51 protein-coding genes, 1 pseudogene and 1 riboswitch (2 of these 53 only partly in view) are annotated in these 56,386 nt (G+C 65.7%); of the genes and pseudogenes, 18 read left to right on the plus strand and 34 right to left on the minus strand.

What is annotated here, in order from left to right:
- The 5 genes from HNO51_RS16660 to HNO51_RS16680 all read right to left on the minus strand — a co-directional run.
- Window positions 1–629, minus strand: the 5' portion of a protein-coding gene (locus HNO51_RS16660; protein ID WP_209537917.1) for a glutamine synthetase family protein. 751 nt of this gene lie to the left of the window's left edge; 629 of the gene's 1,380 nt are visible here — the first part of the coding sequence; its start codon is at window positions 627–629; the stop codon falls past the left edge of the window.
- 151 nt (window positions 630–780) lie between these two features.
- Window positions 781–1,839 carry a TRAP transporter substrate-binding protein gene (locus HNO51_RS16665; protein ID WP_197448368.1) on the minus strand — a complete coding sequence of 353 codons (1,059 nt, stop codon included), beginning with the start codon at window positions 1,837–1,839 and terminating at the stop codon, window positions 781–783.
- Between the two features lie 79 nt (window positions 1,840–1,918).
- Window positions 1,919–3,241, minus strand: coding sequence for a TRAP transporter large permease (locus tag HNO51_RS16670; RefSeq protein ID WP_209537918.1), 1,323 nt, complete (start codon window positions 3,239–3,241; stop codon window positions 1,919–1,921).
- Complete coding sequence (locus tag HNO51_RS16675) at window positions 3,238–3,765, minus strand: TRAP transporter small permease subunit (RefSeq protein ID WP_197448370.1); 528 nt, start codon at window positions 3,763–3,765, stop codon at window positions 3,238–3,240. The genes HNO51_RS16670 and HNO51_RS16675 overlap by 4 nt, the downstream gene beginning before the upstream one ends.
- Window positions 3,766–3,956: 191 nt before the next feature.
- Window positions 3,957–4,988 carry a LysR family transcriptional regulator gene (locus HNO51_RS16680; protein ID WP_242597136.1) on the minus strand — a complete coding sequence of 344 codons (1,032 nt, stop codon included), beginning with the start codon at window positions 4,986–4,988 and terminating at the stop codon, window positions 3,957–3,959.
- 21 nt (window positions 4,989–5,009) lie between these two features.
- On the opposite strand from HNO51_RS16680, the gene HNO51_RS16685 reads away from it, so the two are divergent.
- Entirely contained in the window at window positions 5,010–5,810 is an 801-nt protein-coding gene (locus HNO51_RS16685) for a TraX family protein (RefSeq protein ID WP_209537919.1), read from the plus strand.
- A 6-nt stretch (window positions 5,811–5,816) separates the two neighbouring features.
- Here HNO51_RS16685 and HNO51_RS16690 read toward each other — a convergent pair whose 3' ends face one another.
- Window positions 5,817–8,159: a putative bifunctional diguanylate cyclase/phosphodiesterase gene (locus HNO51_RS16690; RefSeq protein WP_209537920.1), complete on the minus strand. Its 2,343-nt coding sequence runs from the start codon at window positions 8,157–8,159 to the stop codon at window positions 5,817–5,819.
- A gap of 234 nt (window positions 8,160–8,393) precedes the next feature.
- Between HNO51_RS16690 and HNO51_RS16695 the strand changes: the two genes are divergently transcribed.
- The 3 genes from HNO51_RS16695 (at window position 8,394) to HNO51_RS16705 (ending at window position 12,538) form a co-directional block, all read left to right on the plus strand.
- Window positions 8,394–9,833 carry an ethylbenzene dehydrogenase-related protein gene (locus tag HNO51_RS16695; protein WP_242597137.1) on the plus strand — a complete coding sequence of 480 codons (1,440 nt, stop codon included), beginning with the start codon at window positions 8,394–8,396 and terminating at the stop codon, window positions 9,831–9,833.
- Entirely contained in the window at window positions 9,830–10,390 is a 561-nt protein-coding gene (locus HNO51_RS16700; protein WP_197448373.1) for a DUF2231 domain-containing protein, read from the plus strand. Before HNO51_RS16695 ends, HNO51_RS16700 begins: the two co-directional genes overlap by 4 nt.
- Window positions 10,391–10,522: 132 nt before the next feature.
- The gene (locus HNO51_RS16705) at window positions 10,523–12,538 is read left to right on the plus strand and encodes a PhoX family protein (RefSeq protein ID WP_209537921.1); all 2,016 of its coding nucleotides are present in this window, start codon (window positions 10,523–10,525) and stop codon (window positions 12,536–12,538) included.
- A gap of 91 nt (window positions 12,539–12,629) precedes the next feature.
- Here the strand turns inward: HNO51_RS16705 and HNO51_RS16710 are convergent, their stop codons facing one another.
- The 8 genes from HNO51_RS16710 to HNO51_RS16745 all read right to left on the minus strand — a co-directional run bounded on the left by HNO51_RS16710 (window position 12,630) and on the right by HNO51_RS16745 (window position 20,214).
- A complete protein-coding gene (locus HNO51_RS16710) occupies window positions 12,630–13,685 on the minus strand; it encodes a YeiH family protein (RefSeq protein WP_197448375.1) in 1,056 nt (351 codons plus the stop codon).
- 24 nt (window positions 13,686–13,709) lie between these two features.
- Window positions 13,710–14,696, minus strand: a complete 987-nt coding sequence (locus HNO51_RS16715; RefSeq protein ID WP_197448376.1) for an alcohol dehydrogenase catalytic domain-containing protein — start codon at window positions 14,694–14,696, stop codon at window positions 13,710–13,712.
- Window positions 14,697–14,725: 29 nt separating this feature from the next.
- The gene (locus tag HNO51_RS16720; protein WP_197448377.1) at window positions 14,726–15,487 is read right to left on the minus strand and encodes an SDR family NAD(P)-dependent oxidoreductase; all 762 of its coding nucleotides are present in this window, start codon (window positions 15,485–15,487) and stop codon (window positions 14,726–14,728) included.
- A gap of 1 nt (window position 15,488) precedes the next feature.
- Window positions 15,489–16,802, minus strand: coding sequence for a histidinol dehydrogenase (hisD, locus tag HNO51_RS16725; protein WP_209537922.1), 1,314 nt, complete (start codon window positions 16,800–16,802; stop codon window positions 15,489–15,491).
- Between the two features lie 100 nt (window positions 16,803–16,902).
- Window positions 16,903–18,210, minus strand: a complete 1,308-nt coding sequence (locus HNO51_RS16730) for a TRAP transporter large permease (protein ID WP_209537923.1) — start codon at window positions 18,208–18,210, stop codon at window positions 16,903–16,905.
- A 12-nt stretch (window positions 18,211–18,222) separates the two neighbouring features.
- Window positions 18,223–18,786 (minus strand): TRAP transporter small permease, encoded by a 564-nt coding sequence (locus HNO51_RS16735; RefSeq protein WP_197448380.1) that lies wholly within the window; start codon window positions 18,784–18,786, stop codon window positions 18,223–18,225.
- On the minus strand, window positions 18,758–19,942 hold the full coding sequence (locus HNO51_RS16740; RefSeq protein WP_209537924.1) for a TRAP transporter substrate-binding protein: 1,185 nt from the start codon (window positions 19,940–19,942) through the stop codon (window positions 18,758–18,760). The genes HNO51_RS16735 and HNO51_RS16740 overlap by 29 nt, the downstream gene beginning before the upstream one ends.
- Before the next feature lie 44 nt (window positions 19,943–19,986).
- Entirely contained in the window at window positions 19,987–20,214 is a 228-nt protein-coding gene (locus HNO51_RS16745; RefSeq protein WP_197448382.1) for a hypothetical protein, read from the minus strand.
- Between the two features lie 241 nt (window positions 20,215–20,455).
- Between HNO51_RS16745 and HNO51_RS16750 the strand changes: the two genes are divergently transcribed.
- Entirely contained in the window at window positions 20,456–21,487 is a 1,032-nt protein-coding gene (locus HNO51_RS16750; RefSeq protein ID WP_197448383.1) for a LacI family DNA-binding transcriptional regulator, read from the plus strand.
- Window position 21,488: 1 nt separating this feature from the next.
- On the opposite strand, the gene HNO51_RS16755 is transcribed toward HNO51_RS16750, so the two are convergent.
- From HNO51_RS16755 to HNO51_RS16765, 3 genes are all read right to left on the minus strand, one after another.
- Window positions 21,489–22,493, minus strand: coding sequence for an Ldh family oxidoreductase (locus HNO51_RS16755; protein ID WP_197448384.1), 1,005 nt, complete (start codon window positions 22,491–22,493; stop codon window positions 21,489–21,491).
- Between the two features lie 152 nt (window positions 22,494–22,645).
- Window positions 22,646–23,815: a UxaA family hydrolase gene (locus tag HNO51_RS16760; protein ID WP_197451088.1), complete on the minus strand. Its 1,170-nt coding sequence runs from the start codon at window positions 23,813–23,815 to the stop codon at window positions 22,646–22,648.
- Window positions 23,816–23,817: 2 nt separating this feature from the next.
- The gene (locus tag HNO51_RS16765; protein WP_209537925.1) at window positions 23,818–24,102 is read right to left on the minus strand and encodes a UxaA family hydrolase; all 285 of its coding nucleotides are present in this window, start codon (window positions 24,100–24,102) and stop codon (window positions 23,818–23,820) included.
- Between the two features lie 209 nt (window positions 24,103–24,311).
- Here HNO51_RS16765 and HNO51_RS16770 point away from each other — a divergent pair, with 209 nt between their 5' ends.
- Complete coding sequence (locus HNO51_RS16770; protein ID WP_197448386.1) at window positions 24,312–25,037, plus strand: GntR family transcriptional regulator; 726 nt, start codon at window positions 24,312–24,314, stop codon at window positions 25,035–25,037.
- Window positions 25,038–25,151: 114 nt separating this feature from the next.
- Here the strand turns inward: HNO51_RS16770 and HNO51_RS16775 are convergent, their stop codons facing one another.
- The 5 genes from HNO51_RS16775 to HNO51_RS16795 all read right to left on the minus strand — a co-directional run bounded on the left by HNO51_RS16775 (window position 25,152) and on the right by HNO51_RS16795 (window position 30,556).
- Window positions 25,152–26,288, minus strand: coding sequence for a 5-(carboxyamino)imidazole ribonucleotide synthase (locus HNO51_RS16775; RefSeq protein WP_209537926.1), 1,137 nt, complete (start codon window positions 26,286–26,288; stop codon window positions 25,152–25,154).
- Window positions 26,289–26,327: 39 nt separating this feature from the next.
- The gene (gene purE / locus HNO51_RS16780) at window positions 26,328–26,837 is read right to left on the minus strand and encodes a 5-(carboxyamino)imidazole ribonucleotide mutase (RefSeq protein WP_197448388.1); all 510 of its coding nucleotides are present in this window, start codon (window positions 26,835–26,837) and stop codon (window positions 26,328–26,330) included.
- Window positions 26,838–26,929: 92 nt separating this feature from the next.
- Window positions 26,930–28,945, minus strand: coding sequence for a TRAP transporter permease (locus HNO51_RS16785; protein WP_197448389.1), 2,016 nt, complete (start codon window positions 28,943–28,945; stop codon window positions 26,930–26,932).
- Window positions 28,946–28,956: 11 nt separating this feature from the next.
- Window positions 28,957–29,568: a DUF1850 domain-containing protein gene (locus HNO51_RS16790; protein WP_330932867.1), complete on the minus strand. Its 612-nt coding sequence runs from the start codon at window positions 29,566–29,568 to the stop codon at window positions 28,957–28,959.
- Between the two features lie 28 nt (window positions 29,569–29,596).
- Window positions 29,597–30,556: a TAXI family TRAP transporter solute-binding subunit gene (locus tag HNO51_RS16795; protein WP_197448390.1), complete on the minus strand. Its 960-nt coding sequence runs from the start codon at window positions 30,554–30,556 to the stop codon at window positions 29,597–29,599.
- A gap of 280 nt (window positions 30,557–30,836) precedes the next feature.
- Here HNO51_RS16795 and HNO51_RS21180 point away from each other — a divergent pair, with 280 nt between their 5' ends.
- On the plus strand, window positions 30,837–31,118 hold the full coding sequence (locus HNO51_RS21180; RefSeq protein ID WP_197448391.1) for an XRE family transcriptional regulator: 282 nt from the start codon (window positions 30,837–30,839) through the stop codon (window positions 31,116–31,118).
- A 104-nt stretch (window positions 31,119–31,222) separates the two neighbouring features.
- Here HNO51_RS21180 and HNO51_RS16805 read toward each other — a convergent pair whose 3' ends face one another.
- The 4 genes and pseudogenes from HNO51_RS16805 to HNO51_RS16820 all read right to left on the minus strand — a co-directional run bounded on the left by HNO51_RS16805 (window position 31,223) and on the right by HNO51_RS16820 (window position 36,303).
- Window positions 31,223–31,411 carry a hypothetical protein gene (locus HNO51_RS16805; RefSeq protein ID WP_167113303.1) on the minus strand — a complete coding sequence of 63 codons (189 nt, stop codon included), beginning with the start codon at window positions 31,409–31,411 and terminating at the stop codon, window positions 31,223–31,225.
- A 79-nt stretch (window positions 31,412–31,490) separates the two neighbouring features.
- Window positions 31,491–33,183 (minus strand): annotated as a pseudogene (ilvD, locus tag HNO51_RS16810) (dihydroxy-acid dehydratase).
- A gap of 123 nt (window positions 33,184–33,306) precedes the next feature.
- Entirely contained in the window at window positions 33,307–34,749 is a 1,443-nt protein-coding gene (locus HNO51_RS16815) for an APC family permease (protein ID WP_209537927.1), read from the minus strand.
- A 165-nt stretch (window positions 34,750–34,914) separates the two neighbouring features.
- Window positions 34,915–36,303: a sodium:solute symporter family transporter gene (locus tag HNO51_RS16820; protein WP_209537928.1), complete on the minus strand. Its 1,389-nt coding sequence runs from the start codon at window positions 36,301–36,303 to the stop codon at window positions 34,915–34,917.
- A riboswitch (TPP riboswitch) is annotated at window positions 36,293–36,401 on the minus strand. It overlaps the preceding gene by 11 nt.
- Before the next feature lie 118 nt (window positions 36,402–36,519).
- On the opposite strand from HNO51_RS16820, the gene HNO51_RS16825 reads away from it, so the two are divergent.
- On the plus strand, window positions 36,520–37,188 hold the full coding sequence (locus HNO51_RS16825) for a hypothetical protein (protein WP_209537929.1): 669 nt from the start codon (window positions 36,520–36,522) through the stop codon (window positions 37,186–37,188).
- 27 nt (window positions 37,189–37,215) lie between these two features.
- On the opposite strand, the gene HNO51_RS16830 is transcribed toward HNO51_RS16825, so the two are convergent.
- From HNO51_RS16830 to HNO51_RS16840, 3 genes are all read right to left on the minus strand, one after another.
- A complete protein-coding gene (locus tag HNO51_RS16830) occupies window positions 37,216–37,803 on the minus strand; it encodes a peroxidase-related enzyme (protein ID WP_209537930.1) in 588 nt (195 codons plus the stop codon).
- 90 nt (window positions 37,804–37,893) lie between these two features.
- Window positions 37,894–39,744: a sensor domain-containing diguanylate cyclase gene (locus HNO51_RS16835; RefSeq protein WP_209537931.1), complete on the minus strand. Its 1,851-nt coding sequence runs from the start codon at window positions 39,742–39,744 to the stop codon at window positions 37,894–37,896.
- Between the two features lie 143 nt (window positions 39,745–39,887).
- Entirely contained in the window at window positions 39,888–41,387 is a 1,500-nt protein-coding gene (locus HNO51_RS16840; protein ID WP_209537932.1) for a CoA-acylating methylmalonate-semialdehyde dehydrogenase, read from the minus strand.
- A gap of 212 nt (window positions 41,388–41,599) precedes the next feature.
- On the opposite strand from HNO51_RS16840, the gene HNO51_RS16845 reads away from it, so the two are divergent.
- On the plus strand, window positions 41,600–42,541 hold the full coding sequence (locus HNO51_RS16845; RefSeq protein WP_209537933.1) for a LysR family transcriptional regulator: 942 nt from the start codon (window positions 41,600–41,602) through the stop codon (window positions 42,539–42,541).
- 20 nt (window positions 42,542–42,561) lie between these two features.
- Here HNO51_RS16845 and kynU read toward each other — a convergent pair whose 3' ends face one another.
- The 5 genes from kynU to HNO51_RS16870 form a co-directional block, all read right to left on the minus strand.
- On the minus strand, window positions 42,562–43,818 hold the full coding sequence (kynU, locus tag HNO51_RS16850; RefSeq protein WP_209537934.1) for a kynureninase: 1,257 nt from the start codon (window positions 43,816–43,818) through the stop codon (window positions 42,562–42,564).
- Window positions 43,819–43,877: 59 nt separating this feature from the next.
- Window positions 43,878–44,510, minus strand: coding sequence for an arylformamidase (gene kynB / locus HNO51_RS16855; RefSeq protein ID WP_209537935.1), 633 nt, complete (start codon window positions 44,508–44,510; stop codon window positions 43,878–43,880).
- Window positions 44,507–45,379: a tryptophan 2,3-dioxygenase gene (gene kynA, locus HNO51_RS16860; protein ID WP_209537936.1), complete on the minus strand. Its 873-nt coding sequence runs from the start codon at window positions 45,377–45,379 to the stop codon at window positions 44,507–44,509. The genes kynB and kynA overlap by 4 nt, the downstream gene beginning before the upstream one ends.
- A gap of 98 nt (window positions 45,380–45,477) precedes the next feature.
- Window positions 45,478–46,956 (minus strand): protein adenylyltransferase SelO, encoded by a 1,479-nt coding sequence (locus HNO51_RS16865; RefSeq protein ID WP_209537937.1) that lies wholly within the window; start codon window positions 46,954–46,956, stop codon window positions 45,478–45,480.
- An 88-nt stretch (window positions 46,957–47,044) separates the two neighbouring features.
- Entirely contained in the window at window positions 47,045–47,728 is a 684-nt protein-coding gene (locus HNO51_RS16870) for a GntR family transcriptional regulator (RefSeq protein WP_209537938.1), read from the minus strand.
- Window positions 47,729–47,898: 170 nt separating this feature from the next.
- On the opposite strand from HNO51_RS16870, the gene dctP reads away from it, so the two are divergent.
- From dctP to HNO51_RS16915, 9 genes are all read left to right on the plus strand, one after another.
- A complete protein-coding gene (gene dctP / locus HNO51_RS16875; RefSeq protein ID WP_197448405.1) occupies window positions 47,899–48,903 on the plus strand; it encodes a TRAP transporter substrate-binding protein DctP in 1,005 nt (334 codons plus the stop codon).
- Between the two features lie 79 nt (window positions 48,904–48,982).
- The gene (locus tag HNO51_RS16880) at window positions 48,983–49,498 is read left to right on the plus strand and encodes a TRAP transporter small permease subunit (protein WP_330932868.1); all 516 of its coding nucleotides are present in this window, start codon (window positions 48,983–48,985) and stop codon (window positions 49,496–49,498) included.
- 2 nt (window positions 49,499–49,500) lie between these two features.
- Complete coding sequence (locus tag HNO51_RS16885; protein ID WP_197448407.1) at window positions 49,501–50,835, plus strand: TRAP transporter large permease; 1,335 nt, start codon at window positions 49,501–49,503, stop codon at window positions 50,833–50,835.
- Window positions 50,836–50,849: 14 nt separating this feature from the next.
- The gene (locus HNO51_RS16890) at window positions 50,850–52,214 is read left to right on the plus strand and encodes a malonyl-CoA decarboxylase (protein WP_197448408.1); all 1,365 of its coding nucleotides are present in this window, start codon (window positions 50,850–50,852) and stop codon (window positions 52,212–52,214) included.
- Window positions 52,211–53,728 (plus strand): malonate--CoA ligase, encoded by a 1,518-nt coding sequence (locus HNO51_RS16895; RefSeq protein WP_197448409.1) that lies wholly within the window; start codon window positions 52,211–52,213, stop codon window positions 53,726–53,728. The genes HNO51_RS16890 and HNO51_RS16895 overlap by 4 nt, the downstream gene beginning before the upstream one ends.
- Window positions 53,729–53,738: 10 nt before the next feature.
- Window positions 53,739–54,686, plus strand: coding sequence for a D-2-hydroxyacid dehydrogenase family protein (locus HNO51_RS16900; protein WP_209537939.1), 948 nt, complete (start codon window positions 53,739–53,741; stop codon window positions 54,684–54,686).
- 12 nt (window positions 54,687–54,698) lie between these two features.
- Window positions 54,699–55,100, plus strand: a complete 402-nt coding sequence (locus HNO51_RS16905; RefSeq protein ID WP_197448411.1) for a carboxymuconolactone decarboxylase family protein — start codon at window positions 54,699–54,701, stop codon at window positions 55,098–55,100.
- A 74-nt stretch (window positions 55,101–55,174) separates the two neighbouring features.
- Complete coding sequence (locus tag HNO51_RS16910; protein ID WP_209537940.1) at window positions 55,175–56,101, plus strand: siderophore-interacting protein; 927 nt, start codon at window positions 55,175–55,177, stop codon at window positions 56,099–56,101.
- A gap of 96 nt (window positions 56,102–56,197) precedes the next feature.
- A protein-coding gene (locus tag HNO51_RS16915; protein ID WP_209537941.1) for a 2-hydroxychromene-2-carboxylate isomerase crosses the window boundary here: on the plus strand, window positions 56,198–56,386 show its 5' end (the start). Its footprint extends 414 nt past the window's final position; only the first 189 of its 603 coding nucleotides appear in the window; its start codon is at window positions 56,198–56,200; the stop codon falls past the right edge of the window.

Genomic DNA, 56,386 nt, shown 5'->3' on the forward strand with positions numbered 1-56,386 from the left:
GGGCCGGTCTCGGTGTGCAGCCCCTCGATGGGAAAGTCCATCGCCTCGGCCAGGCCGAGCAGCTCGTGATAGAGCTCGCCGTGAACCGAACTCCTGAGCATCGAGTAGCCCATCATGTCGGGGGTGAACGGCTTGAGGTCGCGAAAGCCCTTCTCGCGCACCGACTCCGGCGTCTCCTGGAACAGGAAGAACTCGTACTCCAGCGCGCCGCAGGCGGAAAAGCCCATCGACTCGGCCTTGGCCAGCACGCGGCGCAGCAGCCCGCGCGGGCAGATCGTCTCGGCCGGGCCGGTGAACTCGGCCAGGAACAGCAGCATGTCGCCCTCGCAGGGCAACTCGCGGCAGCTCTCGGGAATCACCCGCAGGGCGGCGTCCGGATAGCCGGTGTGCCAGCCGGTGTACGTCACGTTGTCGTAGAGTTCGTCCTTGCTGTCCCAGCCCAGCACCACGTCACAGAAAGCAAAGCCATGCTGCAGGGCATGGAAGAACTTGTCGCGGCGCATGTACTTGCCGACCATCACGCCATCGATGTCGAACATGCCAACCTTGACGTGGCTCAGCCCGCGCTGTTCGACGATGCGCCGGGCGTCGTCGGCACTCTTCACGTCTCTCGCCTGGAGTCGGCTCATCGCTGCTTCCTCGTCCACCCTTCGTTGTCATTGTTCTTCGAAACCGTTCTTCGAAACCTTTCTTCGAAACCGTTCGTCAAAACTGTGCTTCGAAATTGTTCGATGAAAACCGGCGGGAGCACCGGGACGGCCCGGCGCCCCCGCCCCTCCCTCAGCCGTAGCGATAGGGAGGCCCGGCCTGCTGCATGGTCTGGCGATAGTCCTTGAGGATCTGCACCACCCGGGCGCTGCGCTCGCTCTCCTCGGCGATCTCGTCCCAGAAGGCCAGCGCCTCGTCCTCGAGCCGCTGCCACTCCTCCTCGGGGATCGAGGTCAGCTCCAGCTTGCCACCGGTGGTGCGGTAGTGGGCCTCGCCCCACCAGTACCAGTGCTGGCGGTAGTAGTGGGAGCTATCCATGCACAGCTTGAACAGGGTCTTGAGATGCTCGGGTACCTCGTTCCAGCGCTCGGTGTTGGCAAAGTAGGAGCCGGCCCAGGCGCCGGAGATGTTGTTGGTCAGGTAGTAGCTGCTGACGTCGGCCCAGCCCACGGTGTAGGCCTCGGTGATGCCGGCCCAGGCGATGCCGTCGAGCTCGCGGGTCTGCATGGCGACCTCGATGTCCTCCCAAGGCAAGGTCACCGGCACCACGCCGAAGCGGCTGAGGAAGCGCCCCGCGGTGGGGAAGGTGAAGACGCGCTTGCCCTCGAGGTCGTCGAGGCTGCGAATCGGCTCACGGGTAACGAAGTTGCACGGATCCCAGGCGCCCGAGCCGAGCCAGGTGACGCCCTCGACCTCGCCGTAGGCCTCCTCCCAGATCTCCTTGAGGCCGTAGTGGTGGAACAGCGCCGGCACGTCGAGGCTGTAGCGCGAGGCGAACGGGAAGTAGCCGCCGAACACCGAGACGTCGACCGGCGCATTGATCGAGTCGTCATCGCTCTGCACGGCGTCGATGGTGCCGCGCTGCATGGCGCGGAACAGCTCGCCGGTGGGCACCAGCTGGTCGGAGTAGTAGAGCTCGATCTCCATCTCGCCGTTGGCGGCCTTGTTGAAGGCGTCGATGGAGGGCTTGATCACGTGCTCGGCCAGCGCCGGCCCGGCGTAGGTCTGCAGGCGCCAGCGGATCGGGCTGCGCGACTGGGCATGCACGTAGGGCGCCGAGAGGGTCGTGGCCCCCACGGTGGCGGCGGTGGCCAGGCCCGCCTTCTTGAGGAAATCGCGACGATTGGTCATCTCTCTTCTCCTGCTGTTGTTGCTTGTTGTGGGAAGAAACGCGGTGCTCTTTCGTCGTGCCGGGTTCACCTCCTGGAAGTCAGTAGCCGCGATAGAGCTGCGGCAGCCACAGCGCCAGCTGCGGGAAGATGGTGATCAGCGCCAACCCGATCAGCATGATGCCGACGAAGGGCCAGACGCTGCGGTAGATGTCGCCCAGCGAGATCTCCGGCGGCGCCATGGCGCGCATCAGGAACAGGTTGTAGCCGAACGGCGGGGTCATGTAGGCGATCTGCACGGTGATGGTGTAGAGCACGCCGTACCAGATCGGATCGAAGCCCAGGCTGATCACCAGCGGCACGTAGAGCGGTGCCACGATCACCAGCATGGCGGTGTCGTCGAGAAACATGCCGAGCAGGATGTAGGAGAGCTGCATCATCACGAGTATCTGCCACGGGCTCATGCCGATGCGGTCGAGGAACACGTTCTCGATGGCGCGCACCGCACCGAGGCCGTCGAACACCGCGCCGAAACACAGCGCGGCGAGGATGATCCACATGAACATACAGCTGATGCCGAGCGTCTTGTGCACGGTGCTCTCGATCACCTTCCAGGTCAGGCGGCGCTTGACCAGTGCCGCCAGGGTGGCGGCCAGCGCCCCCACCGCCGAGCTCTCCACCAAGCTGGTCACGCCCATCAGGAACAGCCCGGTCATGAAGAAGAAGATCAGCAGCGGCAGCAGGCCGGCGCGCAGCAGCTTGAGCTTTTCGGCCAGGCTCATCTGGCGCTCCTCGGCCGGCAGGGCCGGGCCGAGATGCGGCTGCAGGCGGCAGCGGATGACGATGTAGAGCACGAACAGCCCGGCAAGGATCAGCCCCGGGATGGCTCCCGCCAGCCACAGCTGGCTGACCGGCTGGCGCGCGATCATGCCGTAGAGCACCAGCACCACGCTGGGCGGCACCAGGATGCCCAGTGAGCTTCCGGCCTGGATCACGCCGGTGACCATGATCTTGTCGTAGCCGCGGCGCAACAGTTCCGGCAGGGCGATGGTCGCGCCGATGGCCATGCCCGCCACGCTCAGCCCGTTCATCGCCGAGACCACCACCATCAGGCCGATGGTGCCCACCGCCAGGCCGCCCTTGAGCGAGCCCATCCAGACGTGAAACATCTCGTAGAGTTCGCTGGCGATGCCCGACTCGGAGAGCATGTAGCCCATGTAGATGAACAGCGGCAGGGTCAGCAGCGGGTACCAGTTCATCAGTTGGATGGCAGCACTGAACGGCATCTCCACCCCGCCCTGGCCCCACAGCAGCAGCGCCGAGGCGGCACCGACGAAGCCGATCACAGCGAACACCCGCTGCCCGGTCAGCAGCAGCAGCATCATGGTCGAGAACATCGTCAGGGCAATCATCTCGTAGCTCATTCGAGACGCTCCCCTTCGAGTACCACGCCACGCGCGCGCGCAACGTCCTTGAAGAAAGTCGAGAAGGCCTGCAGCAGCATGAGGAAGATGCCGAAGGTCATGACGATCTTGATCGGCGCCAGGGGCGGCGCCCAGGAGGTGTAGCTCTTCTCGCCGTAGCGCAGGGCGTACTCGGTGCTGGAGATGCCGCCGGCCAGCAGCGCCCCGAGGAAGACCAGCAGCAGCACGATGGTCAACGCGTCGACGAGGGCCCGGGTACGGTCTGACCAGCGCGAATAGAACAGGTCCATGCGCACATGGGCGCCCATCTGCATGGCGTAGGCGCCGCCCAGCAGGTAGTAGGCGGCCATCATGAACTGCGAGACCTCGATGCTCCAGATCAGCGGGCTGTTGAAGGCGGTACGGGACACCGAGGCGAAGAGCAGCACGCCGATCATGACGAAGATCATGAACATGACGATGCGTCCCACCACCCGGTTGAACGCATCCACCCAGCGAACGTAGAGCGTTATTATTCTTGGCATCGTTCGGCCGACCTTGAGGGTTGCCTTGAGTTTCGCTCAAGTCTTTGGACGAAATCGTGCGGTGCGCAACGAGCATCGGTTATAGCGACGCCTGAAGTATCGAAGAAATCGATAGTGCCTCGTGACAGGGCGCATGTGCCCCACCGAGCCCCTCATCGGGGCACGACAGCATGAAGGGAATAGGGGAGCGCTCAACCCTGGGTCACGACCTCGGCAGAGAGCCAGGGCAGTTCCTGCGCCAGTTGGGTGCGGAAACGCTGCTCCAGCAGCCGGCGTCCATCGCGGGCCAGCAATGCAGGCAATTCTCCCAGCTCATCGCGCCGGGCCACCAGCGTCAGTTCCCGCACCAGCGGCGCCAGCGGCAGGGGGGCCACCGTGACCTGGAGCATGTCGAGGCCGGCCTGATAGAGGCACAGCGGCGTGGTGACGGTCCAGCCCGCACCGGCGCTGACCAGGCGCAGCACGGCAAAGGTGTTGTCGAGATGCAGCCGGGCCGGCAGTTCGAGCTGGTTGAGGCGCAGATGGCGCTCGATGGCCTGGCCGATCAGCGACTGCGGCGTATAGCGCACGAAATCCAGATGTCGCGCCAGCCAGCGCAGGTTGTCCAGCGGACCGTTCCAGGAGAGCGGCACCACCAGCACGAAGGGCTCGCGCAGCAGGGCATGGCGCTCCAGGCCGTCGTAGTTCTCGAGCCGGTCATCGGAAATGATGATATCCACGTGGCGGGTCAGCAGGGAGTGGCCGTGCATGTGCGACAGCCCGGTGGTCAGGGTATAGTCGCGGGTGTAGCGTCGGATCAGTTCGATCAGCGGCTGCCCCACCGCCGTTGCCAGCGAGTCGACCAGCGCCAGGCGTACCTGGTGGAGCTGGCCGAAACCGCCGCTGACCAGCTCGCGGCGGGTGCTGCGCGCGTCGTCGAGCAGGCGCCGGGCGCGGTCGTAGAAGAAGCGTCCTGCGCTGGTCGGTTCGAGCGGACGGGAGTGGCGCTTGAACAGCGTCACGCCCATGCTCTCCTCCAGGTTGGCCAGGCTCTGCGACACCGAGGATTGCTTGAGCCCCAGCCGCCGGGCCGCCGCACTCTGGCTGCCCTGCTCCAGGGTCTCGACGAAGATTTCCATGCTGCGAAGATCGAAACCGAAGCCGCTGCGCATCTGTCTGCCCTCGCTCACGTCATCCGGGCGCTGGAACTCCCCCCGCAGCGCACCGGTCTGAAAGGCTGTCATCCGTCACGCCAGGGAGGTTGCATGACCGTACAGGCCACCGTCCGGCCGCTGCCCGAGCGCCCCGTCTCCACCTGGACCGGCTGGGGACAGTGGCTGGCGCTCGCCACCATGACCCTCGACCACCTGACCCGCTACGTGGCGCCCGATACCTGGGAGCTCGGCTGGGCGGGGTCGTCGCTGGGCCGCATCGCCTTCCCCCTGTTCGCCGCCATGGTTGCCTGGCATGGCCTGTTCAACACGCGCAACCCGTTGCGCTACGCGCGGCGTATCCTGGTCATCGGGCTGGCTGCCCAACTGCCCTACATGCTGATGCCGCGGGCCTCCGACGCCTTCCTGCTCAACGTCTGCTTCACCCTGGCACTGGGCCTGGCCTGGGGTGCCTGGCTGCGCGACCTGCTCGCACGCCAGCGCAGCGGCAGCCTGGGCAGCGCCTGGCTGGCGGCGGCGCTGGCCGCCTCGCTGGCAGTCTGGTACCTGCTCGGCGAGTGGTTCGAGTACGGCCATCGCGGGCTGCTGCTGGTCCCGCTGTTCATGCTCGCCATGCACCACCTCCACACAGCCGGCGAGACGCTCGCCGAGCGCCTCGCCGCCGTGGCCATGGCGGCTCCGCTGCTGGTCGTGGCGGGGCTGATGAACAGCTCCGACATGGCCAAGTCGTTCACCGTCGCCACCTGCCTCGCCGTGCTGTGGCTGGCTGCCGGCGCCCACCGCCTGACCCCGGTCGTGCCGACCGTCATGCCCCGCCGGCTGTGGCTGGCCTGGTACCCCGGCCACTTCGCCCTGATCGCCCTGTGGCTGTGGGCCAGCGGCGGGCTCGGCTGAGCAGCGTCATCCTGCGTCCGCCCCCACCCGCTCGGCCAACAGCCACTCGAAGTCTTCGAGCGGCATGGGGCGGTGGAAGTAGAACCCCTGGAACAGGCGACAGCCTCGCATCAGCAGGAAGTCCCGCTGCGCTCGATTCTCCACCCCCTCCGCCACCACGTCGATGCCGAGATGCTGGGCCATGGCCAGGATCGTTTCGACGATGGCGGCATCGCTGCCGTCGGCATCGAGATTGCTGACGAAGCTGCGGTCGATCTTGAGTTCGTCCAGCGGCAGCGACTTGAGATAGGCGAGCGACGAGAAGCCGGTGCCGAAATCGTCGAGGGCCAGGTGCACCCCCAGCCGCTTGAGCGCCTGCATGCGCTCGACGGCATCCTCCAGCCCATCGATCATGATGCTTTCGGTCAGCTCCACGACCAGCCGCGCCGGATCGATGCCATGGGTGCCGGTCACCCAGGTGAGCCCTTCGACGAAGCCGGGCTGGGTGAAGTGGCGCACGCTGATATTGACCGACAACCGCGGCAGGACGTCGGCCGGCAGGCGTGACAGCAGCCCGCAGCAGCGCTCCAGCATCCAGGTCTCGAGTTCGACGATCAGGTCGCTCTCCTCGGCGATGGCGATGAACACTTCGGGCGAGACCCAGCCATGGCGCGGATGCTGCCAGCGCATCAGCGCCTCCCCGCCGATGATCCGGCCGCCTTCGTCGAGCTGGGGCTGGAAGGCGATGCTGAGCTGGTCCTCGGCCAGCGCAAGCCGCAGGGCCTGCTCCATCTCCAGGCGCCAGCTCATCTGGGTCTGCATGGAGGGTTCGTAACCGCAGATCTGCGCCCGTCCCTTCAGCTTGGCCTGGTACATGGCGGTATCGGCGTGGCGCAGCACGTCGCCCACGTCTTCGTCGCCCAGTGGGAACAGCGTGTAGCCGATGCTCGGCGTCACGCTGATATGCTGCCCGCCCAGGTCGTAGGCCCGGCGCAGGGTCGAGAGCAGCCGCTCGGCACGGTGCTCGGCCCGCCGCAGCTCGGCCCCGCGGTCGGCGCTCAGGGCCGGCATCAGCACCACGAACTCGTCGCCGCTGAGGCGCGCCGCCATGGCCTCCTTGTCGAGGCTCAGCAACAGGCGCTTGCTGACCTGGCGCAGCAGCTCGTCACCCACCGCATGCCCCAGGGTATCGTTGATGATCTTGAAGCGATCCAGGTCGAGGAACATCACCAGCCCGACGCGACCGTCGTCACGGCGGTCGCGGATGGTCGAGGCCAGCGTCTCGATCAGCAGGCGCCGGTTGGGCAGCTCGGTGAGCGGGTCGAAGTAGGCCTGGCGGTGGATGGTCTCTTCCGCCAGCTTGCGCTCGGTGAAGTCCTCGATGATCGCCACGCCTCCCACCACCTCGCCGGCCTCGTTGCGCAGGGCGCTGTAGAAGGCGCGCAGCGGCGTCTGCTTGCCGCTGACCACGGTGCGGTAGGTGCCCTCGAAATAGCCGGTGCCGCTCTCCAGCGCGTCGCGTATCGCCCCGGTCACGCGTTCGTCGTTGAGCTGCGTCAGCAGGTTCATCCCCAGCAGGCGCTGCCGGCTGGTACCGAGGATGTCGAGGCACATCTCATTGCAGTCGACCACCCGCCCCTCGCAATCGAAGTGCAGCACGCCCAGCGGGGTATGGCGAAAGATCGCACGGTAGCGCGCCTCGCTGACCCGCAGCTGCCGCTCGCGCGAAGAGACGATCAGACGCAGGGCGATGTTGTCGGTGATGGTGCGATGCAGCCGCCGGTTGGTCATCAGCACCAGGCCCAGGAACAGCATCACCATCGCGGCCAGCAGCAGGGAGAGCGAGGTGCCCTGCAGCAGCAGCTGACCCAGCAGCGGCAGCATGGTGGGCAGCACGAACAGCGGCGCCATCCACGCCACCGAGGAGAGCGTGGTGACCCCGCCGGCGGCGATCCCGGTCAGCACGATCGCCAGCGCCGCCAGCTGCTCATGGTGTTCCATGGTGAACATCGACAAGCCGGCGATCCCCCACAGCCCGCCGGCAAGGCCGGCGCCCCAGGCAAAGCGGTACAGCCAGCGCCGCTGAAGCCGTCGCTTCGCCGGCTGGCGCTGGTAGTACCAGGCCAGCCACAGGCGGCCACCCGAGACGGCGACCAGCGCGCCCAGCCAGCCGATCAGATAGCTCGGCGGCAGGATCGGCCACATGGTGCCTACCAGCAGGCAGGCCGCCAGGACGCTGGCCAGTACCGGCTGCCACAGCCGCTCGTAGAGCAGACGCACCTGCTCGTGGGCCAGCTGACGACGATGGGAAACATCCGATAGCGCTGCCGCGTCGTGCTCGCGTTGCTCATCCTGAAGGAGGAAGGACATGCGGGGGTCCGAGTCGATTGTTGTTTTGCTGCCCTATCATGACTCGATAGCGCACCGTTTGGCGAGGCGGCCTCTCAACGCAATTCGGCTGTCGCCCAGCGCAGCAAATCCCGGCGCGCTTAACCGATGTGATGGCTTGTTGCGCCTCTCTTGACCTGAGTCAGTTCGCTTACCGAAGCGTGGTCCACACTGATAGCCAGCAACATACGCTTACCTCATGATTCAGGAGTTCACATGTCGAGTCATGACAAGGGCGCCGGCCAGTGGTTGGTCCTCGGCCTGCCGATCGCCCTCGGCCTGGCCTGGATTACCCAGGGCACCGGGGTGATCGGCAACGACCCCGAGCGCAACATCTGGATTCCAGACGACCTGACCATGCCTCTGCAGGTGCAGGCGGCCTACAACGGCGAGCGCATCTTCTTTCGCTATCGCTGGCCCGCCGAGCGTGCCCACGTCTACCACGATATGCTGCGCTACGAAGGTGGCAATTGGGTACGGCACGGGGCATCGCGCGTCGGGCCAGACCCGGACGGCACCTACGAGGACCGGGTCACCATGCTGGTCGGCGACGGCGGCGTACCGGACTTCGGCCGCTACGGCGGCTATGTCACGGTTGGAGACCGGATGCGTTTCTTCACGGACTCGGCTAGCCCTGCCGAGGTGAGCGCCCACCCCCACCTAGGCGAGACGCTCGGCCTGACGGAGGTCCAGAAGCACCTTCCCGAAACGCGCCGCGACGCCGCCGACTGGCGCAGCGTAGTGGATGCCGAGACCCTCGCCGCCCAGCGCGAAGCCGGCTATTTCCTCGACCTGTGGCACTGGCGCGCCGGCCGCGCTAACCCCATCGGCGCCTCCGACGATCAGTGGATCGGCGAGGACCGCTTCGGTGATGCCGGCCAGGGCCCCTTCACCACCAACTGGGACGGCGCCACCGGCCAGCCGCGTTGGATGTTCGACCCCGAGACAACCGGCATCCACGCGCTGCGCTGGGAAGACGTCCAGGCCGAGACGGTCGACTTCGACGGCATCTACTACCTCTCCCGGGCCATGGCGGTCGACTTCGATCCCGACCACGACTGGCAGGACGGCGATGTCATACCCCGACGCCTGCTCGACGAGGGGGCGGGTTCGCGCAGCGACATCCGGGTGCACGGCGATGCACGCTGGGCAGACGGCTTCTGGGACGTGACCCTGGTACGCGCCATGGACACCGGAAGCCCGCTGGACGACAAGGCGTTCCGCGAGCAGGGCGTCTACGACATCGGCATCGCCGTACATCGCAATGCCACCGGCAGCCGCTGGCACTACGTCTCGCATCCCCATACGCTGGGGCTCGGCCGGCATGCCGACATCCAGGCCCGGCGCATCGACGGCGACTCCCCAGCGTGGAACGACGACTGGTACGAGATGACCCTGTTCTACCCCGGCCAGGTGAACTGGCCCCTGCTGACCAGCCGCGCCCATGCCGGAGCCCCGGACATCGCCGCCGGTAAGCCGGTCCGGCCCCGCCACAGCGAGCAGCAACTGGCGCTCTACGGGGTGGAGAGGGAATTCAACGACGCCATCGTCGGCCAGTGGCGGCTGACCCTGATCGCCGGCCTGCTCACCATGCTCGGCGTCACCTTCGCCCTGCTGCCCGCCTTCCGCCCGTCCCGACGAGGAGAGCGCTCATGACCGGCATGCACCATATGCTCGTCCATTTCCCCGAGGCGTTCTGGGCGCTGGCCACACTGATGATCCTGGTCGGCGCCCTGCCGTCCGGTCGCCTGGCCGAACTCAGCCGCGCCGCCCTGCTGCCGGTGCTCGTGCTCGGCCTGCTCGGCGCCCTGGCCGCCATCGCCAGCGGCTTTCTGGTCTGGCCTCTGGAAGCCAACCTGGCCAGTCCGCTGGCCCGCAACCATGTGCTGATGGCCCTGTGGTCGCTGGGACTCTACACCATGCTCACCGTGCTGGTATGGCGGGCCGGTGCGGCCGCCTTCGACGGGGGCCGACGCTGGGTACTGGTGATCCTGGCCCTGATCGGTGCACTGCTGTTCGCCACCACCGGCACCCTGGGGGGTCACCTGGCCGGAGCCACGACCCGGTTCTCCGAGCTGCTGCGCCTCACCGGCTGGGAGGTCTACACTACCTTCTACAGCCCCGACTGGGTGGCGATGGTGATGGTGTTGATCGGCCTGACCTGCGCCATCCTGGGGTATCGCCGCAAGCGGCCGTCCGGGACCGACGGCTGACCCCCACGCCGCCAGACAGGCGTATCGACGCCCGGCCGGCATGGTGCCATGCCATCGTCTTCATTCGTTCATGCTGATGTCATCTCTGCTGCCGACCATGGGGCTTTCCGTCATTTCACGTGAGGCAGGCAGATGCAACAGCCCCAGCAAATCGGCACCACCGACCCGATCCTCGCCGCGGGCGACGAACCGGCGAGCAATACGTCGCCCACCCCTTATTTCGGCGACGTTCTGGATGCGCGCATGAGCCGTCGCACCCTGCTGCGCGGCAGTCTGGCCGCTGCGGTGGCGGGCGCCATGGCCAGCAGTCTGCCCTTCGGGCGCGCCCTTGCCGCCGGCAGCGCGGCACCGAGCCTCGGCTTCCAGGCGATTCCGGTCAGCACCGCCGATAGCGTGGTGGTACCGGCGGGCTACCGTGTGCAGACCTTCATCCCCTGGGGCACGCCGATCAGCGGTTCCCTGCCGACTTTCTCGCTTGAGGCGAGCGGCGAGGACCAGGCGCATCAGGTGGGCAGCCACCACGACGGCATGCACTTCTTCCCGCTGGAGGACAGCTCCCGCGACGGCCTGCTGGTGCTCAACCACGAATACGTCGAGCCGCGCTTCCTGCATGCCGCGGCCCAGGGCCTGGCGCTCGATTCCGAGGGCTTCCCGCAACACGAGGACGGATCCCGCGACGCCGACCAGGTGCGCAAGGAGCTCAACGCCCACGGCGTCTCGGTGGTGCGAGTGCGCCAGGCTGACGACGGCCAGTGGCAGGTGGTCGAGGACGAACGCAACCGGCGCATCACCGGCCTGACGCCGATGCGCCTGGCCGGGCCGGTGGCCGGCACCGAGCACGTGGTGACCAAGTACAGCCCCGACGGCAGCATGACCCGCGGAACGTTGAACAACTGCTCCCATGGCGTCACGCCGTGGAATACCTATCTCGCCGCCGAAGAGAACTGGTCGGGTTACTTCGCCAACGAGGATACCGAGATCGATCGGCGCCAGGCGCGCTTCGGCATCCAGACGCGCAGCGAGGGGCGCTATCAATGGCACCGGGCCGAAGGCGGCGCCGACGAGTTCGTTCGCTTCGACGCCACCTCCCGCGGCGCCTCGCCCCGCGAGGACTACCGCAACGAGCCCCACACCTTCGGCTACATGACGGAGATCGACCCTCACGATCCCGATAGTACGCCGGTCAAACGCACCCATTTGGGCCGCTTCGCCCATGAGGGCGTGATCTTCGCCCCCGCGGTGGAGGGCCAGCCGGTGGTCTGCTACTCCGGCGACGACGCCCGCTTCGAGTACATCTACAAGTTCGTCTCGGCCCGGCCTTATCAGGCCGCCAACGCCGACGGCTCGCTGCTAGACGAAGGCACACTGTACGTAGCCAGATTCAACGACGATGGCAGCGGCGAATGGCTGGCGCTCGCCCCGGGTGAGAACGGCCTGACGCCGGGCAACGGCTTCGCCGACCTGGCCGATATCCTGGTCAATACACGCAGCGCCGCGGATCAGGTTGGCGCGACCAAGATGGACCGCCCGGAGTGGGGCGCTGTCGACCCCGCCACCGGCCAGGTCTACTTCACCCTGACCAACAACACCCGTCGCAGCGAGGAGCAGCGCAACGCGGCCAACCCTCGCGCCGAGAATCACTTCGGCCATATCATCCGCTGGCAGGAGGACGGAACGCATGCCGCGGAGCGCTTCCAGTGGGATATCTTCCTGCTGGCGGGCGACCAGGAAACCGGCCGCGACATGAACGGCGAGCCGCTCGACCAGGACGCCATTCTGGCGTCGCCTGATGGGCTATGGATCGATCCGGACCGTCGTGTGTGGATCCAGACCGATATCAGCGAGTCGGCAGTCAACACAGGCGTCTACGCGCCATTCGGCAACAACCAGATGCTCGTCGCCAACCCCGAGACGGGCGAACTCAAGCGCTTCCTCACCGGGCCCGTCGGGCAAGAGATCACCGGCATCGCCATGACGCCGGACCAGCGCACCCTGTTCGTCAACGTGCAGCATCCCGGTGCCAATACCTCGGCTGCGGATTTCGCCGAGGGCCGGCTGGTGAGCCATTGGCCGGAGGGCGGCAGTGCCATTCCGCGCTCGGCAACGCTGGTGATTACCCGCGAAGACGGCGGCATCGTCGGGACATGAAGGGCATCCATCCTGGCGCTGCACATGGCCCTGAGGTCCTGCCCTGGCGGGACCTCATTGGCAGAGACGATACCGACGCTTCGGCAGGAGGTTAGCCGCCTACCCCTGCCAGAAAGATAAACCCCATCACCATGAGTAGCAGAAATAGCGTTTCGGCAACCATCAGGATGACAGGTTTCCAGCCAACAACGGCCAGTTTCTGGAAGGAAGTCTTGATCCCCAGTGCTGCAATTGCCGTGACCAGGCACCAGCGGGACAGATCGGTGAAACCTTCGACCAGCAGTGTTGGAACAATGCCCAGGCTGTTGACGATCACCAGCAGTACGAAGGCCACCAGGAAGCCCGGTAACATGGGCACTCTACTGGCGCCATCCGTCCTCCTCCGCTCATGGCGAAATAGCCACATGAAGGCCATCACCGCAGGGACCAGCATGGCGACCCTCAACAGCTTGACGAAGGTCGAAACGTCGCCAGTGCTTTCGGAAATCATGTAGCCGGCGCCGACTACCTGCGCCACGTCGTGGATGGTGCCACCAAGGAAAATGCCCGCCTGTTCATGGTTCATCCCCAGCACACCCACAACCAAGGGGTACGTCACCATGGCCATAGTGGAAAGCGTCGTCACACCCACCACCGTGAGGATGGTGTTGCGTTCGCTGTTGGCGTGCCGTGGCATTACAGCCGACAGGGCCAGCGCCGCCGACGCCCCGCAGATGGCCACCGAGCCTCCCGTCAGTAAGCCCATCTCGCGATGCAGCCCCAGCAGCCGCGCCAGCACCACACCGGAAAGAATGGTGAAAACCACACCGGCAACGACTGTCAATAGCGGGCCGATCCCCAGCGCCAAGACCTGCTCGATAGTGATGCGAACACCCAGCAAGGCCACCCCTAGGCGCAGTATGGTTCGAGCAGCGAACTCGATACCTGCCAAGCAGCGCTCATCCTCGGAGAGGAAGTGCAATGACATACCAAATAGCAGCGCATACAGCAGAGTGGGGCCACCGTAGTGTTCGGCAAGAAAGGTGGTAGCCAAGGCAATGGTGACACACAGCAACACACCATGCCCCACCCGCGGGATGGTGAGAATCGCCTCCTTGGCTATGCCGAGAGGCCACTGCAGGGCCTGCTTTCCACGCTCAAGCATCATGGCGGTAATCTCGGTAGCTTAACGTCACGGCAGCAGGACCACCTTGGCGGCGGCGGTGCGACCCGCCGCCAGGTCGGCGAAGGCCTGACTGCCCTCTTCCAATGGCCGGGTCTCGACCCACCCGAGCTCTCCCAACGCCCCGGAATCCAGCAACGCGACCGTGGCCCACAAATCGGTGGTCGTGTAGGTGTAGGCCCCCAGGAAAGCTATCTCCTTCAGGGTGACGGCGCGCACATCGAGGCTGCCCTCGTTGTCCTGCAGCCCGAGATGCATGATGGCGCCACCGGGACGTACGACCGCAACGCCCATGCGCCGGGTCGCCGCCGCACCCACGCAGTCGAACACGGCATCGATGCTGTCGTCCGCAAGCGCTTGGTGAACGGGATCGAAGGCGTCGAGCCCCGCCTCTTGGGCGGTCTGGCGACGCAGCGGGTTGGTATCCGCCAGCTGCAGGTTACGCACGCCCCGCTGGCGGAGCATCAGTCCCGCCAGTAGTCCCACGGCACCGGCACCGATGACCAGAACCCGAGCCTCGGCCAGAGGTCTCGCGAGCACCCGCTCGAGGCGCTGAATGCCATGCAGGGCGGTAGCGGCTGGTTCAGTAAGCGCCGCCACGACCGGTGACAAGGTTTCGGGCAACTCGATCAGGCAGTGGTCGGGAATCGTCAGTGACTCGGCAAAACTCCCTGCTCGCGTCATGCCTATCATGGTGCGATTGCTGCATAGGTTCTGCCGCCCACTCAGACAGTATTCGCAGCGACCGCAGACGATCAGCGGATTCATGGTGACGCGCTTGCCGACCATCGCCCCCTCTACCACTACGCCAGCCGCCTCATGTCCCAGGATCAAGGGCGGCTGACGGCGAGGATCATGGCCATGGTAGGCATGCAGGTCGGAGCCACAGATACCGGTGGCTTGGATACGCACACGTGACTCGCCCGGGGCCAACGGCGACAGCTCCGTCTCACGCAGTTCGAGCGCTTCAGGCCCGACATAAAAGAGTGCTTGCATGATGCAATCTCCTCACGGTGGTGGTGCTCTTACTTGGCGGTGAAACCGCCATCGACATAGAGGGTCTGCCCGGTGACATAGCCGGATGCGGGGGATGCCAGGAAAACGGTGGGGCCGGCGATATCTTCCATCGTGCCGTTGCGTCCGATGGCCGTTCGTCCGGCCAAGGCTTCCACCGAAGCCGGATCATTGAAGACCGGCGCCGTAAGCTCCGTAGGGAAGAAACCGGGAGCAATGGCGTTGGCATTGATGCCATGACGGGACCAGGCTTCTGCCATGGCCCGCGTCAGTTGCACGATGCCGCCCTTACCGGCCCCGTAGGGAGCGCTGTCGGGAAAGGCCCGCTGCGACTGAAGCGAAGCCAGATTGATGATGCGACCGTAGCCCTGCTCGCGCATGCCCGGCACCAACGCTCGTGACAGGAAGAAGGGGGCGGCCAAGTGTAACTGCAGGGTCAACTGCCATGAGGCGAGATCAACCTCCTCGATGGGTTGGCGCAAGTTGACGCCGGCCGCATTGACCAGAATGGTTACCGCCCCGAAGGGTTCGGCTGCTCGATTGGCTGCGTGCTCCAGGGATTCGGCATCGGCGAGATCAACCACGAGGGCGGCCGCCTGGCCGCCCTGTGCTTCGATCGACGCGACGCTCTTCTCCAATGCCTGACGACGGCGAGCAGCCACCACGACACGCGCGCCGGCCGCGGCCAGTGCTTCGGCCATGGCCCGCCCCAGTCCGCTGCTGCCGCCCGTCACCAGTGCCACCCGCCCGTCGAGGTCGAAAGAGGACTGCATGTCATACCTCCTCGGCAATCACCAGGTCAAAGGTTTCACCCGGGTAGTACTTGGCCAGGCGAACATCCCCGGTGCGGGCATGCCCTTCCATGCCTTCGCAGCGCGACAACCGAGCAGTGGCGGCTGCCACGCTACGGGTGGCCTCACGACTCTGGCGCTGGTAGGTCACGATCTTGAGAAACTTCTGGGCACAGAGGCCCCCGGTATAACGTGCCGCCCCTTTAGTCGGCAGGATGTGGTTGGTGCCGGAGCACTTGTCGCCGAATGCCACGGTGGCTTCCTCTCCGACAAACAGCGAGCCGTAGCTGGTAAGCCGCTCCATCCACCAGTCGAGCTCTTCGACTTGCAGCTCAAGGTGCTCTGAGGCATAGCGGTCGCTGATCTCGATCACTTCCTCGCGGGAATCACAGAGCAGGATTTCACCGTAATCACGCCAGGCCGCATCCGCCGCCTTGCGCTGGGTTTCCGGCAGCGCAGCGATCAAGCCAGGCATACGCTCGGTGACGGCATCGGCCAGATCAGGTGAGGTGGTAAACAGCCAGGCGGGAGAATCGGGGCCATGCTCGGCCTGCCCGACCAAATCTGCCGCAACGATGTCGGGATCTGCCTTATCGTCGGCGATGATGCCAATCTCGGTGGGACCAGCGAACATATCGATGCCGCAGCGCCCGAATAGCTGCCGCTTGGCCTCGGCGACGAAACGATTGCCCGGCCCCACCAAGATGTCGGCGGGCTTGCCCGTGAAGAGGCCAAACGCCATGGAAGCGATGCCTTGGACGCCCCCCATCTGGAGGATGATGTCGGCACCGGCCAGATCCATGGCGTAGAGGATCGCCGGGTGGATACCCTGTTCATCGCGTGGGACCGAGCAGGCCACCACGTTCTTGACGCCGGCGACCTTGGCCGTGGCAACACTCATGATGGCGGAAGAGATGTGGGCGTAACGCCCCCCGGGGACATAGCAGCCTGCCGTTTCCATCGGGATCAGCTTCTGTCCGGCAAAGAGTCCCGGGGAGAGTTCGGATTCGAACTCTCCGATGCTATCCCGCTGGGCGGCAGCGAAACGGCTCACCCGTTCATAGGCGAATTGGATGTCCTGCTTGAGCTGCTCGGGAACCTTAGCCTTGGCCGCCTCGATTTGTTCGCGGCTGACCACGATATCGCCCTCCCAGCCGTCCAGGGTGCGACAGTACTCCTTCGCCTTCGCCTCCCCTTGGGCCTCGATCTCGGCCAGCATGCGAGAAACGATCTCCTGCGTCTGGTCGTAGCCGGTTGACGCGTTCTTCTCGGCCTTCTTGTAGTAACGGATAGCCATCTGAAATTTCCTCTTTTCAAATCAATCTTCAGGAATAGAATGTAAGCGCTTACATTTTTGCGATGACGAGTCGTTTTCGATCAACACCTCCTAGAGCCAGTCAACGCCACCAGAGGGAAAGCCAGGGAACGAAGGCAATCAATAGCGCAACCATGAGCATGCCCAGCACGAACGGCACCGCATAGCGCGCGATCGCAAGGATAGAACACCTCGTCAACCCCGCGACGACGAACAGGTTGAGCCCCAATGGCGGAGTGATGAAACCCATGCCCAAGGTTGTCACCATAAGAATGGCAAAATGGATATCATTCATTCCCACCATTTGCGCTAACGGCAGCAGCAAAGGAGCAAGGATAACGATATTAGGCGTCGCCTCCATCACACAACCAGCGAGAACCAGTATCCCGATCATCAGCAAAATAATGAGAACAGACGAATCTGTCAGGCTGGTGATACCTCCCACCATGGTCTGCGGAATAGCCAAGCTTGAAAAAAGCTGTGCTAGCGGATGAGCAACGGCAATGATCGGCACGATGACGCCACATACTCGTGCTGAGGATTCCAGCATCTTCGGAATATCGCCCAGCGTGAGCGTTCCTTGTTGCATACCTACCAGCACCACGACCACGACGGCCACCGATGCCGCTTCAGTCGGAGTGAAAATGCCGGAGTATATGCCGCCAAGAATGACGAAAGGCACAAACAAGGCCCACCTCGCATCCCATACGGCGCGCAACCAGACCTTGAATGAGAAGCTGCTATGCCCCTTCTCGAAACCATGTAGACGATTCAGCATCACATTCGTCAGCATGACCGACAGCATTACCAGGACACCCGGAATGGCCGCAGCGAGAAACAGGGTCGATACGGGCATGCCAAGCACCAGGCCGATGACGATGTAGGCGATCGACGGGGGAATCAGAATGCCGGTACAGGCACCAGACGCCACCAGTGCGCACGCTGCCGGGAGCGGATACCCCCGTTCCACCAGTCGGTGGATCGTCATGCGCCCCACCGCTGCAGCACCCGCAGCATCGGAACCGGAGATGCAGGCAAAGAAGCCGCAACCCAATGTAGTGGAGCTGCCAAGCCCGGTACGGAACCCACCGACGGTAGCTTGCGCCAAATCCAGCAACTTATCCGACAACCCTGATCTAACCAAGGCGTCGCCCGTCAGGATAAAGAGGGGAACGGCAATCAAGGCAAAGGCGTTGATACCTTCGAACAGAGAGGCACCAAAAACGGACAGTGGGAGTGCTTCTGTCAAAGTAATGATAGTCAAGCTACCCAAGCCGATAGCGACCCATACTGGCACTCCCAGTGCAATCATGGCAACCAATCCGAACAAAGGAAGATAGAAAGTCCACCCAAGTTGAATAGCAGCCGGTTGATACGTCAGGAACTCCATGACCTTTCCTCCTCAGTCAAACAGCTTCCGACCGTCGAAAACAGGCTCCCCACGCCGCATTCTTCGCGTATCGGCCAGCATCGATTGAATTACGCGAGTAACGACCAGTGCGAACCCAATTGGAACTGCGGCCAGAAAGAAGGCTTGAGAAAGTCGCAGCCCTGGAGTGATAGACCCGAAATGCAATGAAGTAATAATAGGGGAGATCGATAACCACAATGCCCAGACCGCCAGGATGAGAGTCGCAATATCCGACAACCACCAGGCGAGGCGTTTCATGCGCGGCCCGCCCAGATTGACCAAGACATCAATGCGGATATGCGCCCTATCCCTGACGGCTGCAGCGGCAGCGAGCCAAGCCAGGTATATGAAGGCGTACCGAGCCATCTCCTCACCCCACGATGAGGAGTAATTCAATACGAAGCGTCGAAACACCTCGATGGCAATCGTCAAAATGATCAGAGCGTAGAAAGTCAGCAGAAGCCAGCGCTCGACCTTGCGGTCCAGGCGATCGCAACGCAAACGAAACAGTCGCCATTTTGACATGTCAGCTGTTGCTATCGACGTAGTAGCCATTGTCCACCTCCGTAGCTTCAAGCAACTCCTCGAACACTTCCATCGAACCAGCGAGTTTGAGCTTGGTGTCATCCCAATCCGACAGGTGGTGGCCGCAACGCGCACGCCATTGCTCTACTTCATTCTCGGTAGGGGTATAGACATCGACGCCAGCCTTGCGCATTTCACTATAGGCGTAGGCACGAGCGGCAGGGACCTTGGCCAGATTCTCGCGGAAGGTCGTCTCGGCAGCCTGCATGATGCCATCCTGGATCGGCGCGGGCTGGGAATCGAACCACGCCTTGTTGCAGGTATAGACCTGGGCATCGGCAACCGACTGGATCGTGGAAATACTCTCGACAACGTCGGTGAAACCGAACACGAGCAGCGCCTGGACACTCGGATCGAGAGCATCCGCGACACCTTGCTGCATGGCGGAAGACGTCTCACCCCAAGCCACCGGAGTTGGGTTGGCGCCAAGCAATCGGTACACTCGCTGCAGGATATCCGATGCCGGAACCCGGAACTTGATGCCCTGGATGTCTTCCGGCGTCTTCGCTGGACCATCGAGCAGGCCCCGACGCACGGCCACGGTACGAGGGTCGATGCAGACATAAGACAGCACCTTGAAGCCGCGCTCTTCCACCTTATGGTGAACGACATCCTTCCAGGCTTGCGAAGTCACCAAATTGACGAATCTCTGGTTATTGCCACACCAGTAGGGAATGTTGATGAGGTCGACTTCCGGTGCGAATGCGGAAAGGTTCGCCATTGAGTGTTGGGCAATCGCAACGGAGCCGTTCTGCACCTTGCTGATCAGGGCATCACCCACCCCGAGCTCACCTGCCGGAGCTAGCCTGACGTAAACCCTGCCATTCGTGAAATTCTGAATATTTTCCTTATAATTCAGTTGCATGATCGGATACGCGCGGGTTGCACCAATTCGGTACCCCGTCGCCAGAACGATGGTGATTTCAGCTGCGGCACGACGCTCGCTCTCCTCCTGAGCCGTTTGGGCCATGGCCTGCTCAGAGAAGAGCGCACCACCGACGGCACCTACGACCGCGGCACTGAAGCCGTAGCGCGCCACGTTACTCATGAACTGGCGGCGTTCAGGCAAGCTCGGTTCGCCGGCCTCTGCATGTTTGGCAGTAGTGAGATGATTGAAGAAAGACATAGCATGCTCCTTGTGTTTGTTATTGCGAGAACGGCAGCCTCGAATCACGTCACTGAGGTATCTCGTGTCTCGAGACGTAGACAGGCTGAGATGAACACACCGGTGGCGACCAGCAACAGCGCCGCTTCCTGCGCAGCGGATATATCCAGCAACCCGGGTCGAAAGCGCTGCAAGACAACGCTGAGAAAGAAGAATGCGAAAAGCCCCAGGGCCAGCCACATCAAGCCACCCAGCTTACGGCGCCGGTTCGTCTTGTCGGTGATCTCCGTCATTGTTGTCTCCTGCATCGTTATTGTCGTTGTCCGGCAGAGCGTTCCAGCCGGGTTGTCGAAGGCGCTTCCCTTGCCGTGTTGCCGCATAGGGTTATACTGATCGGCAGGATTTGTAAGCGCTTACATATAACTGACTTCAGCCTAGACTCCTATATATGACTTGTCCAGAAGAAATGTGCCCTCATCGCCTGTCTCGCTTTGGGACGGACCGTGAGGGACTCGCCAAGGGAGATGCGACCCCATGAGCAAGGAGCTGCAACGCACGCTGCTCGGAGACGTCGCCCGGGAGGCCGGGGTCTCGACAGCATCGGTATCTCGGGTCCTCAACAATGCGCCTCATGTCAGCGCCCGTCTGCGCGAACGCGTCGAGGCTGCCATCGAGCGACTCGGCTATGTGCCAGACGGGACCGCCCGTGCGCTGGCCTCACGGCGTATCGGCGCTATCGGAGCACTGGTACCGACTCTCGACAATCCCATTTTCGGCACCATGATCGACAGCTTGGAGCACCGCCTCAAACGGCATGATTGTCGGCTTTTGATCGCCACCTACCGCTACGACCTCGACGACGAATACCAAGCCCTGCGCCACTTGGTCCAACAAGGTGTCGATGGCGTGGTTGTCATAGGCCATGATCACCGCCCCGAGGTCCGCAGCTTGCTCCAACAACGCGGGCTCCCCTTCCTGTCTTGCTGGCACGCCGAAGACGATCCCGACTGGCCCTGTATTGGTTTCGACAATGCCGCCCCGGCACGGCGCCTGGCGAATCACCTGTTGATGCTGGGCCACCGTCAGTTTGCGGTGGTCACTGCCCCCACCGAGGGTAACGACCGGGCACGAGCACGCCTCAAGGGCTTCCTTCAGGCAACGGAGGCAGCAGGCCATCCCCTGCCCCCGGAGCGGATCGTCACGGTACCGTACGGCATAGCCGAAGGTACCCAGGCCTATGAGGAACTGAGGAGGCTGCCCGAACCGCCGACGGCGATTCTTTGCGGCAACGACACCCTCGCCTTTGGGGTTATGCTGGCCGCTCAGCGGGCAGGCGTGAGCGTGCCCGAACAGCTCTCAGTTACGGGCTATGACGACCTCCCGCAAGCACGCTTCATGTCCCCGCCGCTGACCACCGTGGCGGTGCCGGCAAGCGAGATCGGCCAGCGGGTAGCCGATGCACTGACAGCACGCATCAGCGGCGAAGCCTCGCCTCATCGTTTACTGCTCGATGCTCCTCTGGTGCTCCGAGAATCGACCGGCCCCGTGCCGGACTTCACCTCGTGACTCAAGCCACCCCCGCGTGGGCTCTCAAGGTCGCCACCAAGGCCGAAGGCAACGTCAGTCGAGTATCGCGTTCGCGGCGACAAGCATAGCGGCGATCACCGGGCAATCGAACGCCAGCCTGGCCCTGCATTGCCGCGAACATGGTTTCGGCATGCTCGACGAAACCAGGCGAAAAACGCCCGGGCTCTATCAGCAGAATCAGCTGAGCAATTCCCGGTGGCCCCCCCTCCGCATCCAGGAACGAACTGGCCTGAAAACCAAAGTTGCTTCCTGTCAATCCGGCGGTAAGCAGTTCCACCATCAAGGCCAAGGCAGCGCCTTTGGCTTCTCCCGCCGGGAGCATGCTGCCAGCGATGGCGGCATCGGCATTGCTGGTAGGTTGCCCTTCGGCATCTAACGCCCAACCGATCGGGATAGGTTCACGGCGCCTTTTGGCCAGCATCACCTTGCCACGGGCTACCTTGGAGAGCGACAGGTCGATCAACAACGGATCGGCCTGTCGCCGCGGACAGGCGAAGGCGATGGGGTTGGTACCGTACAGCGGCCGCCTCCCCCCCCAAGGCGCGATGGCCGAAGGCGCATTGCTGAAGGCCAGCGCGAGATACCCCTGGCGCGCGGCATGTTCCACGGGCGCCCCCGCCGCACCGAAATGATGGGAGCGGGCAATGGCTACAGCCGCGATTCCTAACCGAGCGGCACAATCGAGACCGGCCGTTAGCCCCTTGGCGACAGCCGGAAAGGCTAGGCCGTATCCAGCATCGACGCGCACCACTGCCCCCTCCATCTCGAGACGGGGCACTGCCGCCACCTTCACCTTGCCGCAGGCGGCCTGGTCCAGGTAGTACGGCAAGCGCGCCAGGCCATGAGATGGCAAACCGTCACGCTCCGCTCCCAAAAGCGCATCGACGGTCACAGTTGCCTCGGGCACTCCAAAGCCATAACGGAGCATCGCGGCCAAAGCCAGGTCCCGGCCCTCCTCGACACTTAGCTCGACACTCTCGTTCATGTGCCTCTCTCCTTTCCACAAACCATCACGGCCATGCCATCACAAGGCCCGAGCGGCGGTAGCTGGCGACCTGGTTGAGCCTCCCATCTACCAGCGCTGATACCAAGGGCGTACAGCTGTCGTCGACCGTAACAAGGCAGGTAGGCTGGCCATCATGCGCTTTCGTAGAGACGAGTCAGCACGAATTCACGGTGCCCCAGCGCTTCGGCGGCGGTATGTCGACCATTGGCGGTGCGCAGCATCATCTCGAGCAACTGGTCGCCGGCCTCTTCCATGTTGATTTCGCGCTTGAGCAAATGCGAGACATCGACGTCGATGTGCTCACTCATGGTGCGCACGGTGCGGGGGTTGGCGCAGATCTTGATCACCGGCAGGATCGGATTGCCGATCACATTGCCCTGGCCGGTAGGGAAGAAATGCACCACGTAGCCCGAAGCGGCACAGAGCGTCACCATCTCGGCAGCAGCCGATGAGGAATCCATGAACCAGAGTCCCGGCTTGTCCGGCTGCTCCGCCTTGTCCAGCACCCCGTCGACCCGGCAGCGCTTGCCGATCTTCTGGATGTTGCCGAGCGCTTTCTCCTCGATGGTCGTCAGCCCGCCCTCGATATTGCCTTTGGTGGGCTGGGATTCGGAGAGGTCACTCGTCTTGTGACGATCGATCATGGCACTGTAGCGGTCGAACATCGCCTGGAACTGCTCTCGAACTTCCGGGGTGGCGCAACGCTCCGCCACGAGATGCTCGCCCCCCGTCAGCTCGGAAGTCTCGCCGAACACCAAGGTGCAGCCGGCCTCGTAGAGCTTGTCGAAGGCGGCACCGACGGTGGGGTTGGCCCCGCAGCCGGATGTGGTATCGGACTCGCCGCACTTGGTGGAAATCCACAGCTCGTCGACATCACACTCCTCGCGCTGCAGCTCACTGGCGTACTGCACGAACTCGCGGGCCTTCTTGGAGGCGGCGCAGATGGTGTTGTGATCCCCGTTCTGTTCGATCCAGAATCCCTCGACCGGCTTACCGGTGGCTTTGATGCCCTCGACGACCTTGTTGGTCCAGCCCGGCTCAATGCCGATGACCACCACGGCGGCGACATTGGGGTTGCTGCCGGTCCCGATCAGAGTACGAAAATGCAGATCCAGGTCCGCACCGAACTGCAGGCGCCCGTAAGGATGCGGCAATGCCAGGGTGCCCTTGATGTTGTTGGCAACGGCCTCGGCGGCAGCATTGGAGATATCGTCGACCGGAAGCACGATGACGTGATTGCGCACACCGACCCGACCGTTTTCGCGGCGATAGCCCAGAAACTTGCGACCCTTGATTTCCATCATTACCACCTCTTGGTCTTGACGTTATGAACGTGCAGATGCTCGCCCTTCTTGATCGGCTGGATGACCCGACCGATATCGACGCTGTACTTGATGACGGTATCTCCCTCCCCAAGATCGCGGATCGCCAGCTTGTGACCAATGGGAATGGGGTCGCTCACCTGGCAGGTAATGGTCTGGTCTTCCTGCATTATCCAGCCGGTCAGCTCCTGACCCGCCTGGATGCCTTCGACTACCGCGACGCCGACGCTGTCGCCGGCATCATGCACTACGAAGTCGATGCTCATTGTCTCTCCCCCGTACGAGGTGGTTGATGTTGTCGCGGCAGCAGCCGCACACCATGTCGCATGGCTGCTAGCGCGAACACAAGTCATGTATATGATATCATATAGAGGACTGTCAAGTATCCTCTATAGGTTTTTGCTACAATCTCGCCGTAGGCCCGCTGCATGACCAACCGCGAGGCGGACCAGTATGCAACTCACAGGAACGAGACATGGATCAGCAGCTGAAACCCAGCTACCACCCGCTGTATCAGCAGATCAAAGATGCCTTGCTGGCCAGGATAGTGTCGGGAGAATGGCCTCCCGGAACGTACATCCCCAGCGAATCGGCTCTGGCAAAGGAGTACGGGGCCAGCGTGGGTACGCTACGCAAGGCCCTGGATGCATTGGCCAGCGATCAGGTTGTCCTGCGCCTTCAAGGCAAGGGGACCGTCGTTGCGACACACGACAGTGATCGCTCATTGTTCCAGTTCTTTCATCTGGTACGGAGGGATGGAACTCGCTCGCTGCCCGTCTCGCGAGTACTGATCAGGGAGCGGCGAATGGCAACGGCAACCGAGACAGAGGCTCTCGGGCTAGAGGAGGGAGCGGCGGTGGTACATATCCGACGTATCCGTGAGCTGGAAGACGAGCCGGCGCTGCTGGAGGATCTGGTCGTTTCTGCGGATCGCTTCAAGCATCTGGAGGAAGAGCCCACGACATTGCCTAACACGCTGTACCAGCTTTATCAGCAACGCTTCAATCAGAGCGTGGCCCATGCGGAGGAGCGTCTCTTTGCCGTGGCGGCCAGTGAGGAAGAGCAACGACACCTGGGCGTGCCCAAAGGAACACCGCTATTGGAAATTCGGCGTATCGCCAGGAACCTGCAGGGCATCCCACTGGAGTTTCGCGTTTCTCGTTGTGAAACGCAGAAGCATTATTACCTCAACGAACTGTAATTCTTTATTGGCACGACGAATACCGCTGGAGCGGATCCGACATCACAGAGCGTGATGTCGAGAAAAAAAGACGCCACGCCCCCCAGCGTTGAGGGGCGTGGCACGTTCGGTACCTCAATTGCCCTGACGGAACGCGTCCTCGAAGCTGAAGCGAGGCTCCGGCACCTCGGGCAGCAGCCAGGCACAGGCGTGCACCTTCTCCAGCAGCTTGCCGTGGCTTTCCGCCACCAGGTTGACGTGGCCGAGCTTGCGGCCGGGTCGCTCGCTCTTGTCGTAGCGGTGCAGATGGGCGTCGCCGATGGCCAGTATCGCCGCCGGGTCGCCCTCCTGGCCAATCACGTTGACCATGCAGGTGGGTTGCCGCGCCGAGGTGTCGCCCAGCGGCAGGCCCTGGATGGCGCGCAAGTGGTTCTCGAACTGGCTGGTCACGGCACCGTCCATGGTCCAGTGGCCGGAGTTGTGCACCCGCGGCGCCATTTCGTTGGCCAGCAGCTTGCCGTCACGGGTCTGGAACAGCTCCAGGGTCAGCACGCCGACGTAGTCGAGCTCGTCGAGCAGCGCGCGGATATAGCCGTCGGCGGTCTGTTGCACCGACTCGTCGAGGTCGGGCATGGGCGCCAGCGAGTAGCGCAGGATGCCGTCGACGTGCAGGTTCTCGGCCATGGGATAGAAGGCCACTTCGCCGTCGCGGCCGCGCACGGCGATGATCGACACCTCGCGCACGAAGTCGACGAAGGCTTCGACGATCAACCGCGGGTGGTTGATGCTGCGCCATGCCTCGGCGGCTTCGCCCGGGTCGCGCAGCACCGCCTGGCCCTTGCCGTCGTAGCCCTCGGTGACCGATTTGGCCACCACTGGGCAACCGAGTTCGCGAGCCGCGGCCTCGAGCTCGTCGGCATGCTCCACCAGGCGATAAGCCGGCGTGGGGATGCCCAGGCGGTCGAACAGTGCCTTCTCCTCGGCGCGATTCTGACAGATGCGGATCGCCTCGCTCGAGGGATAGACCGGCTTGACCTCCTCGATGGCCTGGACCAGCGCCACGGGCAGGTGCTCGAACTCGTAGGTGACCAGGTCGACCTTGGCCAGGAAATCGTCGAGCAGGTGGTGCTGGTCGGTGTAGATCATGACGTCACCGATCCCCGCGCTGGGGTGGCCGGTGGTGTCGAGGAAGGTGAAGCGGTTGGCCAGCGGGTAACCGGCCAGCGCCAGCATGCGGCCGAGCTGGCCGGCACCGAGCACGCCGATATTCATGTCACGTTCTCCTTTCGCGGGCTCATACGGCTCCGCCGCCTATTCGGCCGCAGGACGCGGGTCGGGGTTGTCGAGTACCGTCTGGGTCTGCTCGGCGCGAAACGCCTCCACGGCGGCACGCACCTTGGCATCCTGCAGGCCGACGATCTGCGCCGCCAGCAGGCCGGCATTGGTCGCCCCGGCCTTGCCGATGGCCAGCGTACCCACGGCGATGCCGCCGGGCATCTGCACGATCGACAGCAGCGAGTCGAGCCCCTTGAGCGCCTTGGATTCCACCGGCACGCCGAGCACCGGCAGCGCCGTCTGCGAGGCCACCATGCCCGGCAGGTGGGCGGCGCCGCCGGCGCCGGCCACGATCACCTGCAGGCCACGCCCGGCGGCGGACCTGGCGTAGTCGAACAGCAGATCCGGTGTGCGGTGGGCCGAGACCACTCGGGTCTCGCAAGGCACACCCAGGCGCTCGAGCATCGCCACCGCGTGCTCCATGACCGGCCAGTCGGACTTCGACCCCATGATCACGCCGACGCGTGGCTGCTCGTTGGACTGCATGTGCGGCTCCCGGAAGTGGCACAGAGAATTCGAAGGGCAAGTATTCTAACGGCGCCCGCGGGCGCCGTCATCTTGACCAACTGAACAGGCGCTCAGACCGCCCCGGTAGCGCCGAACTCGCGCCGGCTGGCCAGCCAGTTGCCCCCCAGCGCCACGATCATCACGACCACCCCGGCCGCCTCCACCACCAGGCTGGGGTAGAACACCGCCACGATGGCGGCGGTAATGGCGATGCGCGGCAACCACGACATGCGCGTGAAGAGGTACCCTTCCAGCGCCGCGGCGAAGGCACACAGCGCCAGGATGGCGATGATCGCGTTCCAGATGACGACCAGCACCGGCCCGCCCATGATGATCTCGGGGTTGTAGACCATGAACACGGGAATCAGGTAGAGCCCCTTGGCGAACTTCCACGCCTGGATGCCCGTTTCCATCGGCTTGCTGCCGGCGATCGCCGCCCCGGCGAAACCGGCCAGGGCGATCGGCGGCGTGACGTTGGAGTCCTGCGAATACCAGAACACCACCAGGTGGGCGATCAGCAGCGGCACGCCGAACTCGTTGGACAGCGCCGGGCCCACCAGCACGATCAGCACGATGTAGCTGGCGGTGACCGGTAGCCCCATGCCCAGCACCAAGCTGGCGAGCAGCACCAGCACCAGCGCCAGCAGCAGGTTGCCGCCCGAGAACGCCATCATCATCGAGGAGAATTTGAGCCCCAGCCCGGTCAGGCCGACCACGCCGACGATGATGCCGGCCACGGCGCAGGCCATGGAGACGGCCACGGCGTTGCGCGCGCCGAGCTCGAGGCCCTCGACCAGCTTGACCAGGCCGGCCCAGAGCACGCGCTGAATGCTCGCCAGCGTTACCTTCTCGCCCTGGCGCGGCGCGATGAACAGGAACCAGAACGCATAGCGCAGCACCGCCACGGCGACCATGGTCACCACCGCGTAGAAGCCCACGCGCATCGGTGACATGCTCATCACCAGCAGCCACACCAGCACCGCCAGCGGCAGCAGGAAGTGCCAGCCCTCGCGCATCACGTCGCGCATCTGCGGCAGCTCGCTCTTCGCCATGCCCTGCATACCCTGCTTGAGCGCGATGATGTGCACGAACAGGTAGACCGTGGCGAAATACATGATCGCCGGCAGGATGCTGACCTTGACCACGTCCAGGTAGGGCGTGTTGGTGTACTCGGCGATCAGGAAGGCCCCGGCCCCCATCAGCGGCGGCATGATCTGCCCGCCGGTGGAGGCGGCGGCCTCGATGCCGCCGGCCTGGTGCGGCTTGTAGCCCAGGCGCTTCATCAGCGGAATCGTGAAGGCGCCGGTAGTCACCACGTTGGCGATGGCGCTGCCGGAGATCGAGCCCATGCCGGCGGAGGCGAGCACTGCCGCCTTGGCCGGGCCGCCGCGCTGGCGCCCGGTAGCGGCATAGGCCATATCGATGAAGAACTTGCCGGCGCCGGTGCTCTCGAGGAAGGCACCGAACAGCACGAAGATGAAGATGTAGGTGGCCGCCACGCCCAGCGGCAGGCCGAAGATGCCCTCCTGCCCCAGGTAGAGCTGGCCGGCCACGCGGTCCAGGCCGTAGCCGCGGTGGCCGAGGATGCCGGGCAGCCACTCGCCCAGCCAGGGCAGCTCGCCGCGCGGCCCGGCGAAGGCGTAGACGATTGCCAGCGCGCCGATCACGGTCATGCCCAGCCCCACCGCGCGACGGCTCGCCTCCAGCACCGTCACGGTGGCGATGATGGCGATGCGGATGTCGGTCTCGCTCCAGAAGCCGGCGCGATTGATGATCTCGTCCAGGAAGAAGACCAGATAGCCGCCGGTGACCACGGCGCCGCAGAAGAAGGCGATATCGATCAGCCAGCCGACGACTCCCCGCTTGCGGTGGGGGCCGAACACCGGAAACATCAGGAAGGCGAGCATCATGATCAGCGCCAGGTGAATGCCGCGCTGATAAAACAGGCCCAGCGGCTGGATACCCGCCGAATAGAGCTGGAACAGGGACAGCCCCACCGCCACGATGGTGATTAGCCACAACACGAAGCGCGGCTGAATGGCATTGCCCCCGGGCATCGTCACGGGCGGGCTGTTGGATTCGTTCATCGGACTCCTCGTCAGACGTCGTCAGGCTTGCCTGTCGCTTCAGGCTTGTTGAGCTGTAGGGTGACGCGCTCGCCGGCGGCCAGGCCGCTCAGGCTGATGCGGTACTCGCCGCCATCGTCCTGCCACAGCAGGCGATGGTCGACGCTCGGCGATCCGACCCGGAGCACATAGCGGTCGCCGGGCACGGGCTCGTCGATGTTCTCGATCCAGTAGCCGCCCTCGCCATCCGAGACCTGCTCGCCGCGGCCGAGCGTGTGGCCGAGGCCCGCCGCGAAGTCGGGCTGGTGGCTGCGCTCGAGCACCATCCGCCCCTGGTGGTAGCGATAGCAGTCGAGTACCGGAAACTTCTTGACCGAGTGGTTCCAGCCCAGACACCAGCGCATGCCGGGCTCGAGGGGGACCTCGACCAGGGTATCGCCGGCGGCATCGAGCACGGCCAGCGACGCGCCGTCCTCGGCCTTCGCCGTCACCGCGACCAGCCCCAGCCAGCCGACGATGGCCGCTGCCAGCAGGCGATACCGCCGGCCATTATACGGCCGGCAACACGACGGCAGGGCGGGCATCCTCGCCCACCCTGCCATCATGCGCTTGCTTGCCCGGCTCGACAGCGATGCGACCTTCATGCGTCACACCTCCCGCCGCGCCGCCGCGTCATGGGCGCAGCTTGTCGGGAATCTCGGCATCGACCTCTTCGTAGTAGCGGATCGCCCCGGGATGCAGCGGCACCGGCGTCGAGCCCATGGTGAACTCGATGGTGGTGTCGTTGGCCGCCGGGTGCACGGCGATCAGGTCGTCGATGCGTTCGAAGAGCACCTTGGTCAGGTTGTAGGCCAGCTCCTCGTCCATGTCGGCGTTGACGACCAGCACGTTGGGGATACTGATGGTCTGCACCGGCTCCTCCATACCGTCGTACATGCCGGCCTTGAGCTGATAGGCGGCGAATACCGGCTCCTGCTCCTGCGCGTTGGCGATCTCCTCGTCGGAGAGGCCAATCAGGCGGATGTCACGGGTGGCGGCCAGGTTGAGGATCGAGCTGGTGGGCGGCCCGACGCTCCAGAAGCCTGCATCGATGTCGCCGTCACGGATGGCGTCGGCGGTCTCGTTGAAGTTCAGCCGCTGCGGCGTGATGTCATCGTAGGTGATGCCGTTGGATTCCAGCAGCGCGCGGGCGTTGAGCTCGGTGCCGCTGCCCGGGGCGCCGACGGAGACACGCTTGCCCTTCAGGTCCGCCAACGACTCGATGTCGGAGTCGGCGAGCACCACCAGCTGCACCGCGTTGGGGTAGACCGAGGCCAGCGCGCGGGTGTTCTCGATCTGGCGGCCCTCGAAGTCGCCGCTACCCTCGTAGGCCTGCTGGGCGGTGTCGGCCAGCACCAGGGCCAGGTCGGCATCGCCACGCATGATCAGCCCCATGTTCTCGACCGAGGCGCCGGTCACTTCGGCACTCGCTTCGTAGCCTTCGAGGTGGTCGTTGATGATCTCGGCGAAGCCACCACCGATCGGATAGTACACGCCGCCGGTACCGCCGGTAGCGATCGAGAGCTGTTGGGCGCTCGCCAGCGGGGCCACGACCAGCAGCGAAGCGGCTGCCGCGTATTTGAGAGCTCGCATGGATTTCCTCCGTCCTGAAACCGGGATCGTTTATGGTTGTTGCGGACGCACCGGGCAAGGCCGGCCGCTTACCTGAAAAAAACTAGCACGCCCCAGCGCCTAGGGGCTAATTCTCAGTTTCTACGTTTTGGTGAATTTTCGGCAATTCCACCAAGGTCGGCGCAACCCGGCCCACCGGACGGCGGCTTTCGCGGCGGCGCGAAAAAGTCGCGAATCGGTACTGGCAAAATCGCCGAAATGCCCCCATGATGTGTGTGTCGCAACCGCCCACTGGAGCATCATGAGTACGGCACGACATTCTTCCAACGCGGAACTCCTCGACCCCCCGCGAAGATGCCCTGACCTCGATGTCAGGGATTTGGAAAAACGCACACGCCTCATGCGCATCGTCACACGGCTGATCGCCGTTTCCGACCTTGGCTGTCGCGAAATCGCTCGCCGCGCCGGGCTTCCGGCACAGAAGATCAGCGATCTGCTGGCAGGCCGCCTCGAGCACCTCTCTCTCGACGAGCTACGTCTGGTCTATCACACTGTCGACCCGGACAGTGCGCTCGATTACTAGCGCGCCAGCCCGCCGTCTCGAGACGACGCGCCTCGCGGCCAAATAAAGAACGCCTCGCTCATGCGAGGCGTTTATGTATGGCGAGGCCCTCTTTACGCGCCGGATCACTCCTCGCGCTGTTCGTACTCTTCTGCGGCCTTGAGCGCCTCCACCTCCGTCTCGTGCTCGGAGACGACGATCTCATTGTCGGGGTCCGTCTCGTCGATGACATGCCAGCCGGTCACCGGCAGGTTGATGTCCTCGGCATCGCGAATCGGTTCGACGCGCGCCTGCTTGGGTCCGCTCTTGGGCATGTTGCCTCCTTGCTGGTTGACGTGTGCCTCATCAAGCTAGCCAAGCCCCGGGGGAAAGCCAAACGCACCCAGGCACGGCTCACTCGTCGGGTGGCAGGTCGGTCACCGCTCCGCTGCTGGCGGAGCTGACAGTGCGTGCGTACCTGGCCAGCACGCCGCGGGTATAGCGTGGTGGCGGCTGGCGCCAGGCCGCACGGCGGCGGGCGAGCTCCTCCTCGTCGACGCCAAGCTCGATGGTGTCCACCTCGGCGTCGATGGTAATGGTGTCGCCGTCCTCCACCAGCGCCAGCGGCCCGCCGTCGAAGGCCTCCGGCGAGACATGCCCCACCACGAAACCGTGGCTGCCGCCGGAGAAGCGGCCATCGGTGATCAGCGCCACGGAGTCGCCCAGGCCCCGCCCCATGATCGCTGAGGTGGGGCGTGAGCATCTCGCGCATGCCCGGGCCGCCCCGCGGGCCCTCGTAGCGGATCACCACCACGTCGCCGGCCATGACCGTGCCGTCGTTGATGCGCGCCTGCGCCTCCTCCTCCGAGCCGAATACCCGCGCGGTGCCGGAGAAGCGCGTGCCCTCCTTGCCGGTGATCTTGGCCACGGCCCCGTCCGGGGCCAGGTTGCCATGCAGGATGCGCAGGTGGCTCTCGCGCTTGATGGGGGCCTCCAGCGGCGCGATGATCGGCTGGCCCTCGGGATACGGCCCGACCCCGGCCAGGTTTTCGGCCAGCGTCCTGCCGGTGACCGTGAGGCAATCGCCGTGCAGCAGGCCGGCGTCGAGCAGGGTCTTCATCAGCGGCTGGATGCCGCCGATCGCCACCAGCTCGCTCATCATGTAGCGCCCGCTCGGGCGCAGGTCGGCAAGCACCGGCACACGCCGGCCGATCTCGGTGAAGTCGGCAAGCGCGAGCGGCACGCCCACGCTGCTGGCCATGGCGATCAGGTGCAGCACCGCATTGGTGGAGCCGCCTAGGGCAATCACCATGGTAATGGCGTTCTCGAAGGCCTCGCGGGTCATGATGTCGCTGGGCTTGATGTCGCGTTCGAGCAGTTCGAGCACGGCGGCACCAGCCGCCTCGCAGTCGGTGCGCTTGGCCGGCGACACCGCCTCCTGGGCCGAGCTCCCCGGCAGGCTCATGCCCAGCGCCTCGATGGCCGAGGCCATGGTGTTGGCGGTATACATGCCACCGCAGGAGCCCGGGCCGGGAATCGCCGTCTCCTCGATCTGCTTCAGCTCGATCAAGTCCAGGTCGCCGCGGCTGTGGGCGCCCATGGCCTCGAACACCGAGACGATGTCGGTATGGTTGACGCCGGGCTGGATGGTGCCGCCATAGACGAACACGCTGGGCCGGTTCAGCCGCGCCAGCCCCATCAGGCAGCCCGGCATGTTCTTGTCGCAGCCGCCGATGGCCACCAGGCCATCGAAGCCCTCGCAGCCGGCCACCGTCTCGATGGAGTCGGCGATCACCTCGCGCGAGACCAGAGAGTACTTCATGCCCTCGGTGCCGTTGGCGATGCCGTCGGAGATGGTGATGGTATTGAAGATCACGCCCTTGCCGCCGGCCGAGTCGGCGCCGTCGCGGGCGCGCTCGGCGAGCTCGTGGATGTGGCTGTTGCACGGCGTGACCATGCTCCAGGTGGAGGCGATGCCCACCTGGGGCTTGGTGAAGTCCTCATCGGAAAAGCCCACCGCGCGCAGCATGGCGCGGCTGGCCGACTTGCCGACGCCATCCACCACCGGGGCGGAGTGGCGGCGGCGCGGGTCCGAGGTGTCGCTCATGGGCGGTCTCCGTTTCGATCGATCGGGTGATCTACTGAGGGTGGCCGCCCGAGGCCGAGCTGGCAAATATCCCGCCATTCACCGAGGCCACGCGACGTGGCCTCGCAAGACGGCGGCAATGCCTCAGCGTCCCGGATAGGGATCCGCTCCGGCCAGCTCGCGGGTCATCATGCGGTCGCTGTAGGCGATGCCGTAGCGCTTCCTCGACCAGGCGTAGAGCGCCAGGCCGCCGCCCATCCAGCCGGCGGACATCAGCCATTCGACCGGTGCCAGCGCGGAGGGACTGCCGGGCAGATAGAGGGCGATGAGCCCCAGGGAGAGCAGGATCGAGAGGCTGCCCACCAGCTTGCCGTGGCGCACCCGGAACGGGCGCGGCATCTCCGGCTCGCGACGCCGCAGCACCACGAACGACACCGCCACGAACAGGTAGGCGATGACGATGCCGAGCCCGCCGGCCACGACCAGCCAGACCAGGGCCGGACGGCCGAAGAACGGCGCGATCGACGAGAGCACGCCCATCACCAGGATGGCGTTGGTGGGGGTGCGGTGCTTGGGATGCAGCTTGGCCAGCCAGGCCGGCAGCATGCCGGAGTGCGCCAGCGCATAGATCGCCCGCGAGCCACCCACGTAGAAGGCGTTCCAACTGGTGACGATGCCCGCGATACCGGCCAGGATCATCAATTTGCCCGCCCATGGCGCCTGGAAGACGGCCTGCATGGCATCCGGCACGGCCAGGGAACTGGTAGCCAGCTGGTCGGGGTTCAGCATCAAGGAGGTGCCGAGGATGATGAACGAATACCAGAACACCGCCATGATCACCGAGATCATCAATACGCGGCCAATCTCGCGAAACGGCAGGTTGATCTCCTCGGCCGCCTGGGGGATGACGTCGAAACCCACGAACATGAAAGGCACCATGATGATCACCAGCATGATGCCCCCCAGGACCCCCTGCTCGACGGAGAACAGCGGCTCCATGGTCGTTGTGCTGCCCTGGAACAGCGCGCCGGTGATGAACAGGATGCCCACCACCAGGATCAGCAGGGTCACCAGCTTCTGCAGCAGTGCCGCGGTGCGGATGCCCACGTAGTTCACCCACATCATCAGCACCGAGCCGGCCACCCCGACGGCCACCCAGGTCGCCTTCACCTCCCAGCCGGCGATAGTCCACAGGTGCCCCACGGCGTAGTCGGGGAACAAGTGCTCGACGACGGTGGGCAACGCCACGGCCTCGAAGGCCACCACGCTGACGTAGCCCAGGGTGATCGCCCAGGTGCACAGGAAGGAGGCGAAGTGCCCCAGCGCCCGGTAGCTGTAGACATGCTCGCCGCCCACCTGGGGCATGGCGGAGGCGAGCTCGGCGTAGGTGAGGCCCACCAGCACGATGATCAGCCCGCCGACCAGAAAGGCCGTGATCGCGCCCAGGCTTCCGGCCGACTGGATCCAACTGCCGGTCAGCACGATCCACCCCCAGCCGATCATGGCGCCGAAGGCCAGCGCCAGCACATCCTTGCGGGCCAGCACTCGAGCCAGCTGCCCCGCCGCTTTTCCGTTTTCCTGGGTCATGTCGTCCTCGCGATTGTCGTTGTTGACGTCGAATATACTTTCCGCTTGTGCTTAAAATAATCAACAACAGATTCGCAAGTCACGGCATCGATATCAAGCTAGACCTTTGCCTCGCGACCTTCACGCCCCGCGACGCAACCGCCGGGGAGCGCTCCTGCGACCGGCTCACAGCGGGCGGGCGCGTTCGTGGGGCGCCGCGCTCGCCACGGCCAGGCTGACCAGGGTCGAGGCCGCCAGCGCACCGAGGAACGGCGGCAGCGTGGGAATGCTGCCCGGAAAGCTCGCCGCCAGCACGCCGGCCGCCAGGCTGCCCTGGGCGACCCAGCCCGGCAGGATGGCGCCGAGCAGGCCCGCCATGCCTCCCGCCATCGCGGCCAGCGGGGTCATGCGCCGCCACAGACCGAGCAGCACCGGCACCACGATGGCGGCGCACAGCAGATCGGCAATCAGGAACAGGCGCAGCACCGAGAGCCCCTGCAGCGCCACGATCACCACCGGCACCATCAGCGCCACGCTGACCAGCCGCGCCGCCCCGATGGAGAGCCCACGCCTGCCGGACCCCGCCACCACCAGCGAGGCAATGCCGTTCTGCAGGGTATCAACGCTGGAAGCGACCAGCGTGACCGCCAAGACCAGCGCCGGCAGCGCCAGCCAGCCCGGCGCCTCGCCGAGCAGCGCGAAGAACGGCATCGGCGGCTCACCGAGCGTCAGGCCACTCATCGCCGCGAGCATGCCGAGCCCGCCCACCAGCGCGACCACCGCCACGGTAGTCGCGCCGCCCAGCCAGGCGCCGCGATGCAGCGCACGCTCGTCGCGGGCGGCCCAGACCCGCTGCCAGTATCCCTGGTGGAAGAGATTGGCGGCGGTGACCGCGATGACCAGGGTCAGCGCCACGCCCAGTGCGCCGTCGACGGGAATCGACGGCAGCGCTGCCCCGACGGGCATCTCGGGCAGACGCACGAGGGCGACGCCGCCCACGATGAGCAGCAGGGCGATCAGCAGCCACGCTTGCCAGCGATCGGTGGCCAGGCTCGCCCGCAGGCCGCCGATGGCAGTGTAGAGCAGCGTGGTCGCGGCCACGCCGATCACCACCAGTGCCGGCGGTACTTCCGACAGCAGCGCCGTAATCGCACCGATAGCGGTCAGCTCGGCGGCCAGGAAGCAGGCCATGTAGAGCACCGAGACCAGCGCCACCCAGCGCCGCACGCCGGTGCCGTAGCAGGCTTCGGCGAACTCGCCGATGCTGCGCCCCTCAGGCAGCTGGCGCCGGATCGCCGGGCCGTAGAGCCCCAGCACGATGAACGGCAGCGCCGAACCGATGGCATAACCCGCCAGCGCCACCGGGCCGACGAAGGCGCCGATCTCCGGCGGCGCGAAGAGGATCCACGCGCCCATGCCCGAGGCCAGGAACGACAGCCCCAAGGTAGCGGCGGACTGAGAGTTGCGGGCGGTGACGTAGTCGTCGAGAGGGCCGTCGGCCCGGCGGGCATGCAGGCCCAGGAAGGCAAAGCACAGCAGCGCCGCGCCGAGCACGGCTGACGTCAGGTAGAACATGTCGCACTTCCTCCGCCGGTATGAACCGGATCAGGTTCCAGGGTCAGCGCCTGGCGCTCTCTCAGCCTCGCCGTAGCGAGACTCCCCTGGCGACAGTGAAGGTATGGGTCATCACGAGACTCAAGCCGGCCCTACACGAGCCGATATGACCTCGAGCCTCTGGAAATGATATAACAATGAAAAAACCAGAACACTCCTCCCTCGCAGGGAACCGCCATGTTTAGCGAAGCCAAGGAACACGCCCCCGGGCACCTTCACCACCTCTTTGCCGACCCCTACTCCGCCTTCGACAACCTGGCCGTCGAGCGCCAGCTGCACCTGCGAGTCGCCCTGCAGGCACTGGTCGGCGAGCCGCTGGCCAATGGCCGACTGACGCTGCGGGTCATTCATGGCTGGGAGAACGGCGGCTTCGAGCCCGCCGACCTGGCCCACGCCGACTACCGCATCGCCTCGCTCGACGACCTGGCGCGGATCAGCAGCGACCACCAGCGGGCCATCGACGGCGCTGCCCCGCTGCCTCGCGACGACGCCTCGCTGCTCGCCGCACCGCTGGCCGACGCCATCGCCGCCGCCGAGGCCAAGGGACAGGCCCTCGACGAGGAGACGCGCACCATCCCGGCGCGCTGGCCCGCCTTCGACCAAGGGCTCACGCTCTACACCTTCTTCAAGGTCTATCACCGCCTCACCTACGGCGAGGACGACAGCTACCGCTCGATCCAGTGCCGCACCGCGGAAGGCCCCCGCGAGATCCACGAATTCCATCTCGAAGAGGGCGAATTCGCCGTGATCCGCCCGGCAGACGACGCTTCCGGCGACAGCGTGCTGGCGCTGCACGTCAGCCAGCTCGAGCCGGTGCGGATGCTGTTGGAAGCGTGCCGCCTCTGAAACGCCACACCCCGCCTTGCGAGGCCGCTACTTCTCCCGCGGCACCCTGCCCATCAGGTAGAACTCCGGGTTCGGCGGCGTGCCGGTGAGGGTGACGAGGCGGTTGGAGAGGCCGAAGAAGGCGGTGATGGCGCCGATGTCCCAGATGTCCTCGTGGGTGAAGCCGACCTCGACGAGGCGGGCCTGCCATTCATCGGTGAGTTCGCCCAACTCCAGGCCGCAGTACAGCGCGAAGTCGAGCATCACCCGGTGGCGCTCGCTGATCGGCGCGGTGCGGTGGTTGATCGCCACCTGGTCGGCCAGCAGCGGGGCCTTGCTGTAGATGCGCACCAGCGCGCCATGAGCCACCACGCAGTAGAGGCAGCGGTTGCGGGCGCTGGTGGCGACCACGATCATCTCCTTCTCCGCCTTGGTCAGGGTGTCGGATTCCCGCTCCATCAGGGCATCGTGGTAGGCGAAAAAGGCGCGGAATTCATCGGGGCGATGCGCCAGCATCAGGAACACGTTTGGCACGAAGCCGGCCTTCTCCTGTACGGCCAGGATGGCCTCGCGGATATCGTCGGGCAGATCTTCGATCGATTCGGGTACGGGGAAGCGGCTGATCGGTGCGGTCATGGTTGAGCCTTCGTTATCCTTGTGGTATCGACAGTTAACGTCAACGTAAAGACATTGTCCATGCGACCTCCGTGCATCCTCGCTTCAAGGCTACTCCAGTACCTCGGCTATGGATCGGGTCACCACCCGGTTACGACTCCGCTCCTTGGCTTCGTACATCGCCAGGTCCGCCTGACGATACAGGGCCATGGCGGAGGGCACCTTGCGACAGTCGCGGCAGCACACCAGGCCAAAGGAGCCGGTCACCACTCCATAGCACGATGTCTCGTGGGGAATTCGAAGCTGCTCCAGGGCCTGGCGGAAGCGCTCCAGCGCATGCTGCCCCGCCTCCAGCGAATCGGCCTCGAGCAGGATGCCGAATTCCTCTCCGCCCAGACGGAACAACCGGTCGCCGGCGCGCTGGAAGTGGTCCTGAAGCATGGTGGCCACCCGCATCAGCACCTCGTCGCCTGCCTGATGGCCGTAGGCGTCGTTGTACCGCTTGAAGTCGTCGATATCCATCACTGCGAACAGCAGCGGCAGACCGCTGCGTCGTCGCTCCTGCAGCTTCTCCTCGACCAGCTCATGGAACTGGCGGCGGTTCAGCAGGCCGGTCAAGGGGTCTGTGCGCGCCAGCGCCGTGAGCCGCTGGTTGGCTCGCTCCAGTTCGTGCGTGCGTTGCTCTACCTCCACTTCCAGCCGCTCGTTGAGGGAGCGCTGCAGCTCGAGCGTGGCGCGCTCGGCGGCGAGCTTCTCGTTCTTGAACTGATTGATCTTCCAAGCCAGCCCCAGCGAGAGCAGCAGAAACTCGATGCCCGAGCCGACCTGGACGGCGTATTCAGTCACGAGGTTGTAGGGCAGCACGCCCGCGACCCGCAGGAAGTACAGCGCGACGCCTACCAGCAGCACGCCCCATGCCACCAGGTAGATCCTGGCAAGGGTATCGCGCTGCAAGCTCCGCCACACCGCCACGCCCAGCAACAGGCAGGAGAGCACGATGGCGGCGGGGATCATCAGGCGAAACAATGGCGCATAATGGCCGAGTAGCGCCGGCAGGGAGCTGAGCAGGCACATGCCGCCCACGACAAAAAGTACGTGGGTCATACGGGGGGCATGCCGGCGCAGGCTCAAGAAACTGTTGCTGAAGACAGCGAGCATGAGAGCGAAGAAGCCGATATTGATCGGCACCAGTTGGTTGTTGAATGTCGGTAGTGTCGGCCACCAGTACTGGAACGCGAAGCCTCGCGCCGTGAACATCAGAATGAAGAAGGACCCGAGGTAAGCCACGTAGAGCAGGAGCGAGCGCTCCCGCGTCGCCACATAGAGCAGCAGGTTGTAGATCAACAGCGCAAGCAGCGCACCGAAGTAGAGGCTGAAGGCCATCAGCTCGCGCTGGGCCTTGGCCAGGAAGCCCGCATCGCTCATCAGGTAGAGGGGCGTGGCGTCATACAGCCCGTCATGTGTGTCGAGCCGCAGGAATATCTGCCGCGACTCACCGGCAGGCACATAGACCGGCAGCACGAAGGTGCGATGGGTAACGGGGCGGGAATCGAAATCCCGACGATTACCTGTCTGCCATTGGCTGACGATCTCACCGTGCTCATCCACCACATAGGCATCGAGGTAGTCGTGCAGGGGCATGGCCAGCTCCAGCAGCCTGCGCACTTCCTTGCTGGAGCCGTTCTCGATTCGCAGCCGCAACCACCACGCCGAGTCGGAGAAGCTGAAGTTGAGAGTCTCCTGCCGCGAGGGCTGCCACGCCAGGGCACCACCCTCGCCCACCAGCTGCTCGATGTCGAGCTCGCGCTCGGCATCCTCGAGCAGCTGGACATGCGGCCCCAGGTTCAGCTCCCCAGTCAGGGCGCCAACCTCGATAGCGGCCTGGGCATTGAGCGGGACGAGGCACAACAAGGCCAGTAGCCATTGGTGAAGCCCGACCACGAATGGAGAAAGGTGCGGCATGCAGCAAAGTACCCTGTCACGGTGACGCCAGTGTCTGGTCTAGATACCACGGCTGTTGGCGACTTGCTGCAAAAAACACTTAGCCATTATAAACGCAAGCGCCCCCGCAACGAGGGCGGGGGCGCTTGATCACCCGGGTCAGGTCAGCTCAGCGATATCGTGCTATTGATACCGCTGGAGACGTTCTCGGGTTCGAACCAGCGCGCGGTGACGGTCTTGGTCTGGGTCCAGAACTGGATCGCCTGCTTGCCGTTGGGGCCCAGGTCACCGAGCTTGGAGCCGCGCGAGCCGGTGAAGCTGAAGTAGGCCACCGGCACCGGGATCGGCACGTTGATACCGACTTGGCCGACATCGATGTCGGTCTCGAAGCGGCGCGCCACCCAGCCGGAGTTGGTGAAGATTGAGGTGCCGTTGCCGTTGGGGTTGGCATTGATGAACTCGATCGCCTCATCCAGGGTATCGACGCTGACCACGCACAGCACCGGGCCGAAGATCTCCTCGCGGTAGATGGTCATCTCCGGCTTGACGTCGGCGAACACGGTGGCACCGACGAAGTTGCCGTCCGGGTAGCCCTCCACCTGACAGCCGCGGCCGTCGACCAGCAGCCTGGCGCCCTCTTTCTCGCCGGCGTCGATCAGGCGCACCACGCGATCGCGGGCAGCCTTGGAGATCAGCGGGCCGAGGTCGGCGTCGCGCTGGGTGCCCGGCCCCACCTTCATGTTGCGCGCCCCCTCGACGATATCGTCGAGCCAGGCCTTGGCCTCGCCCACCAGCACCACCACCGAGTTGGCCATGCAGCGCTGGCCGGCAGCTCCGAAGGCGGAGCCCAGCAGGTTGTTGATGGCCTGGCTGCGGTTGGCGTCGGGCATCACCACGCAGTGGTTCTTGGCCCCCATCATCGACTGCACCCGCTTGCCTGCCTCGGAGGCGCGGCGGTAGATGTGGGTGCCCACGTGGGTGGAGCCGATGAAGGAGAGCGCCTTGATGTCGGGGTGGTCGCAGATCTGGTTGGCCACGTCGGGGCCGCCGTGCACCACGTTGAGCACCCCAGCCGGCACGCCCGCCTCGTGGGCCAGCTCGACCAGGCGCATGGTGGAACTGGGGTCCTGCTCGGAGGGCTTGAGCACGAAGGTGTTGCCGGCGGCGATGGCCAGCGGGAACATGAAGCAGGGCAGCATGATCGGGAAGTTGAAGGCGGTGATGCCGGCGCCCACGCCCAGCGGCTGATTGAGGGTGTAGACGTCGACCTCGTTGGCCGCGTTCTCGGCCAGCTCGCCGAGCTGCAGCGAGGTGATCGAACAGGCGTGCTCCACCACCTCCAGGCCGCGGCCTACCTCGCCGGCAGCGTCGGGCAGTGTCTTGCCGTGTTCCTCGGTGATCAGCGCGGCAAGCTCCTCGGTATGTTCGCGAATCAGCGCCTGGAACTTGAGCATGATGCGCATGCGCTTGGCCAGCGGGGTCTTGCGCCACTCCTTGAACGCGGCCTTGGCGCTGGCCACGGCGCGATCGACCTCCTCGGCGGTGCAGAACGGCACACGCGCCACCACTTCCTGGGTGGCGGGGTTGATCACGTCGCGCCACTCCTGGCTCTGGGACGGGACGGCCTGGCCGTCGATGTACATGGATATCTCGCGTACGGACATGGCGATGCTCCTGGTTTGTCGTTGTAAACCGGCTGGTTCCGGGAGCGCTGAAGATGGAACCATTCAGCGCCGCCTTAGACTTTCTGTGTATAAAAACACGAAGTGCGATGAATTCGAGTCTATAGAGCCGTCCTGCGGCATGACAACGGGCACTTCTTCACAAGATTTGTGCAACAATGCACAACCCGACACGCCGCAGCGCAGGTGGCCCCGTGCTCGACTGGCAGGACATCCAGATTTTCCTCGAAGTGGCGCGCAGCCAGCGGCTCATCGACGCCGCTCGGCGCCTGGGCCTGGATCACTCCACGCTGTCGCGCCGTACCCGTCGCTTCGAGCAGAAACTCAATACCCAGCTCTTCGAGCGTAGCACCCATGGCTACCACCTGACCGAAGCCGGCCAGCAGCTGCTCGCCCACGCCGAGGAGATGGCGCGCCACGCCTTCGAGGCGGGCGAGAGCCTGGCCGACAAGAACCGCCAGCTCAGCGGCCAGATTCGCCTGGGCGTGACCGAAGGCTTCGGTACCTGGGTGATCGCCCCGCTGCTCGCCGCCTTCTGCGAGCGCCACCCGGGCATCACCCTGGACCTGCTGGCCCTGCCGCGGGTGGTCAACCTGAGCCGTCACGAGGCCGACCTGGCGATCACCGTGGAGCGCCCGGCAAGCCAGGGGCTGGTCATCTCGCGGCTGTGCGACTACCGTCTGAGGCTCTACGGCAGCGAGAGCTACTTCCGCCGTCACGGCCGCCCCACGCGGCTCGACGAGCTGGGCCAGCATCGGCTGATCGGCTACGTCGACGACCTGATCTTCAGCGAGCAGCTCAGCTACCTCGACCCGCTGCTCGACCCGGCAGTAGTGGGCCAGCCGGGGCCGCACTTCTCGATTCGCAGCACCAGCGTCACCACCCAGCACGCCGCCGCCTTGCAGGGGGCAGGGCTCGCCGTGCTGCCGTGCTTCATGGCCGAGACCGGAGACCGGCTCGAGAGCGTGCTGAACGATGACGTGAAGATCGTGCGCCAGTTCTGGATCACCTCACGCCAGGAGCAGCGCCGCCTGGCGCGGGTGCGGCTACTGTGGGACTTCCTGCGCGAGGCGCTGGAGGCCAATCGGGCGCTGCTGATGGGCGAGGCGCGGGAGCTGGTGCTGCCCAGCGCCTGAGCTCCACTACCCAGCCGCGCTCACGTCACCGCCCCGCGCTGCTGAAAGCGCGGGGCCAGATACTCGCCTGCGCTCAGCACCTCACGCAGATGCCGCGCCGCCTGCCAGACGTCCTCATGGCTCAGGTAGAGCGGCGCGAAACCGAAGCGCATCAGCCCCGGCTCGCGGTAGTCGCCGATCACGCCGCGCTCTATCAGCGCCTGGACGATGGCATAGCCAGGGTTCGGGGCGTTGGAAGAGCCATGGTTCGACACCACCAATCCTACCTGGCTGCCGCGCTGAGCCTCCGGCGGCGTGATGTCACTGATGCCATGCTCGTCCAGGCAGCCACTCAGCGACTCGCGAAACAGCTCAATCAAGCGTTGGCTCTTGTGGCGTAGCGCAGCGAGATCCACCTCCTGCCACAGGGTCAGCGATGCTTCCAGCGCTGCGAAGGCGAGGGGCGAATGGGTACCGGTGCGGAATTGCGAGATGCCTGGCGCCGGCGCGTAGTCGGCTTCGAAGGCGAACGGCGCCGCGTGCCCCAGCCAGCCCGACAGGGGCTGCCAGCCCCGGTTCTGACAGTCACGCCGCACGTAGAGAAAGGCCGGCGCGCCGGGGCCGCCGTTGAGGTACTTGTAGGTACAGCCCACCGCGTAGCGCACGCCGCAGGCGGCGAGGTTCACCGGCAGCGCGCCGGCCGAGTGGGCCAGGTCCCAGACGACCTCGGCGCCGCTGGCATGGACCTGACGGGTGATCGCCGCCATGTCGCGCAGGCGCCCGGTGCGATAGTGCACGTGGCTGAGCACCACCGCCGCCACCCGCTCGTCGAGGTACGCCTCCAGCGCTGCCCCTTCCGGCACGACCCGGTGCTCGAAGCCGCCGAAGCGACAGAAGCCCTGGGCGATGTAGCCGTCGGTGGGAAAGTTGCCCCCTTCACTGAGAATCACCGGCCGCGCCCGTCCCTGTCCCTCGGTGATATAGCCCAGCAGCTTGTAGAGGTTGTGGGTGATGGTGTCGCTCACCAGCACCTCGCCCGGCGCGGCGCCGAGCAGCGGCGCCAGCCGGTCGCCGAGCCGCTCGGGGGCGTCGAACCAGCCCTGGTTCCAGCCCTGGATCAACGAGTCGCGCCACTGCGCCATCAGCGCTTCGACGGCCTCGGCAGCAGCCACGGGCTGGGCACCCAGGGAGTTGCCGTCGAGATAGATCGCCCCCTCCGGCAGCGCGAAACGTGACTTGAAAGTCGCCAGCGGGTCCTGGCGGTCCAGCTCACGGACATCATCGAGAGTCAGGGGCATGATCGGCTCCGGCAAGGGGAAACAAGGATCGGGAAGCGGCGATCAACCAGCTCACGCCGCTAGCCTTCCAGCTCGCGCAGAATGGCGCGCACCGGCGCGGCATCGGCCCCGGCCAGTTTCAGCGGTAGGGCGACCAGCTCGTAATGGCCCGGCGGTACCGCATCCAGCACCAGCCCTTCGAGGATTGCCATGCCGTGGTGCCGCACCCGATGGTGCGCCAGCAGTGCACTTTCCACTTCGGGATCGAGCGAAGGCGCATCCACGCCGATCAGCCTGGCACCACGCTCGGCCAGCAGGTCGATGCTCTCCGGCGCGAGAGTGGTGAAGTCGCTGCGCCATTCCTCGTGAGGGAAACGCGCCCAGGTGCGTAGCAGCACCCGTTCGACGCTTTTCGGCAGCACCGGCAGCAGGTGCTCGGGACGTACCGTCGGTACCGCATGGCGCAGGTCCAGCACCACGCAGGGGCCGATGTAGCGGGTCAGGTCCACCTCATCGATCGGCTGGCCGTCGGCCGCGTAGTGGCTCGGCGCGTCGGCATGACTGCCGGTGTGGGTGGAGAGCGTCAGGCGCGAGACGTTGACCGGACAGTGCTCACCGAGCACCCAGCTCGGCTCGCGGGCGAAGGCCGTATCGCCCGGCCACACCGGCATGCCGGGGCGCAGCGGCTGGGAGATGTCATGGAGCCGGCTCACGAGGCGCCCTCCTCGAGGGTGGTGCGCACCGACCACAGCTCGGGGAAGAACTGCAGGTCCAGCGCCTTGGCGAGATACGAGGCCCCGCCGGTGCCGCCGGTACCGGGTTTCTGGCCGATGATGCGCTCCACGGTCTTCAAGTGGCTGAAGCGCCACTGCTGAAAGTGATACTCGGTATCGACGAGTTTCTCGGCCAGCTCATAGAGCTCCCAGTGACGCCCGACATCGCGATAGATATCCGCCCAGGCCTGCTCCACCTCGGTGCTGGGCCGGTAGGGCTCCGACCAATCGCGTTCGATCACCGACTCGGGAAGGGCGAAGCCGCGCCGCGCCAGCAGCTGAAGGGTAATGTCGTAGAGGCTGGGCGCATGCAGCACTTCGCGGAGCCGCTGATAATGCGCCGGATGCCGACGGTGCACCTCGACCATCGCTGCATTCTTGTTGCCGAGCAGGAACTCCAGCTCGCGATACTGGAAGGACTGGAAGCCCGAGCTCTGGCCCAGGCTGTCGCGAAAGCGTGCGTAGTCGGCCGGCGTCATGGTCACCAGCACCTCCCAGGCGTTGATCATCTGTGCCTGGATCCGCGCCACCCGAGTGAGCATCTTGAACGCCGGGCGCAAGCGGTCGGCGGCGAGGTTGGCGGCGGCGGCATGGGCCTCATGCAGGCACTGCTTGAGCCACAGCTCGGAGACCTGATGGATGACGATGAACAGCATCTCGTCATGCTCCGCGGTACCCGGCTGCTGGGCCGACAGCAGCGGCCCCAACTGCAGGTATTCGCCGTAGCTCATCGGCTGGTCCCAGTGGACGCCCTCCTGCGAGAGGTCCAGCGCACCGCCGCGCGTCGCTTCGTTGCTCTGCCTGGTCATGGCCGCTCCGTCCTCTCCGGTTGTCTATCGACAGTGTACGAAGGACCAAGAAGAGGCACTACCTGCGGGGCCCTGCCAAGAAGGGCGCAGGACTCGGCTCAGGTCCCGCAGAAAGTACGGAACACCCGTTCGGTGGGCTCGGCCGGCCGCGTGTACTCCTCGCGCCCGGGCTGGTCGTCGAAGGGATGGGTGACGACTTCGAGCAGCGTCTCGAAGGGGCCGAAGTCGTTCTCGTCCATGGCCGCGGTGAGCGCCTGCTGTACGCGGTGGTTGCGCGGGATGAAGGCCGGGTTGGCCAGGCGCATCCGCCGCGCCCGTTCACCTTCGGTCCACAGATCCTGGGCGAGCCGCTGGCGCCAATCTTCTAGCCAGCCAGCGATCTCCTCCGGGCGTTCGAACAGCGCGATCAGCGAGGCTTCGGTCTCACGATTCTCGGCGGCGTCCGCCAGGCGGCGGAAGGTCAGGGTGAAGTCGGCACGCCCCCGGTGCATGACCGCCAGCAGCGCCTCGGCCAGTGCCTTGTCGCCGGGCTGTGCCCGCTCCAGGCCGAGTTTGGCCCGCATCACCGCGAGCCACTCCTCTTCGTAGCGCTCCGGAAAACGCTGCAGCAGTTCGGTGGCAAGCTCAATCGCCCGGTCGGTGTCGTCGTCGATTAGCGGCAGCAGGGTTTCGGCCAGCCGCGCCAGGTTCCACTGGGCGATCCACGGCTGGTTGGCGTAGGCGTAGCGACCGCCTTCGTCGATGGAGCTGAACACCATCTGCGGGTCGTACTGCTCCATGAAGGCGCAGGGCCCGAAGTCGATGGTCTCGCCGGAGATCGAGGTATTGTCGGTATTCATCACGCCGTGGATGAAGCCGACACCCATCCACTTGGCGATCAACCCCGCCTGGCGTGCCTGTACCGCTTCCAGCAGGCCCAGGTAGCGCTCGCCACCCTCACGCTTGGCGAGTTCAGGATAGTGGCGCTCGATGGCGTGATCGGCCAGCTCGCGCAAGCCGTCGATGTCGCCGCGGGCGGCGAAGTACTGGAAGGTGCCGACGCGGATATGGCTGGCCGCCACCCGGGTGAGGATGGCGCCCGGTTCGGGGATGCCGCGCACCACGTGTTCGCCGGTGGTCACCGCGGCGAGCGCCCGGGTAGAGGGAATGCCCATGGCGTGCATCGCCTCGCTGACCAGGTACTCGCGCAGCACCGGGCCCAGCGGCGCACGCCCATCGCCGCCGCGGGAGAACGGCGTGCGCCCGGCGCCCTTGAGCTGGATGTCGCGCAGCCGGCCGTCGCGGTCGGCCACCTCGCCGAGCAGCACCGCCCGGCCGTCGCCCAGCTGCGGTACGAAGCCGCCGAACTGGTGCCCGGCATAGGCCTGGGCCAGCGGCTCGGCACCGCGCGGCACCACGTTGCCGGAGAACCACACCGCCGCTTCTTCGGCGTCGAAGGCGGCCAGATCGAAACCAAGCGCTTCCGCCAACGGCCGGTTGAAGGCGATCAGCCGTGGCTCGCGCACGGGTACCGGTTCGAAGAGCGCGTAGAAGCGCTCCGGCAGGTGGGCATAGCGAAGGGTGAAAGGGGGAAACATGACGGCTCCACTGGCATTCCTGCCCGTCACTTTAGGCGGACGCAGCACGAAAATCGAGCGCGCGCCCCACGCCCCTCGCCCGCGCCGCTCAGCCGGTGGCGCTGGCGGGGTTCTCGAACGCGCGGATGCTGGCGACGAAATCACTGAAGCGCTCGCCCTGGATCAGCACGTGATCGCGCAGGGCATGCTCCGCCGCGGCCGGGTCGCCGGCCTCGATGGCCGCCACCACGGCCCGGTGCTCGCGCAGCGAGCTGTGCATGCGCTGGCGTACCTGCAGCTGCAGGCGTCGGTAGGGCTTTAGCCGCTGCTTGAGCTGGCGCGCCTCGCCGAGCAGGAAACCGTTGTGGCTGGCGCGGTAGATGCAGTCGTGGAAGGCCTCGTTCTCGTAGTAGTACTCGTCGGTATCACCGGCCAGGGCGGCGGCCTCGCAGCGCTCCAGCGCCCCGCGCAGCTCGGCCAGCTCCGCGTCGCTGATGCGCCGTGCCGCCAGGCGCCCGCACATGCCCTCCAGCTCGGCCATGACCTCGAACATCTCGATCAGCTGGTCGATGCCCACCCGCGCCACGAAAGTGCCCTTCTTCGGTGTGACCGTGACCAGCCCGCTGGCGACGAGCTGCTGGATCGCCTCGCGCACCGGCGTGCGCGAGACGTTGAACTCGCGGCCCAGCGCCTCGGGGTCGAGCCGCTCGCCGGGTGCCAGGCGTCCATTGATGATGGCGTTCTCCAGCGAATCGCGCAGGCGCTGCGCACTGGAGCGCTTGGGGCTGGTCATGGTCACCCTCCTTCCTTCATGCGGCTCGTGAACGGTTCTTCCTGCCGCCTTTTTACTGTAACGGATTTGACATGTGTATACGCAAGCGCTATTGAAGTATACATCAGCCAAGCTGATAAACATCACTAAGTCCTAACTCCTACATAAGAACAACCCTGTGGAGACGCCAAATGCAACGCCACAACACCCTAACCGCCTTCGCCGCCGCCCTCGGCCTGGCCATGGCCTTCAGCAGCGCCGCGTCCGCCAATACCGTGCTGCGCGCCTCGCATCAGTTCCCCGGCGGCCAGGGCGACGTCCGTGATGAAATGGTGCAGATGATGGCCCGCCAGGTGGCCGAGGCCGACGTCGGGCTCGAGATCCAGGTCCACCCCGGGCAGTCCCTGTTCAAGGCCGACGAACAGTGGGGCGCGCTGGTTCGCGGCCGCCTCGACATCACCTCCCTGCCGCTCGACTACGCCAGCGGCCGCCACCCCGAGTTCTCCGCCACGCTGATGCCGGGGCTGGTGCGTAACCACGAACACGCCCAGCGGCTCAACGACTCCGAGTACATGGAGATGATCAAGGAGGTGATCCAGGAGGGAGGCGCTCGTGTGCTGGCCGACGCCTGGCTTTCGGGCGGCTTCGCCTCCAGCGAGCAGTGCATCACCTCGCCCGATACGGTGCAGGGACAGAACCTGCGCGCCGCCGGTCCCGCCTTCGAACAGATGCTGGAAGCGGCCGGGGCCTCGATCGCCTCGATGCCCTCCTCCGAGGTCTACACCGCCATGCAGACCGGCGTGCTGGACGCGGCCAACACCTCGTCGATGTCGTTCATCTCCTTCCGCCTCTACGAGCAGGTCGAGTGCCTGACCGAACCGGGCGACTATGCGCTGTGGTTCATGTACGAGCCGATCCTGATCTCGGAACAGACCTGGCAGAAGCTCAACGAGGAGCAGCAACAGGCCTTGATCGAGGCGGGCCAGGCCGCCGAGGAGTACTTCGCCGCCGAAGCCGCCGCCATCGACCAGGAGATGGTGGAGGTGTACGAGGAGAACGGCGTCGAGGTGGTGCGCATGAGCGAGGAGGACTACAACGCCTGGCTCGAGATCGCCCGCGAGACCTCGTACAAGAACTTCGCCGAGAACGTGCCCAACGGCCAGGCGATCATCGATGCGGCCCTCGCCGTGGAGTGACGCCCCACCCTTCCCCACGTGAGCCGGGCCACCCGCAACGGGTGGCCCCCGTTTCGATCCCCGGGAGGACTGCATGGCCATGGCCCACTCTCAACCCCTCGCACAACGCTACGGCGCCGTCGGCGCCTACATCGGCCTGATGGACCGGTTCTCTCGCCTGCTGGCCTACGTGGCGGGCGTGTTGTTCATCGCCGGCGTCACGGTCATCTGCCAAATGGTCTTCGTGCGCTACGTGCTCGGCATGAGCACCAGTTGGCAGACCGAATTCACCGTGCTCGCGGTCACCGCCGCCATGCTGCTGGGCAGCCCCTACGTGCTGATGACCGGCGGCCACGTGGCGATCACTATCCTGCCGGATGCCCTGGGCGGCTTCGCGCGCCGGCTGATGCAACTGACCGCCGCGCTGTGCGGCCTCGCCTTCTGCGCCGCCCTGGCCTTCGCCGCGTGGGTCTACGTGTGGGAGGCCTGGGAGGGCGGCTGGACCACCGGCACGGTGTGGAACCCGCCGCTGTGGCCCGGGCTGGTGCCGATGGCCGTCGGCGCCACCCAGCTGTCATTGCAGTACGTGGCCGAAATCCTGCGCGGGGAGGGCTGAGCATGGATCCGACTACGCTGGGCATCATCGTCGCCGTCGCCCTGATCGTGCTGATGGCGATCGGCACGCCCATCGCCTTCGCCCTGGGCGGCGTCTCGCTGCTGGCGCTGATCTACGACCGCGGCCTGCCCGAACTCATCTACTTCGGCGAGACCTTCTTCGACCGCATCGCCGAGTTCGGCTTCGTCGCCATCCCCATGTTCATCCTGATGGGTGCCGCCGTGGCCTCGTCGCCCACCGGACGCGACCTGTATCGCTCGCTGGATTTGTGGATGGGGCGGCTGCCGGGCGGCCTGGCCGTCTCCAACATCGGCGCCTGCACCATCTTCTCCGCCCTCTCCGGCTCGTCGCCAGCCACCTGCGCCGCCATCGGCAAGATGGGCATCCCCGAAATGCGCACCCGCGGCTACCCCGACGGCGTAGCGGCGGGCTGCATCGCCGCCGGCGGTACGCTGGGGATATTGATACCGCCCTCGGTGACCATGATCATCTACGGCATCTCCACCGAGACCTCGATCGGCCGGCTGTTCATCGCCGGGGTCATGCCGGGCTTCATGCTCGCCGGGCTGTTCATGGCCTGGACCATGATCGCCTGCAAGCTGGCCGGGGGCTACGCCAATCCGATGGCCCAGGCCGCCGCCCAGGTGAAGCGCAACGTGCGCGAGAACCTCGACGCCAACGCCAAGGCGATGATCCGGGTGCTGCCCTTCCTGGCGGTGGTCGGCGGCATCCTGTTCGCGCTCTACGGTGGCGTGGCCACGCCCTCCGAGGCCGCCGGCGTGGGCGCCTTCCTGTGCCTGGCGCTGGCGGTGATCATCTACCGCATGTGGCAGGTCGGGCCGATCAAGCTGATCATGCGCGACTCGCTGCGCGAAAGCGTGATGATCATGCTGGTGATCGCCTGCGCCGAGGTGTTCGCCTACGCCCTCTCCTCGCTGTTCATCACCCAGACCGTAGCCGGCGCCATCGCCGAGATGGAGGTCAACCGCTGGGTGCTGATGGGCGTGATCAACCTGTTCCTGCTGGTGGCCGGCTTCTTCCTGCCGCCGGTGGCGGTGATCGTGATGACCGCGCCGATCCTGCTGCCGATCATCCTCGCCGCCGACTTCGATCCCTACTGGTTCGCGGTGATCCTCACCATCAACCTGGAGATCGGCCTGATCACCCCACCGGTGGGGCTCAACCTGTTCATCATCAAGGGCATCGCACCGGACATCTCGCTGCGCAACATCCTGATGGGCAGCCTGCCCTACGCCCTGTGCATGGTGCTCGGGATCCTGCTGCTGTGCTTCTTCCCGGGCATCGCCCTGTGGCTGCCCGACCTGATCATGGGCTGACGGAGAGAGCCATCATGAACATGACCTTCCTGCAGGAGCTGTTCAACAGCATCACCCAGCGTGATGCGCGGCTATGGCGCCGGCAGGGCGAGTTCACCGCGCCCGACCACGCCCAGCTGCTCGACGCCTGTCGGGAGCTGCTGGAGAGCGACGGCGAAGCCTCGAGCATCAGCCTGGCCAGCCGCGCCCTCACCATGTACCACCGGCTGACGGAAGACGAGCGCACGCGTTTCTTCGAGGGGCTGGCCAGCGACTTCGCCGCCGAGCCGGCGCGCATCGACGCCGCCTACGAGGCCTATCGCGAGCAGCGCGACAACCCCAGCCTGCACGCGCTGTTCGAGGCCTGCGAGCCGCGCCGCCAGGAGCTGTTCCGACGCCTCAACCTGGCCAGCGACGGCACCCATGCGCTGGTGCGCATGCGCGAAGGGCTGCTCGAACGCATCCGCGAGCGCCCCGAACTCGACGCCATCGATGCCGACTTCGCCCATCTGTTCGGCTCCTGGTTCAATCGCGGTTTCCTGATGCTCAAGCGCATCGACTGGAACACCCCGGCCTCGATCCTGGAGAAGATCATTCGCTACGAGGCGGTGCACGAGATTCGCGACTGGGACGACCTGCGCCGGCGCCTCGACGCCCGCGACCGGCGCTGCTTCGCCTTCTTTCATCCGGCCATCGGCGACGAACCGCTGATCTTCGTCGAGGTGGCGCTGTGCAAGGGCCTGCCCGACCGCATCCAGCCCATCCTCTCGGGGGAGAGCGCCGGCGAGCGCGACATCGACGACCCCGAGGCCGCCGACAGCGCCGCCTTCTTCGGCATCAGCAACTGCCAGACCGGCCTGCGCGGCATCTCCTTCGGCAACTTCCTGATCAAGCAGGTGGTGCAGGAGCTCAAGCTGGAGCTGCCGCAGCTCAAGCACTTCGTCACGCTCTCGCCGGTGCCGGGCTTCGCCCACTGGCTCGCCGAGCGACGCGACGACGAGGGGCTGCCCGACGAGCTGCGCCAGGTGCTGCATGAGCTCGACGCCCCCGACTGGCACCTCGACCCGGCCCGCAGCGAGCGCCTCAAGGCGGTGGTCAAGCCGCTGGCCGCCCGCTACCTGGTCGAAGAGAAGAATGCCCGCGGCCTGCCGCTCAACCCGGTGGCCCGCTTTCACCTCGGCAACGGCGCCGAGCTGCACCGCGTCAACTGGCTCGGCGACACCTCGCCCAAGGGGGTGAAGCAGGCCGCCGGACTGATGGTCAACTATCTCTACGTGCTCGACGACATCGAGCGCAACCACGAGAACTACACGGCCAACGCCACCGTGGCCTGCTCCAACGAGGTCCGCGACCTCAACCGCCGCGCCCGGAAGATGGCCAAGGGAGAGCCCGCCAAATGAGTCACAACCTCTTCGAAACCTTCGCCGCCCGCATGCGCGACCGCGGCGATGCCGACTTCATCACCACTCGCGAAGGCCGCCGCTACTCCTACCAGGATGCGCTGGCGGCGAGCGCCCGCCTGGCCGGCGCCCTGGTCGCGCTGGGCGTGACCCCCGGCGACCGGGTCGCGGTACAGGTCGACAAGAGCCCCGAGGCGATCCTGCTCTACCTCGCCTGCCTGCGCATGGGCGGCGTCTACCTGCCGCTCAATACCGGCTACACCGCCGACGAGATCCGCTACTTCCTCGGTGACGCCGAGCCGGCGCTGTTCGTGTGCCGCCCCGCAGCACTGGAGGAGGCCCGCAAGGTGGCCGCCGAGACCGGCTGCCCGGCGGTGGAGGCGCTCGGCATCGATGCCGACGGCAGCCTGATGGCGCGGGCCGAGCGCGCCGAGCCGTTCACCGACATCGAGCCGCGGGACCACGACGACCTGGCCGCGATCCTTTATACCTCGGGCACCACCGGGCGCTCCAAGGGCGCCATGCTCACCCATCGCAACCTGGGCTCCAACGCCACCACGCTGAAGGAAGCCTGGCGCTTCAGCGCCGAGGATCGCCTGATCCACGCGCTGCCCATCTTCCATACCCACGGCCTGTTCGTCGGCTGCAACGTCACCCTGATGGCCGGCTCAAGCATGCTGTTCCTGCCCAAGTTCGATGCCGACGTGATCTTCGACGAGATGCCACGCGGCACGGTGCTGATGGGTGTGCCGACCTTCTACACCCGCCTGGTCGCCGATGAGCGCCTCACGCCCGAGGCCACCGCCCACATGCGCCTGTTCGTCTCCGGCTCCGCCCCGCTCACCGCCGAGACCCACCAGGCGTTCCAGGCCAAGACCGGCCACGCCATTCTTGAACGCTACGGCATGACCGAGACCAACATGAACCTCTCCAACCCCTACGACGGCGAGCGTCGCGCCGGCACCGTAGGCAAGCCGCTGCCGGGGGTGGAGTACCGCATCACCGACCGCGAGACCCACCAGCCGGTGCCTCAGGGCGAGATCGGTATGCTCGAGATCCGCGGCCCCAATGTCTTCATCGGCTACTGGCGCATGCCCGAGAAGACCCGCGAGGAACTGCTCGACGACGGCTTCTTCGTCACCGGCGACCTGGCCATGGTCGACGAGTTGGGCTACGTGCACATCGTCGGGCGCGACAAGGACCTGGTGATTTCGGGCGGCTACAACGTCTACCCCAAGGAGGTCGAGCAGGTGATCGACGAGCTGGAGGGAGTGGTGGAATCGGCGGTCATCGGCCTGCCCCACCCCGACTTTGGCGAGGGCGTAACCGCCGTGGTGGTGACGGAGCCCGGCACCGCGATGGAAGAGCAGCAGGTGCTCGACCATCTCGAGGGGCGGCTGGCAAAGTACAAGCAGCCCAAGCGGGTGTTCTTCGCCGACTCCCTGCCGCGCAATACCATGGGCAAGGTGCAGAAGAACGAGCTGCGCAAGCGCTACCAGGACACCTACCGCTGAGAACCAGCCCATGAAGATCGTGATACCCGACGACTATCAGGACTGCGTGCGCCACCTCGACGCCTTCGCCAGGTTGGAGGGCCACGACGTCACCGTCTATCACGACACCGTAGCCGACGAGGACGCCCTGGTGGAGCGCTTCCGCGACGCCGAGGCCCTGGTGCTGATCCGCGAGCGCACGCCGATCACTGCGTCATTGCTTGCCCGGCTGCCCAAGCTGAAGGCGATCAGCCAGACCGGCGGCGGCGCGGCCCACGTCGACCTGGCCGCCTGCAAGCGCCACGGGGTCACGGTCATGGCCGGCACCGGTTCGCCCCATGCCACGGCGGAGCTCACCTGGGGCCTGGTGCTGGCGGCCATGCGCCACATCCCCGAGGAGTTTGCGAACCTCAAGGCCGGCCGCTGGCAGCGCACCCTGGGCACCGGCCTCAAGGGCCGCACCCTGGGGATCTTCGGCTACGGCAAGATCGGCCGGCTGATCGCCCGCTACGGCCAGGCCTTCGAGATGAACGTGCTGGTGTGGGGCCGCGAGGGTACCCGCGCCCGCGCCACCGAGGCCGGCCTCGACGTGGCGGCAAGCCAGGCCGAACTGTTCGAACGCAGCGATGTGCTCAGCCTGCACCTGCGCCTGAACGCCGACACCCGCGGCATCGTCACCGCCGCCGACCTCGCGCGCATGAAGCCCGACGCCCTCTTGGTCAACACCAGCCGGGCGCCACTGATCGAGCCAGGCGCGCTGGAGGCGGCGCTGCGCAAAGGCCGCCCGGGCCGGGCCGCGGTGGACGTCTTCGAACAGGAGCCGGTGACCAATCACCCGCTGCTCGCGCTGCCCAACGTGCTCGCCACGCCCCACCTGGGCTACGTGGAGCAGGACAGCTACGAGCGCTACTTCGGCGATGCCTTCGACAACCTGCTGGCCTTCGAGGCCGGCCGGCCGGTGAACAACCTGGCCGAGTGAGAGGAGAGTGCCATGACGTCGTCCCACGACCGTCTCGACCCCGATGGGCTCGCCACGCGCCGCGAGGTGCTCGGCGACGCCTACGTCGATAACGCCCTGGCCCAGGCCGACGAATTCGGCTGGCCGCTGCAGGAGTTGGTGACGCGCAACTGCTGGAACGACATCTGGAACCGGCCGGGGCTGGCACGCCCTACCCGCAGCCTGGTCAACATCGGCATGCTGGTGGCGCTCAACCGCCCCCACGAGCTCAAGGTGCACCTGCGCGGCGCGCTCAACAACGGCTGCAGCGAGGCGGAGATTCGCGAGGTGTTGCTGCAGTGCGTGCCCTACTGCGGCTTCCCGGCGGCCATGGACGGCATGCGGGTCGCCCGCGAGGTGATCACCGCCTACCACGAGGAGCAGGCCGGGGGTTGAGCCGCACCCGACAGTATTGAGAATGATTATCGAGAATGTTAGCCTGCGGCCATCTCACGCGGAGTCACGGCACCATGGCCAAGCAGAGCTACCAGGTCTTCGACATCACCCTTTCCCGCCGCACCCAGCTCACGCCCTCGCTGGCCCGGTTCACCTTCACCGGCGCCGACGTGGCGCGCATGGCCACCCACGCCCCGGACCAGCGCATCAAGCTGTTCTTCCCTACCGCACGCGGCAGCCTCGAGGCCCTGTTCGACTGCGTCGCGGCCGTGCCCGACGACTGGTATGCCGCCTATCGCGGCCTACCGGAGGCCCTGCGCCCGCCGATGCGCACCTACACCATTCGTGCGCTGCGTGCCGGGCATGGCGAAGTCGACATCGAGTTCGTGCTGCACGGCGACGAAGGACCGGCCTCGCGCTGGGCGATGCGCGCCCAGCCGGGCGACCGCCTGGCCATGACCGCCCCGACCGCCGACGTGGAAAATCTCGGCGTGGGCTATGAGTGGAAGCCGCCGCGCGGCGTGCAGCGCATTCTCGTCGTGGCCGACGAAACCGCCCTGCCGGCGGCGGCCGGCATCCTCGAGACGTTGGCCGCGCGTGCCGACCGCCCGCAGGTGGATGCGCTGATCGAGGTTCCGCTGGGCGACGACACCCGGCCGCTGGCCATGACAGCCGGGGTGCGATGGCTGCCGCGCGATGTCACGCCCGGCTGCGCCCATGGCGAGCGCCTGTTGCGCGCGGTGCGCGACGTCGACCTGTGCGCCGAGATCGCCCGCCTGGCCGACACCACCGACAATGCCGAGGGCCAGGACGAGCCGGCCGACGACGAGTTGCTGTGGGAAGCGGCAGCGACAGACGACGGCGCCCCCTTCTACGCCTGGATCGCCGCGGAGAGCAAGGTGGCACTGGGCATCCGCCGCTACCTGGTCAACGAGTGCGGGCTGCCCAGGCGCTACGTCAGCAGCATGGGCTACTGGCGCGAGGGCAAGGTGCTGGGCTGAGCGCCCCGCCCCATGGCTTCGGAAAAAAACGGGGACACCCGCACCCAGGCGCGCTAGCCTCAGGAGACCGTACGAAACGGAAGCGAGGGAGCCCCCATGCCCAAGCGCATCAGCTACTACTTCAGCCTGGTCTCGCCCTGGACCTACCTGGGCCACGCCCGCCTCGGCGAAATCGCCGCCCGCCACGGCGCCACCGTCGATTACGTGCCGGTCACGGTCAGTGCGGTCTTCCCCAGAACGGGCGGCCTGCCGCTACCCAAGCGAGCCCCGGAGCGCCAGGCCTAC

The sequence above is a fragment of the Billgrantia sulfidoxydans genome, from assembly GCF_017868775.1.
In the GTDB taxonomy this organism is placed as follows: domain Bacteria; phylum Pseudomonadota; class Gammaproteobacteria; order Pseudomonadales; family Halomonadaceae; genus Halomonas; species Halomonas sulfidoxydans.

Excerpts from the sequence above, each read along its gene's own strand:
- HNO51_RS16830 (WP_209537930.1), bottom strand. The coding sequence starts at position 37,803 with ATGACCGCACCGATCAGCCGCTTCCCCGTACCCGAATCGATCGAAGAT.
- HNO51_RS16775 (WP_209537926.1), bottom strand. The coding sequence starts at position 26,288 with ATGAATATCGGCGTGCTCGGTGCCGGCCAGCTCGGCCGCATGCTGGCG.
- HNO51_RS16755 (WP_197448384.1), bottom strand. The coding sequence starts at position 22,493 with ATGAACGAGAGTGTCGAGCTAAGTGTCGAGGAGGGCCGGGACCTGGCT.
- HNO51_RS16710 (WP_197448375.1), bottom strand. The coding sequence starts at position 13,685 with ATGATGCTTGAGCGTGGAAAGCAGGCCCTGCAGTGGCCTCTCGGCATA.
- HNO51_RS16695 (WP_242597137.1), top strand. The coding sequence starts at position 8,394 with ATGTCGAGTCATGACAAGGGCGCCGGCCAGTGGTTGGTCCTCGGCCTG.
- HNO51_RS16895 (WP_197448409.1), top strand. The coding sequence starts at position 52,211 with ATGAGTCACAACCTCTTCGAAACCTTCGCCGCCCGCATGCGCGACCGC.
- HNO51_RS16890 (WP_197448408.1), top strand. The coding sequence starts at position 50,850 with ATGAACATGACCTTCCTGCAGGAGCTGTTCAACAGCATCACCCAGCGT.
- HNO51_RS16820 (WP_209537928.1), bottom strand. The coding sequence starts at position 36,303 with ATGTTCTACCTGACGTCAGCCGTGCTCGGCGCGGCGCTGCTGTGCTTT.
- HNO51_RS16705 (WP_209537921.1), top strand. The coding sequence starts at position 10,523 with ATGCAACAGCCCCAGCAAATCGGCACCACCGACCCGATCCTCGCCGCG.
- HNO51_RS16805 (WP_167113303.1), bottom strand. The coding sequence starts at position 31,411 with ATGCCCAAGAGCGGACCCAAGCAGGCGCGCGTCGAACCGATTCGCGAT.
- HNO51_RS16665 (WP_197448368.1), bottom strand. The coding sequence starts at position 1,839 with ATGACCAATCGTCGCGATTTCCTCAAGAAGGCGGGCCTGGCCACCGCC.
- HNO51_RS16870 (WP_209537938.1), bottom strand. The coding sequence starts at position 47,728 with ATGACCAGCCCCAAGCGCTCCAGTGCGCAGCGCCTGCGCGATTCGCTG.
- HNO51_RS16745 (WP_197448382.1), bottom strand. The coding sequence starts at position 20,214 with ATGACGGAGATCACCGACAAGACGAACCGGCGCCGTAAGCTGGGTGGC.
- HNO51_RS16685 (WP_209537919.1), top strand. The coding sequence starts at position 5,010 with ATGACCGTACAGGCCACCGTCCGGCCGCTGCCCGAGCGCCCCGTCTCC.
- HNO51_RS16750 (WP_197448383.1), top strand. The coding sequence starts at position 20,456 with ATGAGCAAGGAGCTGCAACGCACGCTGCTCGGAGACGTCGCCCGGGAG.
- HNO51_RS16785 (WP_197448389.1), bottom strand. The coding sequence starts at position 28,945 with ATGAACGAATCCAACAGCCCGCCCGTGACGATGCCCGGGGGCAATGCC.
- dctP (WP_197448405.1), top strand. The coding sequence starts at position 47,899 with ATGCAACGCCACAACACCCTAACCGCCTTCGCCGCCGCCCTCGGCCTG.
- HNO51_RS21180 (WP_197448391.1), top strand. The coding sequence starts at position 30,837 with ATGAGTACGGCACGACATTCTTCCAACGCGGAACTCCTCGACCCCCCG.
- HNO51_RS16760 (WP_197451088.1), bottom strand. The coding sequence starts at position 23,815 with ATGGAAATCAAGGGTCGCAAGTTTCTGGGCTATCGCCGCGAAAACGGT.
- HNO51_RS16840 (WP_209537932.1), bottom strand. The coding sequence starts at position 41,387 with ATGTCCGTACGCGAGATATCCATGTACATCGACGGCCAGGCCGTCCCG.
- HNO51_RS16735 (WP_197448380.1), bottom strand. The coding sequence starts at position 18,786 with ATGGCTACTACGTCGATAGCAACAGCTGACATGTCAAAATGGCGACTG.
- HNO51_RS16825 (WP_209537929.1), top strand. The coding sequence starts at position 36,520 with ATGTTTAGCGAAGCCAAGGAACACGCCCCCGGGCACCTTCACCACCTC.
- HNO51_RS16680 (WP_242597136.1), bottom strand. The coding sequence starts at position 4,988 with ATGACAGCCTTTCAGACCGGTGCGCTGCGGGGGGAGTTCCAGCGCCCG.
- HNO51_RS16770 (WP_197448386.1), top strand. The coding sequence starts at position 24,312 with ATGGATCAGCAGCTGAAACCCAGCTACCACCCGCTGTATCAGCAGATC.
- HNO51_RS16790 (WP_330932867.1), bottom strand. The coding sequence starts at position 29,568 with ATGAAGGTCGCATCGCTGTCGAGCCGGGCAAGCAAGCGCATGATGGCA.
- HNO51_RS16905 (WP_197448411.1), top strand. The coding sequence starts at position 54,699 with ATGACGTCGTCCCACGACCGTCTCGACCCCGATGGGCTCGCCACGCGC.
- HNO51_RS16815 (WP_209537927.1), bottom strand. The coding sequence starts at position 34,749 with ATGACCCAGGAAAACGGAAAAGCGGCGGGGCAGCTGGCTCGAGTGCTG.
- HNO51_RS16720 (WP_197448377.1), bottom strand. The coding sequence starts at position 15,487 with ATGCAGTCCTCTTTCGACCTCGACGGGCGGGTGGCACTGGTGACGGGC.
- HNO51_RS16910 (WP_209537940.1), top strand. The coding sequence starts at position 55,175 with ATGGCCAAGCAGAGCTACCAGGTCTTCGACATCACCCTTTCCCGCCGC.
- HNO51_RS16795 (WP_197448390.1), bottom strand. The coding sequence starts at position 30,556 with ATGCGAGCTCTCAAATACGCGGCAGCCGCTTCGCTGCTGGTCGTGGCC.
- HNO51_RS16700 (WP_197448373.1), top strand. The coding sequence starts at position 9,830 with ATGACCGGCATGCACCATATGCTCGTCCATTTCCCCGAGGCGTTCTGG.
- kynA (WP_209537936.1), bottom strand. The coding sequence starts at position 45,379 with ATGACCAGGCAGAGCAACGAAGCGACGCGCGGCGGTGCGCTGGACCTC.
- HNO51_RS16880 (WP_330932868.1), top strand. The coding sequence starts at position 48,983 with ATGGCCCACTCTCAACCCCTCGCACAACGCTACGGCGCCGTCGGCGCC.
- HNO51_RS16835 (WP_209537931.1), bottom strand. The coding sequence starts at position 39,744 with ATGCCGCACCTTTCTCCATTCGTGGTCGGGCTTCACCAATGGCTACTG.
- HNO51_RS16740 (WP_209537924.1), bottom strand. The coding sequence starts at position 19,942 with ATGTCTTTCTTCAATCATCTCACTACTGCCAAACATGCAGAGGCCGGC.
- HNO51_RS16885 (WP_197448407.1), top strand. The coding sequence starts at position 49,501 with ATGGATCCGACTACGCTGGGCATCATCGTCGCCGTCGCCCTGATCGTG.
- HNO51_RS16715 (WP_197448376.1), bottom strand. The coding sequence starts at position 14,696 with ATGCAAGCACTCTTTTATGTCGGGCCTGAAGCGCTCGAACTGCGTGAG.
- HNO51_RS16900 (WP_209537939.1), top strand. The coding sequence starts at position 53,739 with ATGAAGATCGTGATACCCGACGACTATCAGGACTGCGTGCGCCACCTC.
- HNO51_RS16865 (WP_209537937.1), bottom strand. The coding sequence starts at position 46,956 with ATGTTTCCCCCTTTCACCCTTCGCTATGCCCACCTGCCGGAGCGCTTC.
- HNO51_RS16670 (WP_209537918.1), bottom strand. The coding sequence starts at position 3,241 with ATGAGCTACGAGATGATTGCCCTGACGATGTTCTCGACCATGATGCTG.
- purE (WP_197448388.1), bottom strand. The coding sequence starts at position 26,837 with ATGCAGTCCAACGAGCAGCCACGCGTCGGCGTGATCATGGGGTCGAAG.
- kynU (WP_209537934.1), bottom strand. The coding sequence starts at position 43,818 with ATGCCCCTGACTCTCGATGATGTCCGTGAGCTGGACCGCCAGGACCCG.
- HNO51_RS16690 (WP_209537920.1), bottom strand. The coding sequence starts at position 8,159 with ATGTCCTTCCTCCTTCAGGATGAGCAACGCGAGCACGACGCGGCAGCG.
- HNO51_RS16675 (WP_197448370.1), bottom strand. The coding sequence starts at position 3,765 with ATGCCAAGAATAATAACGCTCTACGTTCGCTGGGTGGATGCGTTCAAC.
- hisD (WP_209537922.1), bottom strand. The coding sequence starts at position 16,802 with ATGGCTATCCGTTACTACAAGAAGGCCGAGAAGAACGCGTCAACCGGC.
- HNO51_RS16765 (WP_209537925.1), bottom strand. The coding sequence starts at position 24,102 with ATGAGCATCGACTTCGTAGTGCATGATGCCGGCGACAGCGTCGGCGTC.
- HNO51_RS16730 (WP_209537923.1), bottom strand. The coding sequence starts at position 18,210 with ATGGAGTTCCTGACGTATCAACCGGCTGCTATTCAACTTGGGTGGACT.